The organism is Pseudomonas sp. H1h (genome assembly GCF_000633255.1).
Taxonomy (GTDB): Bacteria; Pseudomonadota; Gammaproteobacteria; order Pseudomonadales; family Pseudomonadaceae; genus Aquipseudomonas.
The window spans coordinates 230,294-285,574 of record NZ_AYMJ01000003.1 but is presented as its reverse complement, the minus strand read 5'-3'; the positions used below and the strand labels follow the sequence as shown (position 1 = coordinate 285,574).

Here is a 55,281-nt window from a genome sequence, read left to right as displayed (position 1 = left end):
CGCCGAAGGTAGCGGCGAGGCTGGCGAAGAACGCACCGGCAAGCAGCGCGATGAACATCCACAACGAAGTCCAGGCAGCGACTTTGGCAGCGGTGTCGGCAGCCTGTTGGGCTTTGACTTTGGCGTCGGCAATGGCTTTCTGGGTGCGGGCATAGACTTCATCGACACGACGTTCGGCGTCGGCCTGACTCAGGTTGGTCCGTTGGGCGACCAGTTGCGCGAGATAGGTACGGTCTTCAGGGCTGAGTTGGCCGTTGGCCAGGCTCTGGGCGAAGATCCGGGTCACGGCGCCATGGGCGGCGTCATCGCTGACGGATGCCGGGCGATCATCGCGGAACAGGCTGTCGACGAAGTAACCGTACTGGTCGCTGCTGGTGTTCGCAGCAGCGGTACCGGCCGCTTGAGTCACGGCAGCTGCGGCGCCACCGGCCACACTGGCACCGGCCTGCACACCGCCACTGATCACACTGCTGACCGAGCCGACCACCAGCACCGCGGTCACCAGCGTGGCCACGCACCAGGCAAGGAAACCATGGGCGGTATCACGGAAATACACTTCATCACCGTGCATGTTGGCCCACTTCACCCGCAGGCGACCGGCAATGTAGCCGCCAAGGCCCGACGCGATGATTTGCGTCGCCGCCAGCCAGACAATCGTCGAAATCCCCAGGCTCTTGGCGCTGACGCCCTCCCCGGCCCAGGGTGAAACGGCAGAAAATCCCAAACCGAAGCCGAGCAGCACCAAAATCATCGACAGTGCTGCGGCCGCCGCTGCGCCCGCGAAAATCGCGCCCCAGGACACGCCTGACACGTTGCTCGATTCTCCTTCGAAGGCAGGATAAAACCCATCAGAGGATCTATTCATTGTTGTAGTGCTCCAGGCATGAAAAATGGTGTTACAACTCGTCATCAGAGGAATTGCAGCGACCGTGCCATCTATCAACTTTAAATAAATCGTTATTTTTCAACAGGTTAAAAAGACTGAACTTCTAGAATCATTGCAATTTGCAACAAAGCACTGAAAGCAGCGGGTTTTATGCACTGGCACAAGGCGAGTCATTTGCGCTTGTAGCTTTTGTTTCCGCTTGGCGTCAGGCAATACACGCCGCCACGCGGCCCGGTGCAAAATGAGCCGGTACCGCAGGTGCAGCCATCATCGCTTTGCAGAAATTGCTGTGAGCGCGCTTGGCCCTTGATTCCGAACATTGCCGCGCAACTCTTTTTCGAGCCACTGATGGAGCCGTCGTTGCACAAAAACAGATCGCCGTCGCAGCGATCGATGCCGCCCTTCTTCCCGGAACACGGTGTGTTGCCGGCCAGGGTTGCAGTGCTCAGCAGCATCAGCAACAAACCGGTGATCGGCATCCAGCCGCGGCGAATCGAAGTACGCACGGAACCACTCCTGTCGAAAATTATGGCCAGATGATATCAATGATCGCGGAAATAATTCCGCAGCCTTGGCAAATCGCAGCTAAAACATGAAAGTTAATTTAAAGCGTCACGGAAAATACTTGGCAAAATGCTGCCATTCCGTTTGAACCGATCAAGGCCTGCCCTATGACTCGTATTTTGACCATCGAAGACGACGCCGTGACTGCCCGTGAAATCGTCGCCGAACTCAGCAGCCACGGCCTGGAGGTGGACTGGGTCGACAATGGCCGCGAAGGCCTGGACCGTGCCGTCAGCGGCAACTACGACCTGATCACCCTCGATCGCATGCTGCCCGAACTCGATGGCCTGGCCATCGTCACCACCCTGCGCACCATGGGCGTGGCCACGCCAATTCTGATGATCAGCGCGCTCTCCGATGTCGATGAACGTGTGCGTGGCCTGCGCGCTGGCGGTGATGACTACCTGACCAAGCCGTTCGCCACCGACGAAATGGCGGCGCGCGTGGAAGTGCTGCTGCGCCGCCAGAACAGCGTCGCCACTCAGGCCACCACGCTGCAGGTCGCCGACCTCGAACTGGACTTGATCAGCCACGAAGCGCGCCGCGCCGAACAGGTGCTGACGCTGCTGCCGACCGAATACAAGCTGCTGGAATTCCTCATGCGCAACAGCGGACAGATTCTGTCGCGGATGATGATTTTCGAAGAAGTCTGGGGTTATCACTTCGACCCGGGCACCAACCTGATCGACGTGCACATCGGTCGTCTGCGCAAGAAGATCGACGCGGCGGGCAATGTTCCGCTGATTCGCACGGTACGGGGCTCGGGTTATGTCATTGCCGAACCCGTCTGACGGCTGGCGTTCCTCCAGCAGCCGTTTGCTGGCGCTGTACAGTTCACTGTTCGTGGCGTGGAGCGCGATCCTCATGGGGGTCATGTATTTCGAGGTCTCCGGTTACCTCGACAACCTCGCCAAGCATTCGTTGATGCAGCGTCAGCATCTGTTTTCGCACTTTCGCGGTGAGCAACTGGAAGAAGCGCTCGCCGCCAGCATGACCTTCGACATCCGCGGCATCGACGCCTATGGCCTGTTCGACGCCCAGGGCGTGTACCTCGGCGGTGCGCTGCAGCAACTGCCCGAAGGCCTGCCGCTGGACGGCAAGATCCACACCCTGGATGACTGCGCTGACTCCGACGACCCGACCCTGCCCGCCGACAGTTGCGACGCGGTGGCGACCCAGACCCGTGACGGTCGCTGGCTGGTGTTGCTGCGCGACAACGGTTCGCTGTTCGCAGTGACGCGGATCATTCTGCATGCGTTGTTCTGGGGCGTGTCGCTGACGATTCTGCCGGGGATTGCCGGTTGGCATCTGCTGCGCCGCCGACCGATGCGCCGCATCCGGGCCATTCAGGACAGCGCTCAGGCGATTGTCGCCGGCGACCTGACCCACCGTTTGCCGCTGTCCAATCGCCGCGATGAACTGGACATGCTCGCCGCCATCGTCAACGCCATGCTTGATCGCATCGAACGGCTGATGCATGAAGTCAAAGGTGTGTGCGACAACATCGCCCACGACTTGCGCACGCCGCTGACGCGTTTGCGCGCGCAGTTGTACCGCATGCAGCAACAGGCGGGCGAAGGCTCACAGGAAGCCGCGCAACTGGATCTGGTGTTGGCCGAGGCGGATACGTTAATGGCGCGGTTTCGCGGGTTGCTGCGGATTTCCGAGCTGGAAGACCGCCAGCGCCGCTCAGGGTTTATCGAACTCGATCCGGTGCAGTTGCTGGAAGAGTTGCATGAGTTTTACCTGCCGCTCGCCGAGGAAGGCGAACTGCTGTTCGTGTTGAACATGCCGGAAACCCTGCCACGCCTGAACGGTGACCGGGCGCTGCTGTTCGAGGCGCTGGCGAATCTGTTGAGCAACTCGATCAAGTTCACCCCGACTGGCGGGACTGTGATCTTGCGTGGCGTGAATAACGGCGGGCATACGCGGATCGAGGTCCACGATTCCGGGCCGGGGATTCCCGAAGCCGAGCGTGAGGCAGTGTTCCAGCGTTTTTATCGGGCCGAAGGTGGACAACCGCAAAGTGGCTTTGGCCTGGGACTGTCGATTGTCGCGGCGATTGTCAGCCTGCATGGCTTCAATCTTGAGGTGGGCAGCAGTGAGCTGGGGGGCGCGAAACTGGTGCTGGATTGTCGGCAGAGTTTGATCGCCAATACCTGACAGGACATGGCCCCCCTATGGGAATCGTCGCACCGCCGCTCCCATAGGGGGATCTTTGTCACCTCACGCGGGGTAGTTCGCCCGCAGCGCCTCAAGACCACCCTGGTAGATGCCGCTGAACAACGCCACCACTTCCTCATCGCTCACGCCTTTGGCGGTAAAACGCCCCGACCACGTCACGCGAGCGCCCTGTCCATGGCTTTCAACCTTGAGGGTCGCCAGATAGTCAGTGGCCGGAAACGGCGCCTGTTCAATCGAATAGCTGTAGGCCTTCGCTGCGTTGTCGAACGCTTGCAGACGCTCGATCACTACGCCGCCATCGGCGGTTTGCAGGGTGCGCACGCGCCCGCCTTCGCTCAGTTCACTCTTGGGAATGAACGGCAGCCAGTCCGGCAGCGTGTTGAAGCCGCCGATCAATTGCCAGACCTGATCGGCCGAGGCCGGGATGTCGATGGTTGCAGATGCAGTTGCCATAAATAAACGTTGCTCCAGAAAGATTCGGGGTCAGATCGCCATGCTGTCGACGACGCCGCCATCGACCCGCAGGGCCGCGCCGGTGGTGGCCGAAGACAGCGGCGAAGCGATGTAGGTAACCAGATGCGCGACTTCTTCGACATCGGCCACGCGCTGGATGATCGAGGTCGGGCGGGCCTTTTGTACAAAGGCGTCAGCCTCATCACGCAGGCTGCGCCCGGACTCGGCCGCAGCGCCTTTGAGCATCTGCTCCAGACCATCGGTGAAGGTCGGCCCCGGCAGAATGGCATTGACCGTGACGCCAGTGCCGGCCAGCCGTTTGGCCAGACCATGGGACACCGCAAGGTTAGCGCTTTTGGTCACGCCATAGTTGAGCATGTCGGCCGGCGTCGCCACACCGGATTCAGAAGACAGGAAAATCACCCGGCCCCAGCCCTGCTCGACCATCGCCGGCACGTAATGCCGCGACAGGCGCACACCGGAAATCACGTTGACCTCGTAGAAACGTGTCCACTCGCTGTCCGGGGTATCGAAGAAATCCACCGCGTCGAAGATCCCGAGGTTGTTCACCAGAATGTCTGCGCGCGGTTCGGCGGCGAAGAGTTTTTCAGCGCCTTCGGCGGTGCCCAGATCGGCCGTAAGACCGCGCAACTGTGCACCTGGCACCTTCTGCCGAATGCTCGCCAGTGCCTGTTCGACCTTGGCCGTTTCGCGACCGATCACCACTACGGTGGCGCCGGCCTCTGCCAGCGACTGACTGATGCCCAGACCAATGCCGGCGGTGCTGCCGCTGACGATTGCGAGTTTTCCACTCAGATCGATTTTCATGCTTTCACCTCATCGATTGGCAACGGTGCACGTTCGGACACCAGTTTTGCGTCGCGCAGGGCCTGCCAGAAACCGGCCGGAATCGTGGCCGACAATGCTGCGACATCTTCAGCAATGCGCCCCGGCTTGCTCGCACCGGGAATCACCGCTGCCACTGCCGGGTTGGCCAGCGAAAATTGCAGGGCGGCGGCTTTTACATCGACGTTAAACGTAGCGGCGATGCGTTTGATCTGCTCGACCTTGGCGATGATCTGCGGGCTGGCCTTCTGGTATTCGAAGTGCGCGCCGCCGGCCAGGATCCCCGAGCTGTAAGGGCCGCCGACCACGATCTCGACGTTCTGCGCCAGCGCCGCGTCCATCAGACGTTGTAGCGCACGCTCGTGATCAAGCAAGGTGTAGCGCCCGGCGAGCAGGAAGCCATCGGGCTGCGCTTCCGCAAGGTCGAGGGTCAATTCGCACGGCTCGACCTTGTTCACACCCAAACCCCAGCCCTTGATCACGCCTTCCTCGCGCAGGCGGGTGAGGACTTTGAAGGCCCCGGTGCGGGCCTGATTGAAGTACTCCAGCCACTGATCGCCGTAGAAATCCTGAGCGATGTCGTGAACCCAGACGATGTCCAGGCGATCGGTCTGCAGGCGTTTGAGGCTGTCTTCGATCGAGCGCAGCGTGGCGTCGGCGCTGTAATCGTTGACGATCTTGTTCGGCCGACCGTGTTCGAACACCCCGCTTTTTTCGCCCAGGTCGCGGGCGGCGGCGTCCTCGACTTCATCGAGAATCACCCGGCCGACTTTGCTGCTCAATACGTAGTCATCGCGGTGGTATTGCTTGAGCGCCTCGCCCAAGCGGATTTCCGACAGGCCCGAGCCGTAGAACGGCGCGGTGTCGAAGTAGCGTACGCCGGCGTCCCACGCGGCGTGCACGGTGGCTTGCGCTTCGTCTTCAGGGATGGCGCGGAACATGTTGCCCAGTGGCGCAGTGCCGAAGCCCAGTTGGCCAGGCAGTTTGTCTTTCAAACTCATTGAGGAGTCCTCGTAGGTGTCTGGGTCTGTGTGACCGTTGGGCAGATCCTAGATTGCGGCGCCGAGACCGTCCAAGACATAATGTGCAGCACTTGAGTCCCTATAGGTCTTACATGATCGACATCCGCCAATTGCGCTACTTCGTCGCCGTCGCCGAAGAAGAACACGTCGGCCGCGCCGCCGAACGGCTGCACATTTCCCAATCGCCACTGAGCCGGCAGATCGCCCAGCTCGAAGAGCGCCTGGGCCTGACGCTGTTCGAACGCAGTCAACAGCGCATCCGCCTGACTCGCGATGGTCAGACTTTCCTCGCCGAAACTCGCGCCCTTCTGACTCACGCCAGTCGCCTGGAATCCCTCGGCAAACGCCTGGGCCGCGGTGAAGAAGGCGGCCTGTGCATCGGCTACAGCGAGAACGCCATGCACGCCGGGGTGTTGCCCAATGCGCTGCGGGTGTTGCGGGTCGATCGGCCGAATGTGCATGTCGCGCTGTACAACCTGAGCGCCGCTGAGCAACTCGAAGGCCTGCGTCAGCGTAGTCTCGATATCGCCCTGGTGAGTGAGCCGCCGACCGATGACGATCCGGACCTTTTGGGCTTTCAGGTGCTGGACGATCCGATGCTGCTGGCGCTCCCCGAACAGCATCCACTGGCCCGGCTGGCGGTGCTGCGTCCGGCGGATCTGGCCGATCAGGAGTGGATCGGCGTGCAATCGCGTCAGGGCGCAGGCGACGAGTTTGTCAGTGCCTGCATCCGCGCCGGGTTCACTCCGGATGTGCGCATGCAGGCCACCGAACCATTCACCGCGTTGGGGCTGGTGGCGTCAGGGCTGGGGATCGCGATGATTCAGAAGGGCCTGAGCCACAACGCACCACCCGGTGTGATCCTGCGCGAAGTGCCGTGGCTGGCGTTCACCACACCGCTGTGGGCGGCGTGGCACCGGATCAATTTGCGGCCGTTGGTGGAGACCTTTCGCAAAGTCCTGACCGCCCCCGCAGACCAGCACACACTCCCCTGCAGGAATGAGCCTGCTCGCGATGGCGCCGACACATCCAACATCATCAGCGACTGACACACCGCCTTCGCGAGCAAGCCCGCTCCCACAAGGGCCGGTGCTGTGCCAGTACCCCTGACACCACCCAATTAAAACGGTGGGAGCGGGCTTGCTCGCGAAGAGGCCATGTCAGCCACCCCATATGCTGACTGACACTCTGCCTTCGCGAGCAAGCCCGCACCACACATGGGGCCGGCGCTGTGCCAGTGACACTGACACCACTCGATTAAAACAGTGGGAGCGGGCTTGCTCGCGAAGAGGCCATATCAGCCACCGCATATGCTGACTGACACTCTGCCTTCGCGAGCAAGCCCGCTCCCACATGGGGCCGGCGCTGTGCCAGTGACACTGACACTGACACCACTCGATTAAAACAGTGGGAGCGGGCTTGCTCGCGAAGAGGCCACATCAGCCACCGCATATGCTGACTGACACACCGCTTTCGCGAGCAGGCTCGCTCCCACATGGGGCCGGTGCTGTGCCAGTGACACTGTCACCACTCGATTAAAACAGTGGGAGCGGGCTTGCTCGCGAAGAGGCCATGTCAGCCACCGCATATGCTGACTGACACTCTGCCTTCGCGAGCAAGCCCGCTCCCACGGGTACAGCGCTGCCGCTGGCGATCTACACTCAGGGGACGAGCGATCTGCCGTGAGGTGCCCATGAAGATGTCTGCGCAAATGATCGTGGTCGCGGTGCTCGCCACCCTCGCCTACCTGGGCCTTGCGGTGTGGGGCATTGGCGGGCCGGCGGTATTCTTTGCCCACGGGGCGCTGGTGGTGATTGCGCTGGCAACCGTGCTGATGGTGGTGGCGTCACTGTTCACCGATGTGAACATGAGCTCCGGCGAGCGTGAGGATCGCGCCAATCGTTGGGTGATTCCGGCGTTCGCGGTGATCGGGTTGGTCAGCGGTTTTCTGCCGGCGTATTGCGACCGCGTCGACTTCTGGACCTTCGGCGCCGAAGGTGTGCGCTGGCTCGGTGCCTTGCTGTTTATCGTCGGTGGTGCGCTACGACTGTGGCCGGTGTTTGTGCTGGGCCGGCGGTTCAGCGGGCTGGTGGCGATTCAACCGGGCCATCGCCTGGTCACTGAAGGCATTTACAGACGCCTGCGCAATCCGAGCTATCTGGGGCTGGTGGTCAACGCGATGGGCTGGGCGCTGGCGTTTCGTTCCAGCGTCGGGTTGATTCTGGCGGCGCTGACACTGATCCCGCTGATCGCCCGCATCCACTCGGAAGAGGCACTGCTGCGTGGCCAGTTCGGCGCTGAGTACGATGCCTATTGCGCGCGCAGCTGGCGGTTATTGCCGGGGGTTTACTGACCTGAGGTCACCGCAAATCCCTGTGGGAGCGAGCCTGCTCCCACACGGGCTGTTTTGAGTCAGCTTTTTTGCAGGTGCAATTGACCTTTGCCGTCGACGGTAACGCTGAGCGCTTCGTAACTGCCGACGGTCGCATGGCTGGTTTCGAGGGGATGCTGGTGCGTCGTGGTGATGATCATCAGCGCTGCGCCCGCCGCTTCTGCTGCCTGGATGCCAACGGTGGCGTCTTCGAAAATCAGGCAGTCGCCAGGTTCGACCCCAAGGCGCTTCGCCGCCAGGCGATAACCGGCCGGATCAGGTTTACCGGCGCTCACATCCTCAGCAGTGATCATCACCGCAGGCTCGGCAATCCCCGCCGCCGCCATCCGGCGCAAGGCCAGATCCCGTGGCGCCGACGTCACCATGGCCCAGCGCCCGGCGGGCAGGCTGGCGAGAAACGCGGCAGCGCCGGGAATCTGCACAATCCCTTGCACGTCGTCGATTTCCGCCTGGGCAATGAACGCCGCTTGAGCCTCGGCGTCCACTCCCGGCAGGTTCAGGCGGCGGATGGTGTCGATGGCGCGCACACCGTGGATGGTCGGCAGAAACGTCTCGACATCAACCCCGTGGCGCTCTGCCCACGCGGCCCAGACCCGCTCGGCAGCGGCGATGGAGTTGAGGACGGTGCCGTCCATGTCGAACAGGAACGCGTCGAACGCGCGGTCGAAGACGTTATCGTGAGCAGACACAAGGTCGCATCCTTTGACAAGACTTGGCAGATTGGCCGGGCAATGTAGCATTTTTGCCCGGCGATTCGACCTGCCACTTCAGTGCAGGCGCGGAGCCTTGGACTTGAACGCGCTGTCCACGCAGTCGAGCAACTGGCCGATGGCCCAGGGCTTCTTGATAAACGCCACCGGATGCTTGACCCCGGACGTCTCCGGGGTTTCATAACCGGACATGACCATCACCGGTTTGTCCGGCCAGCGCTCGCCGACCAGATTGGCCAGCCCAGCGCCGTTGATTTCACCGGGCATGGTGATGTCGGTCAGCAACAAAGCCACCTCGGGCGCGTGCTCTTCCAGATACAGCTTGGCGTCATCCGCGCTGGTCCGCGGTTCGACCACAAAACCTTCCTCCTGAAGAATTTCGCAGAGAAACTCCAGAATCAACGGATCGTCCTCAACCACTAGAATCAACCCGCCAGGAAGGTGCGCGCTCGACGTCGGTATTGGACTCATGAACTGGCACTCCCTGAATTGCATTAACGATTTAGCGGCTCGAATCCGCTGCTTATCTGGTATGAGCAGCGCGACCTGCATAAATTCATTTTTGATACAGGTCTTTTCTTAACAGTGCTGAGCGGCCTTGGGCGACAGGCGTTCGCCAAGCGGTTTTTGTGGTTAAAATGCCGGCCCTTTTGCTTGCCGACCATGACTGATGAACCCTGAAGCCCTCGCCACCCTCCGCGCCCATCTGCTGCCTGCACTCGTCGCGGCACCGAGCGAAACCCGCCGCCTGTTCCATGGGCGCGGACGTTGCTGGCCGGGGCTGGAGCAACTGACAGTGGACTGGCTGCAAGGCGTGGTGCTGGTCTCACTGTTCAAGGAACCAGCGCCGGAGCAGCTCGAGGCGCTCAAGCAATTGCTGCTCGACATCAGCACCTCGGCGCAGTGGCAACAGTGCGGCGCCCACACTTTGCTGCTGCAACATCGCTACTTGCCGCAAAGCACCGCCGAATGGCTGCTGGGGGATGAAATCGACGAGATGAGCATTGTCGAGGGCGGCTTGCAGTACCGCGTCGATCTCGGTCGCAAGCAGAACGCCGGGCTGTTTCTCGACATGCGCTACGGGCGCAACTGGGTCCGCGAGCAGGCGGCTGGCAAACGGGTGCTTAACCTGTTTGCCTACACCTGCGGCTTTTCCGTGGCCGCGATCGAAGGCGGCGCCAGCCATGTGGTCAATCTGGACATGTCCCGCGCCGCCCTCAGCCGTGGCCGCGACAATCATCGCTTGAACGGGCATGACCTGAGCAAGGTGAGTTTTCTCGGCCACGACCTGTTCAAGTCCTGGGGCAAGGTGATCAACAGCGGCCCGTACGACCTGGTGATCATCGACCCGCCGTCGTTCCAGAAAGGCAGTTTCCTGCTGACCAAGGATTACCAGCGGGTGCTGCGTCGCCTGCCGGAATTGCTGACGCCACAAGGCTCGGTGCTGGCGTGCATGAATGACCCCTCGTTCGGTTCGGACTTTCTGATTGATGGCGTGACTCAGGAAGCGCCCAGCTTGCGCTTCGAGCAGCGGCTGGAGAATCCGCCGGAGTTTGCGGATGTTGATCCGCAGAGTGGCCTTAAAGCGCTGGTCTTCAAACGCACGGAATGACCTGACCCCCCGATAACCCATGTGGGAGCGAGCCTGCTCGCGAATGCGGTGTGTCAGCCAGGATTTCAACTGACAGAACGCTTTCGCGAGCAGGCTCGCTCCCACAAGGGGAATTGTGGGGGTTCAGGAGGCGTGGGGGCGCAGCACCAGCGCAAACAGCTCGCCATGCCCGTTCACATTGAGCTTGTGATAAAGATTGCGCCGATGCACCTTCACCGTCTCCGGCGAAATGCCCATCTGCTGAGCGATGGCCTTGCTGGAGAAACCCTGCAGAATCAGCCGCGCGGTATCGACTTCGCGCGCGGTCAGGCGCGCATCGAAGCGGTCGAGCAAGGTCGCCAGATCCCCCGCCACAGGTTCAGCGCCCGCCCCTTGCGGCGGCAACAGCTGCACATGGCGACGCATCGCTGCCAGCACCCAGTCGCGCACACACAGCAAGCGCCCCTGCTCGGCCAGATCGAAAGCGGTCGAGCGCCCCAGTGACAAGCCAAGCACACCGCCTTCGACGTTGATCATGAACTGCAACTCGTCCTCGCCCACCACCGAACGGAAATAACTCTGGTAATACTCGCTGTGCAGAAACTGGTCCGGCGCCACCGAGGCCAGGCTGCGCAAGCCGTCGGCAATGCCGGTCGAGGCGGTTTGATAAAACGGATCGAGCAGGTACATCCCGGCGCTGTAGCTGGCCAGTTCCTCCTGCTCATCGGCGCGCCCCTTGCTGTCGAAATCGATCAGTAATCGTGGCGCCTGCCCCGTCTTCATCAACGCCACCAGCGCATTGTCCAGCGGCACCAGCAGCCGCAACGTGTCCACCAGCGCGCGCCAGAAAGCGTCCTGGCCGACCGCGGCAAATACCCGCGCCAGACTTTGATGCACCGGCAACTCCTGCAACAACGCGTCCACGCACTACCCCTTTTGAGTAACCCATGATGGGAATGGGTCAGGCGTGACCGGCCCGATAGGCTGAGCACTCCCGATCATCACCGGCCTGCCGCAGGCCAGGAGTGCCGCATCATGCGTTGTCACCGTGGCTATATCAACTTGGGCCTGCTGGCCTGCATCAGCGTCGCAGGCGCCGCCAGTGCCGCCGATGCACCGAGCGTGCACGTCTACAACTGGTACGACTACATCGGCCCCACGACCCTGGCTGACTTCAAGCGCGACAGCGGCATTCAACCGGTTTACGACACCTTCGACAGCGCCGAAGTGCTCGAAGGCAAACTGCTGACCAGTCGCAGCGGTTACGACGTGGTGGTGGCGAGCAACTACAGCTTGCCGACGCTGATCAAGGCCGGCGCCCTCGCCCCGCTGCCGCGCGATCAACTGCCGGGCTGGAAGAATCTGGACAACGACCTGCTGAGCAAACTGGCCAACAACGACCCCGGCAATCAATACGCCGTGCCGTACCTGTGGGGCACCAACGGCATCGGTTACAACGTCGACAAGGTTCGCGCCGCCCTCGGTGACAAGGCGCCGGTGGATTCCTGGGACCTGGTGTTCAACGAAGAGAACCTCGCCAAGCTCGGCCAGTGCGGTGTGGCGATGCTCGATTCGCCGTCGGAAATGCTCCCGGTGGCCCTGCACTACCTCGGGTTGCCGCCCAACAGCACCCGCCCCGAGGACTACCAGAAAGCCGAAGCGCTGCTGCTCAAACTGCGCCCGCACATTGCCTACTTCAACTCGTCGAAATTCATCAGCGACCTGTCCAACGGCAACATCTGCGTGGCCGTGGGCTGGTCCGGTGCGATGCTCGAAGCCAAGACCAATGCCGAGCAAGCCAACAACGGCGTGAAGATCGCCTACAGCCTGCCCAAGGAAGGCGCGCCGGTGTGGTTCGACACGCTGGTGCTGCTCAAGGATGCGCCGAACCGCGCTCAGGGCCTGGCATTCATCGACTACCTGCTGCGCCCGGAAGTGATCGCGCCAGTCAGTGATCACCTGTCGTATCCAAACGGCAATCGCGCCGCGACGCCACTGGTGGCCGAAGCCACTCGTGATAACCCGGCGGTGTATCCGTCCGCCACCGCGATGGCCACGTTGTACACCCTCGAACCGCTGCCCAAAGCCACTGAGCGGGTGCGCACGCGGGTGTGGAGCAAGGTCAAGAACGGCCAGTAAACCCACCACTATTTCCCTTGTGGGAGCGGTGAACAATCCAGCAACTTTAGAGAGACAGAATTCGATGAAACCCCGTGCCCGTGATCTCAATATCCGCATCGGCCAATTACAACCCGGCCCGCTGAACGCCATCACCGACGTCCCCGGCGTGCGCGTCGGCCACAGTAATGTGCGCGGGCGCAGCGATGCCGGACGCGACATCTGCACCGGCGTCACCGTGATCGAACCGCGTCGCGGCTCGACCAACCAGCAACCGTGTTTCGCCGGCGTGCACGTGCTCAATGGCAATGGCGATGCCACCGGCCTTGAGTGGATTCGCGAGGCCGGGCTGCTGACCAGTCCGATCGCCTTCACCAACACCCACAGCCTTGGCGTGGTGCGCGATGCGCTGATTGCGCTGGATCGCCAGCAGCAACCGGACGACGGCCGCCTCTACTGGAACATGCCGGTGGTGCTGGAGACGTTCGATGGCTTGCTCAACGACATCAATGGTTTCCACGTGCGCCCCGAGCATGTCGCCGAGGCGCTGAATGACGCGCATGACGGTGCCGTCGAAGAAGGTGCAGTCGGCGGCGGCAGCGGCATGATCTGCCATGAATTCAAGGGCGGGATCGGCAGCGCATCGCGCCGCTTGAGCAGGGCGCAAGGCGGATGGACGGTGGGGGCGATTGTCCAGGCCAACCATGGGATTCGCAGCGAGTTGCGGGTCGACGGTTATCCGGTAGGTCGTTACATGGAGCAGGTGGATTCGCCGTTCCTGCGCGCGGCGCTGCCACACCCGGGCATGGGTTCGATCGTGGTCTGCCTGGCCACCGATGCCCCGCTGCTGCCGCATCAGTGCACGCGTCTGACGCAACGGGCCAGCCTCGGCCTGGCGCGCAGCGGCGGCGGCAACGAAGACCACAGCGGAGACATCTTCATCGCCTTCGCCACCGGCAATGATCACGTCCAGCCTGCCGCGTATGAAGGCAAAGGTGCACCCACCTGCGACGGTTTGCGCATGGTCAACAACGACCACATCAGCGAGTTGTTCCTGGCTGCCACCGAAGCGGTAGAAGAGGCGATCATTAACGCCCTGCTCGCCAGCGACAGCACCGCAGGCAACGGGCATGCGGTGCCGGGGCTGGACAAGGAAACCTTGCTCGCCGCCCTCGCCAGGGCAGGCTGGCCCGGCACCCGCTGACATTAAGAAAGATGCCCTGTGGGAGCGAGCCTGCTCGCGAAAGCGGTCTGTCAGTTGGCAATCAGTTCAACGTCATGGGCGCCTTCGCGAGCAGGCTCGCTCCCACCCAGAACCGGGAATATCCGGACACCTAGTTTATAAGCCGTCTGCAGATGCACCAAAGGATCACTCGACTCCGATTCCAGCAGCAACGTCGAACTCTGCACCGTCGCCCCGCTGTAATCGAAAATGCCGTGCTCGATCTGCGCTTTCATCGCCGCGCCATAGCCGTGGCGTTCAAACGCCCCGGCGTCCGCCCCTCCCAGCCCGACCAAGTGCACCCGCAGTCGCTGCAGCTTCTTCACATGCTTCTGGTCACTGCCGTAATCGAACGCCCAGCCATTGCTGAACACCCGGTCGATCCAGCCCTTGAGCAGCGCCGGCATCGACCACCAGTACACCGGGAACACCAGCACCAGCGCGTCGGCGCGGTCAATTCGCGCATGCTCGGACTGCACGTCGGCGGGCGGATGCGCTTCGCGGTGATGCACGGCAAAATCCGCTGCGCCGAAAACCGGCTGGAAACCTTCGGCGTACAAATCAGCGATTTCAAAGGTATTGGCGGAGTCGGCCAGGGTCAGGCCCTCGGCAATCTGCGTCGCCACGCTGTGCGTCAGCGAACGCGGTTGGTGATGCGCAATAACAATCAATGCGTGCATGGGGATTCTCCTGTAAGTTTGCGCTGACCAAGGGCTATATACTCTTGGCAAGTTACGAACAGTAAGTTACGTTTGGTATATTAGCGATGTCAACCACTGAAATGAGCGAAGCCGATTCCCCTGCCCAACCGCGCCGCCGTCTGTCGCGCGAAGACCGCAATCGCCAACTGCTCGACGTCGCCTGGCAGATCATCCGCGCCGAAGGCACCGATGCCTTGACCCTGGGCTATCTTGCGGAACAGGCCGGGGTGACCAAACCGGTGGTCTACGACCACTTCGTCACACGTGCCGGGCTGCTCGCCGCGCTGTACCGGGATTTCGACACCCGCCAGACCGCAGTGATGAACGCCGCGATTGCCAATGCCGAGCCGACATTGACCGGCACCGCACGGGTGATCGCCACGGCGTATGTCGATTGCGTGTTGTTGCAGGGCAACGAGATACCGGGGGTGATTGCCGCGCTGGCAAGCAGCCCGGAGCTTGAGAAAATAAAGCGCGATTACGAGGCGATCTTCCTCGAAAAATGCCGCAGCGATCTGGCGCCCCATGCCAATGGCGGACAGATCACTCAGGCCGGACTGCGCGCCATGCTCGGCTCGGCCGAAGCGCTGTCGCATGCCGCCGCCAATGGCGAGATAAGCGCTGCAGAGGCCAGCGACGAGTTGTTTGCAACCATCGTTGCAATGGTCGAACGCGCCGCCGCCCGTGCGACTGGCGGTACTTGAGCCGACCCCGGCACACTCCTAGGATGGAGTTACGCAGCGACTTGGCTCCTCCAGCGCTGCGTAGGCGCGGGTGTTCTGAACCCCAATCAAGCCCACGCCTTGTTCCACGCGCACCTTGAGCCTCACGGGCTCTACTTCCTCCCCATCAAAGAGCTTTGAGGCTCTTTTTTTGTCTGTGCATTTCAGGTGTCAGCGCCGTCAGCACCACGAATCGAACGCCACGCCCGGCAATAACTGTCGGCCTGGCCGATGATCAGCACCGCCACCGCCTTTTCTTGTTGCCGACATGGTGAAAGATCGCGCCGACGCTGGTGTCGCATTCGGTCGCTTGCTTCGAATTCATAGCCACAAAAAAGCCCTTGCTGCGGGACGCGCAACAAAGGCTTTTGGAGGCAGACGGATAATCAGTGCAGCGTCAGGCGCTGGCGGACAAATGCCTCGGTGTGCCGGGTGACCTGATCCAGCTGCCGGTCGCGCTGTTTCTCGGCATCAAGCATCGCGCGCTTGCCGTTCTTCTGCAGCAGGTAGGTGTGGATCTGCTGCACTTCCAGCGAACGGTAGATCGGCGTGGTGTCGATAAAACCGCGCAAGCCGTTACTGCGGTAATGCCGGGTGCTCATCAGCACTTGTGTTTCGCGCGCGCCGATCACCTCGAAACCCAGCGCCTCGAAGTACGGTACTTTGCCGACACTGCAGGTCAGTTCGGCATGCGGATAACGGCTGACCATCTCGCCAATCATCGCCCGTGCCACACCCTGGCGCCGATACCCTTCGCGCACGGCCATGTAGGCGACGCTGCAGGCCTCCCAATCGCCCTGCACCGGCAGGTACAGCAGGAAGCCGATCACTTGCTCCGGGTCCTGCTCATCGGTGGCCACGAGCAACTCCACCTCGCTGCCCTTCTCACCGTTCAGCGCTTCCAGATACAGATGCACCTCATAGCCAACCGCGTACTGATAGACGTTGTACAGCAGGTTGCTCGGGCCGAGACCGACCGCGCTGATGTCGGTCAGATAGTCGACCACCAGTTGCAGAATCTGGCTGTTGACGCTTTCGGGGCATGGGGATTTGTAGTGGGTGATGCGTGGCATGACAGCTGAACTCCGGCGGTAAAGACATGTTGCCGGCGGTCGGGCTGCCAGCGAACCGCGACATCATACCGTGCCCGGCCCGGCCACGGCCTAAAGTTCCCGGGTACAGCGCCGATGCAGCGACTTCCAGCGTCTGCCATCACCAAGGATCAGGTCATGTTCTATCCCCGCGAATCTGCAAGAGACCACCTCTACAACCGTATCGTCTTGCTGACCGTCGCCTGCTGCGTCTTGTTGCTGCTGGCCGGCATGGCCCGACAGCAAGGCATTGTGTATGGCGCGCTGAATTTCAACGGCTTGGAAGTCAGCGGCACCGTCACGGAGCTGGAAGAGATCATGATGAACCGCAACGGCAAAATCATTCATTATCGTTACAGCGACACTCAAGGCCAGACTCACGAGGGCCAGTATCAGGACGAACGCTACGCCGAGCACAGCCAATACGCAGTCGGCGGCCCGGTGCCGCTGTTGGTATCGCGTTGGTTGCCGGACAAGAGCACCCTGGCCAGCGAGCTTCACACCTATCGTCCAGGCTTCTACATCATGACCGGCGGTTTCCTGCTCGGGCTGCTGTGCCTGCTGATCTCGGGCCGCACCTTCTGGCAGATCCAGGCCATGAAAGAGCAAGACCGGTTTTATTGATGCGCTGCGCATCCTTTGATGCCATGGCATGTTGGCGTGTTTGCCGATTGCGAACTACAAACAGGATGAGCGGGATACGCCCGCTCCCGCTTGCACGGGTGGCGCTGACCAGGATGCTCGGAGCATGGAATGAACACACGACGTCGATTTTCGCTGGCAACTTTGCTGTTCCTTGCAGCACCTGTGTGTTCCGCCGCCGACGGTCCCACGTTTAACGCGCCACACATGGATGTCCCTACCGCAGAAGTGCTACAGAAGCAGTTTGCGATTCCTGCTCATCTGATCCCGCTGTATCAGATAGGTGGACATTTCTACACCGTTTCTTATATCGCCGAGCTGGCAGGTGTCGAACGCAGCAGAGCCGACAGGTTGACGTGTTTTTCTCAGGCGCCGGACGCAATAAGCACTTACAACGCCATTCCGGTCTCGATCAAAAATACCTTCTACGACCGAACCTGGCGGCACCAGATCGTCAATTCACTGCATTCATTGCATGGCGGCGACAGCCAGGCCGTCGCTGCCAGACGGTCCAACCTGCAAAGACTGGTGGCTGCCTCGTATGCGAAGGGCACAACGTCGGACTGGAAAACCGGCTTCCTGATCCATGCCCTCGGCGATAGCTATGCCCATGTCTACGGACCGTTTGAAGCCCCCCACGCCTACCCCGAGGCCTACGGGCATCTCTTCGCGCTGTTCCAAAGCCCGGATGACGTCTATGCCGGCGAGAATTACCGAGCGTTCGATGTTTACATCCACGCCCTGTTCGACACGCTCAAAGATCCGCAACACGCCGGGGAGCGCAGCAAAGTCGATGATCTCGCCGCGATCATCAAGAACAATGCCGGACGGGGTAATAAACAAGACTACCGACTCATTTCTCTGATGATCAGCCTGACACATGCGCCCATTTCGGAAAGTGATTGCACCCGCATCAATGCCGAACTGAACGAAGCGGATGTCCGCACATTCCTGGCCGAACTCACCCGTGAACTGAAAGCCCCCTAGCGCTCGACGAACCCTGCGGCCACCTGCTCGACCCTGAAGAAAATTTCATCTGCTGCAAACCGGATCTTTCGCCGATTTGGCGTCCAATTCTTCAACTGCGATGTGTTTTTCACGCAGGCCTTGAGGAGTTGTCATGAGCGTTTTGCGTTCCCTGTTCAAATGGCGAAAGACCCTGCTGCTGGTGCCGATGACACTGGCGGCGCTGGCCAGTGCGCCGGTGTTCGCCCAACAAGTGGTGATCGTCCAGCAAGCCCCGCCGCCGATGCGCATGGAAGTGATGCCCGGGCCGCGTCACGGTTATGTCTGGGACCAGGGCCATTGGCGATGGGAAGGACGTGGCTATGTGTGGATGCCCGGTCACTGGCAACCGGTGCGCTACGGCGCGCATTGGCGGCCGGGGCACTGGCAGGCTCGCGGGCCGAACTGGTTCTGGGTTGAAGGGCGCTGGGTGCGCTGAAATCTCGTCAACCTGAGCCTCTCAACCATAAGGAACTTCCCATGTCCAGAACCGTTAAAGCCTTGCTCGCCGCCTCACTGGTGGCCATCACCCTGTCCGGATGCGTCGTTGCCCCGGCGCGTCCGCACCGACCACCGCCGCCGGTGGAAGTCGTGCCGGTCATGCCTGCACCGGGTTATCACTGGGTCGCCGGTCATTATCGCTGGGGCGGCAATGAATGGCGCTGGGTGCCAGGACACTGGCGGGCCTATTGACCCAATGGGCTGGCGTCACTGCTGTGGCGCCACCACCTTGAATTTGATGGCGATGTCGTTGGACACCACCGTGTCCGCCCACTCCCCCGCCCCCAGCCCGAACTCGCTCCTTTTGAGTACCAGTTCGCCGTCGAAAATGCCGATCGCGCTGTCCGGTTTAAACTCGACCGGCACCTGCACCTCGCGGGTGATGCCTTTGACGGTGAGCTGGCCGGTGACCAGATAGTGATTGTCCGCCACCTGGGTAAACCGACTGGACTCGAACAGCGCCACGGGAAAGCGCTGGGTATCGAACCACGCCGGCTTCACCAGCTCGGTGTTGGCATCGGTGCTGCCGGCGTCGATGCTGTTGAGGTCAATGTGCAACGTGGTGTGGGCGCCGGCGAGGTTGTCGCTGTCGAACTGCAGCGTCGCGTCGAACTTGCCGAAGGTGCCGTACATCTGCGAGCCCATCTGGTTGTAGGTGAAACTGATCTGGCTGGCAGTCGTGTTGACGCGGTTGTATTCAGCGGCCTGCACGACATGCATGACGCACAGGCAGACAGACAGTGCCGCAGCGGTGAATCGGGCACGCATGGGATTCTCCGGACAGGGCAAACCTTCAAGGCTTCGACTGACTTAAGCAAACAACCTGCGAATGCGCCATGTCACCTGTCTGCCCATGAGGATCAACCTCAGACCAACCGCTCGATCTTCTGATGCTGCCAGACCAGTTTGTAATACAGGGTCTGCAACACCAGCATGCCCAGATACGCCACCGGGAACGCCATCCACACGCCTTGCAGGCCGTACTGCCCATCCAGCCAGTAAGCCGCCGGCAGTTGCACGCCAACCACACAGACAATCGCAATCGCCACCGGCACCAGCACCGTGCCGCTGGCGCGCATGATGCCGCCAATGATCGCCTGGAAGCCGAACACCAGCAGGCTCCAGAGCATGATGTGCAGCAAGTGTTCTGCCATCACCCGGGTCGAATCTTCGGTCAGGAACAGCCCCAGCAACCAGTGCGATAACAGATAACCCAGCACAATCAGACCGCCAGTGAGGCACACGTTGATCAGTAGCCCGGTGCGCAGGATCGGCGCCATGCGTTCCAGGCGCCCGGCACCGATGGCCTGCGCGCCGAGGATCGAGGCGGTGATCGCAATCGACAGCGCCGGGAATTGTACGTAGTTGACAATTTGCGTTACCGCGCCGTAGGCCGCCGTGGCCTGCGAGCCGTGCTGGTTGACCAGCGCGAGAATCACCAGCTCCGAGAGTGACAACACGATCATCTGCACCCCGGTCGGCAGGCCGATGCGCAGGACCTTGCCGAGAATCGCCGCGTCCATCCGCAGTGCAGCGAAGAACTCGCGATCCGGTGCCAGCGGATGGTTCTTGCGAATCAGCCGCCACGCCAGCCACGCCATCGCCGACAGGTTACCCGCAAGGCCGGCGTAGGCAGCACTCTGGATGCCCAGCTGAGGCAAACCGAACCAGCCACGAATCAACGCCGGGGTCAGCGCCAGCCCGACCGAGGTCGACACCATCAACGCCAACAACGGCGACACGGTATCGCTGACCCCGCGCAGCAATTGCGTGAACAGCACAAACACCAGCATCGACGGCAGAATCCACATCATCACGTGCGCATAGGCCACTGCATCGTCCAGCACATCCGCCGGCGTGCCCAACCCCTGCAAAGCCTGCCGCGCGAACACACTGCCGAGCACCGCCGCCGCCAGCCCGATCAACACGCCCAGCAACAACGTCGCCCCGGCAATTGCCTTGACCATGTGCGCCTCGCGCGCGCCCCACGCCTGGCCGATCAACACCCCGGCGCCCGCGCCCAGCCCGATCACCAGCGCGATAAAGAAAAAGATGATCGGAAACATCCCCGACACCGCCGCCAGTGCCTGCGTACCGAGCATCTGCCCGATGTAGATGCTGTTGACCGTGCCTGACATCGACTGCAGGAAGTTAGACAGCACCATCGGCGCAAGGAACAGCAGATAGGTTTGCCAGAGGGGTTTGGTGGCACTGGGGGTTCGCATTGAGGGCAGATCCATCTCGGCTGCTGGGGACTGATAGACGACAGCTTCGGTGAGTTCAGGGCGATGATCAACGAACTTCTCGGTGAATGTTGAAGTTTTCATCTCGATGTCCTCGGACCCACGGTTTGCACGCGTTTTTTATTATTGCCGCGGGGATTACCGTCGAACCGTAGAGAGTGACCACTTTTTATCGGTCGCCGGCAGACCGGGTCGAGTGCGCGTAACCGGTACCCTCTTCAACACAATCGTGATAAACCGCAGGTTCGTTCATCCACTGAGACACTGTTCATGTCCTGCACCTTGCGTGTATCTGCAGGCGCCGTGCTGGCTCTGCTCGCCAGCACGGCCAATGCCGCCATGCCCTCTGCGACACCTGATCCACTGCAGCCTTTGCTGACGACCCTGAACCAACGCCTGAACATCGGCGACCTCGTAGCGCTGACCAAATGGGACAGCGGCAAGCCGATTCAGGACAGCCCGCGCGAAGCACAGGTCATCGCCAATGCCCGGACGCTGGCGAGCGAATACAAGCTTGATCCCGAAGAAGTCGCCCAGTTGATCGCCGCGCAAATGGAAGCGAACAAACTGGTGCAGTACGGGCTGCTGGCGCAATGGCAGGCGGCAGGTCGCGCGCCGGACACGCCGCGCCCGGATCTGGCGAAACAGATTCGCCCGCAACTGGACCAATTGCAGAGCCGTCTGCTGCGCCAATACGCCGACTTCGTCCCTTATCGTCGTGACCCTGATTGTCCGGTCTGGCTGGCCAGGGCGCGTCAGGGTCTGACCCACGATGCATTGCACGATCTGGCCCTGACCCGCGCCACCGGGGAGCTGTGCATTCGGGCGGCGGGCCTCTGAATCGCGGGTTCCGGCACACATCGCTGGCGTCGATAGTCACCATCACGCCAATGAAGTTCTCATAAAAAATCCGCGGCGTAACATCGGCTCCAGACAAACCAACTACACCCCGGAGCACACGATCATGAAACGCCAAACCATCCTCGGCATCGCTTTCTCGGTTCTCGCAGTCAACGCTTTTGCAGCAACGCCCGCTCACACCCTGGTCGCTGAAGGCGGCTCGGACAAGTTGATAGAAAGCCGTCTGGCTGAAGGTGGTTCTGATCGTTTGCTGGAACGTCGCGTTGCCGAAGGTGGCTCCGATCGTTTGCTGGAACGTCGCGTTGCTGAAGGTGGCTCGGATCGTCTGCTGGAACGCCGTGTTGCTGAAGGTGGCTCGGATCGTCTGCTGGAACGCCGTGTTGCAGAAGGTGGCTCGGATCGCCTGATCGAAAGTCGCAACGCCTGAACCAATGGTTCTCCCCGGAAGCCCGGCCTGATCAGCCGGGCTTTTTTCATCTCGATTTTTTGCAGTTGTGGCTTGTTTCAACACAGGCCGTCAGCAATGACGACGCGGTAGCGAGCACTGGCGAAAGCTCCGACAACAAGTGACCGAATCGACTGACTGGCAGCCCGACGCTCATTGCGCATACCATGCGCCGACAACTCCAAAACAGAATTCGCCCGCCCATGCTCAAAGCCAGTCTGCGAAGCCACCTGACCCTTTGGTTTGCCGGTTTGTCCCTGTTGACACTGGTGAGCGTCGGTTTCTATGTCGGTCATATCGCCACCGAACAGATGAAACAGGCCAGCGGCAATGCGTTGTTGAATACCGCGCGTTCGGCAGCGACGTTGCTCGGTGATCAGTTGCGCGAGCGCCAGTTGGAGGTTTACCTGCTCAGCCGCGCGCCGCACCTCGAACGGGGCGATCTGGACAACCCGGCGATTCTCAAATCAATGCAACTGCGCACCCAGGCCCGTGCCGAATATGCGTGGATGGGCGTGACCGATGCTCAAGGTCAGGTGCATCAAGCGGTCAACAATCTGCTGGTCGGTCAATCGGTGCAACAGCGACCATGGTTTCAGGCCGGTCTGCGCGGCGAGTACACCGGCGATCCGCACGAAGCCGTGTTATTGGCCAAACTGCTACCGGGAATGCCCAACGGCGAGCCGCTGCGTTTCATCGACTTCGCCGCACCTATCCGCAACGCCGACGGCCAGCTGATTGGTGTGCTGGGAGCGCACGCGCACTGGAGCTGGGTGACCCACATCGTCGAGTCCGCGGCGTTCTCTCATAAAAACACATCGCCGGATATCGAGGCGCTGATCATCGATCACGACGGCAAGGTGCTGTACCCCGAAGCGCTGGTGGGCCAGCAACTGGCGGTGAATGATGCGAAGTCGTCGGGCTGGTCGGTTGGCAACGGTTACCTGACCAGCATGGTCAGCGTACCGACGCCGCCGAGTACCGCGCTGTCCTGGTCGATCGCCGTACGCCAGCCGTTGGACACTGCCCTTGAGCCGGCGCGTCTGCTGCTCTATAAATTGTTGCTGCTGGGCGTTGCGGCGGCGGTCGGATTCGCCCTGGTGGCGTACTACCTGGCGCAATACCTGAGCCGCCCGATCGAGCAACTCGCGCACTCGGCCAAACAGGTACAGAACAAGCAGCCTGGCGCACACTTCCCGTTACAGCACCCGGTACTGGAAATCGCCCAGCTCGGTCAGTCGATCGACGCCATGACCCGGTCGCTGCTGGCCAAGGAACGCGAGTTGCAGGAAGCGAACGCCTCGCTTGAAGCCATCGTCACCCAGCGCACCGCCGCGCTCATGCAGGCCAACGCCGAGCTGTTGAACCTGGCGACCCACGATGCGCTGACCGGTGTCTACAACCGGCGTCGCCTTGATGAAAAACTCAGTGAATACAGCCTGCTGTTCCGCCGTACCGGGCGACCGTTTGCCCTGTTGCTGGTCGACGCCGATCACTTCAAGCGCATCAACGATACCTACGGCCATGCGATTGGCGACGACGTGCTGCAGCAGTTGGCGCAGATCATTGAGGTCAACGTCCGCGCCACCGATTTCGTCGCCCGTTACGGCGGCGAGGAGTTCGCCGTGCTGCTGCCGGAAATCGCCCAGCCCGATACGCCGGACGTGGTCGCGGAGAAAATCCGCGCCGCCGTGGCCCAGTCGCACTTCCCCAACATCGGACAGGTTACCGTGAGCATCGGCGTCGGCCTGGCCGATCCGGCGGACAACAGCCACGCCATGCTGATCAAACGCGTCGACCAGCAGCTATATCAGGCGAAAGCGGCTGGACGCAATCAGGTGGCTTGATCAGCCTGAATGCCTTGCGCAATGCCTCGGGATCGATGGCGTATTGCTCGGGTGAATAGCCGATGGGGTTGGCGTCATTGAACACGCGGACGCCATCCCGATTGCGGTGTCAGCGCACAGACAAGAGTGAAGCCTTGCGGGTACAGGCCGTGCATCCCTGCACAGCGCGAGTCGAGTGCGTGCACTCAGGTATTGGTTTTCAACTTGGTCCACAAGCGCGTCGACAACCGCGCAATCGCTGCCGGCAACTCTTCTACCGTGAACAACCGTTGCATCACGTCCTTGGGCGGGTAGATAGCCGGATCCTGCTTCACGTCCGCATTGAGGAACGGCTCGGCCGCCGCATTCGGATTGGCGTAGTGAATGCTGTTGCTGATGTTGGCCACCACTTTGGGGTCGAGCAGGTAGTTCATGTAGGCGTAACCGTTCTTTTCATGCGGCGCGCTTTTGGGCATGACCACCATGTCGAACCACAAGGTCGTGCCTTCTTTCGGAATCGAGTACGCGATGTTGATGCCGTTCTTCGCTTCCTTGGCACTGGCGGCAGCCTGAACGATGTCGCCGTTGAAGCCGATCACCGCGCAGACGTTGCCGTTGGCCAGGTCACTGATGTACTTCGAAGCGTGGAAGTACTGAATGTACGGGCGAATTTTCAGCAAGGCCTGTTCGGCCTGTTTGTAATCCGCTGGCTCATGACTGTGCGCTGGCAAGTGCAGGTAGTTCAGCGTGATCGGCAGCACCTGTGTCGGGTTGTCGATGAACGCCACGCCGCACTGGCTGAGCTTCTTGATGTTTTCTTCGTTGAAGAAAAAGTCCCATGACTGGGTGACATCGGTGCTGCCGAAGATCGCCTTGATCTTCTCGACGTTGTAACCGATCCCGGCCGTGCCCCACATGTAGGGGTAGCCGTACTGGTTGCCGGGATCGTTGACTTGCAGCTTTTGCAGCAGCACCGGGTCGAGGTTTTTCCAGTTCGGCAGTTGCGCCCTGTCGAGCTTCTGAATCGCTCCGGCCTTGATCAACCGCGAGAGAAAGTGGTTCGACGGACTGACCACGTCATAACCGGTGTTGCCGGTCATCAATTTCGATTCCAGCACTTCGTTGCTGTCGTGAATGTCGTAGGTAGTCTTGATCCCTGTGGCCTGGGTGAAATTGGCCAGGGTGTCCGGGGCGATGTAGCTGTTCCAGTTGGAAATGTTGACGGCTTCGTCGGCACAAGCGGCCGTGCTGGCCGCGAGCAGAATCGCCAGGGAAAGTGGATTGACGCGCATGGTCTGTCACCTGTGTTGAGTGGCTTTTGTTGTTGTTGTGCGGTAGACGAATATTCAGCTTTCTGTTCTGGCCCTGACTGCCTCCACGCGCATGCGAAGCATGGCACCGATGTCGAAAAAAGGTCGCGGCGGCAGCCAACCGGGTTCGGCCCGTTGCATCACCGATTGCAGCAGCGGTGAATCAACGCCGGATGCCAGTTCCGCCAGTAAACGCCCCCACAGCGTGCCGCGCGCCACCCCTGAGCCATTGCAACCGGCCACGGCAAACACGCCCTCTTCCACGCGCTGGAAAAACGCCTGACCGCTGCGGGTCGCGCTCAAGTGACCGCTCCAGGTGTATTGCAGGTCTTGCTCGCCGAGGAACGGAAAGCGCCGTTGCAGGCCGCGAACATGGTGCTGACGGCGCACTGCCAATTCACTCTCGGACAGGTCCCGCGTGCGGTATTCGGCAGTGTTGCGGATCATCACCCGACGATCCGGCGTCAGCCGCACCGTGGCACCCAACGGCCGGGTCGACAGCACGCCCCACGGCTCGACCGCGCCGATGGCCTGAAACTCCTGATCGCTGAGCGGCCGAGTCAGACTGGCGCTGAGTTCCATCGGGAAGGTACTGCTGTCATGGATTCCGACCCGGGGGATGAAGGCATTCAGGCACACCAGCACCCGTTTGGCCTCGACGCTGCCACTCAGCGCATTGGCCCGCAGTCGCCCGTGGCTCATGCGCTCCAGGCGGGTGATGTCGGTGTGTTCGTAAACCGTGATGTTGCCCGGCAAGGCATTGAGCAGACCTTTCACGTATTTGCCTGGTTGCAGCAGCGCATTGCCGTTGCCGCACCAGATCGCCGCCGTGTAGTGCGGTGTGCCGAGCTTTTGCGCCAGTGCCGCGCCCTGAAGAAATTCAGCGCGGGCACCCAGGGCGCGCAAGGTCGCCAGTTTGGCGTCGACATGGCTGAGCTTGGCGGCGTCGCTGACAGCGAAGAAATACCCGTTGTCACGAAAGTCGCAGTCAATCGCATGGTCGGCGATGCACTGGCGTACGGCGTCGCTGGCCGCACGGGAAATCGCGGTGTCGATTTCAAACCCGGCAAAGCCTGGTGCGCCGATCAATTCACTGTCGGCGGGATGCTCGTGGGCCACGACAAATCCCGAGTTACGCGCCGAAGCGCCTTGCGCCGCGCGCTGCCGATCCACTACCACGATGCGCGCCTGCGGGTGCATTTGTGCCAGGTTGTGCGCGGCGCTGAGACCGGTGATGCCAGCGCCGATAACCAGCCAGTCGGCGTGTTGCGTATCGCTCAGGCGACCGCGCTGCGGCGAACTGCCGGCCTGCGCGATCCAGCCACATACGTTTTCCATTGCTGACCTCATTCGACTGTCGTTCCACGGCTTGCCTTTCGCCCTGCTCCATGCGTGAATCGCATGAGAAAACTGCAAAGGTCGCCGCCAGAGCTAAAATCTATAAGGTCCTGGCTTGCCCAACCAACGTTATAAAATCATCGAGCCATTCTGAAAACGCATGGATAAAATCCGCCACGTGCCCTCGCTGCAAGCCATGCAGACGCTGGTTGAAGTCGCCCGCTGCGCCAGCTTCACTCAGGCTGCACAGCAACTGTGCCTGACCCAGAGCGCCGTCAGCCGGCAGGTTCAGCAACTGGAAAGCCATTTCAACGTCGCGCTGTTCATCCGCACCAGCCGCAGCCTGCGCCTGACTCCGGAAGGCGAACAGGTTCTGGCCAGCGCCATCAGCATTCTCGACCAACTGAAAACCCTCGAAGAACGCCTCGTCCCGCAGAAGCGCCCGTTCCGTATCCGTATGCACGTGTCACTGGCGGTACGCTGGCTGCTGCCCAGACTCAGCGACTTCTACCTCAGCCACCCCGAGGTCTCGCTGGCGATTGAAACCGTTGCCACCGAAGTCGTCGAACCGGCCAGTGACAGCGACGCCTACATCCTTTATCTGTCGCAGCCGTCCGCTGGCGCGGATTGTCTGACGCTGTTCGAGGAAACCCTGGTGCCGGTGTGCGCGCCCAGCCTTGCGGGGGCACCCCGGTCAGTTGATGAGTTACAGCGTTTCGCCTTGCTGCATCGCTCGGCCGATCGGCAGGCCTGGATCGAATGGCTGGCAGCCAATGACGGCCAGCCGCTGGAGCGCTACCGGCACATCCCGTTCAACCTCGATGAGTTGGCGCTGGATGCGGCGGCGCGAGGTCTGGGCGTGGCGGTGACGGACATGACGCTCGCGGCGGAGTCCATCGAGCGTGGAGTGTTGGTGGTGCCGTTTGGGCAGCCGTTGAAGACCGGCGGAATTTACGCGTTGTGCCTGCAGCCGGCAGCGGCTTCAAATCCGGCGTGCGAGGTGGTCATGCAGTGGTTTGCCAGGCAGGCCGAGCACCATCTTTAATCGGAGAATTGCTGCAGATACGCCAGCAGGTTATCAATTTTCTCCTGATCACTCAGGCCCCAGAAAATCATCCGCGTGCCCGGCACCACGCCTTTGGGGTCTTTCAGATACGCAGTCAGCGTGTCGCGATCCCAGGTCACGCCAGAGTTTTTCATGGCGTCGGAATACACGTAATTGGCCGAGGTTCCGGCCGCTCGACCAATGATGCCGTTGAGCTGCGGGCCGAACCCCGGACGGGCGTCCGGCCCCACCTGATGGCAGCCGCCACACAGACGCGGGAAGATTTTTTCGCCAGCGCCTGGGTCGCCTGCGGCGCGGGTGGTCGAGCTGAACAGAACCGCGGTGGCGGTCAAGGCTAGCAAGAGTGCAACGGTGTTTTTCATCTAAGGTTCCGGAACGGCTTGAATCTGGCTGCGCAAGGGTAGCATTTGTACTCAGGGTCTCGTTTTACAGGTAAGCAGCGATGATCCTCCTGACAGTGATCAACGCCTGCTCCAACACATCCATTTCCACCGACCCCAGCGCCAGCCGAATCGCATGCGGCACATGCGCCGATACCGCAAACGGCTCGGCCGTGGTCACCGAAATCTGCTCGTGCATCAACTCCACCACGATCTGATCAGCGCGCACGTCTTCCGGTAATGGCAGCCACAGGAAGTACGAATTCGGATGGGCAACGCACGGCAAGCCTTTGAGCAACCGGACGGCCAGTGCCTGGCGGGCCTGAGCGTCGCTGCGCTTTTGCGCTTCCAGCTCGATCACGGTGCCATCGTCAAGCCAGCCACAGACAATCGCGGTCATCAGCCCCGGCGTGTTCCAGGTGGTTGCGCGGATAATCCGCTCCAATGCCGGCACGCTGGCTGCAGGTGCGGCGATGAAGCCAACGCGCAGGCCGGTGGCGATGTTCTTCGAAAGACCAGAGACGTAAACCGTGCGCTCCGGCGCAAGATCAACCAAGGGCCGCGGCGGGTTTTCCACCAGAAAGGCGTAGGCCGCGTCTTCGATGAGGGTCAGATCATGCCGCCGCGCGATGGCTACCAGTTCCTCGCGCTGCGCAAGCGGCATCACCCAGCCCAGCGGATTGTGCAGGGTCGGCATGCTGTACACGGCACGTACCGAACGACTGCGACAGAGTTTTTCCAGCGCTGGCAGATCCGGCCCGTGCTCGTTGACCGGGATCGCCACCACTTCCAGATGCAACGCTTCGGCCAGCACCTTGAACCCGGAATACGTCAACGCATCGGCGGCAATCACGTCGCCGGGCTTGAGCAACGCCATCAGCGTCACCGCCAGCCCCTGCTGGGCACCGTTGACGATCAGCACTTGCTCGGCATCCACCGTCACCCCGCGACTGCGCAAATGCCGGGCAACCGAGGCCCGCTCATGGGCACGACCGGCATGCGGCTGATAGCGCAACAAGGCTTCCAGGTCACCGGACAATGCCAACTGACGCAAGGCGCTGCGCAACAACTGCGTCTGACCGGGCAACGACGGGTAGTTGAAATTGAGGTCGATCATGCCGGCCGCGACATCTTTCTGATCGATGCCCTGCCCCGGTGACAACGAAGTTTCACGCACAAAAGTACCGCGCCCGGTTTCGCCGCTGACCAGCCCCATGGCTTCGAGTTCGGCATACACCCGCGAGGCCGTGACCAGCGCCAACCCTTCCTGCGTGGCCAGCTGCCGGTGCGTCGGCAGTCGCGTGCCGGGGGCCAGTCGACCGGTGCGAATGTCGGCGGCGTAAGTGTCAACGAGGGTCTTGTAACGGGAACGCGACATGTCGGGATGTATCCATGACAATTTTTTGATTGTCCTGATTCTCGATCATAGGATTCTCTCAAAGCAACCCACAATGAGCGTGAATCGTATGGAACGGACTTCGAACCTGAGCAACCCTGCACTGGAAAAAACCAGCGGATGGATCAACGGCTTTATTGGCGTGGTGTTCTTCAGCGGCTCGCTGCCGGCCACGCGCCTGGCAGTGCTGGAGTTTGACCCGGTGTTTCTCACCGTCGCGCGTGCGGCCATTGCCGGCGTGCTGGCCGTGGCGTTGTTGTGGTTGTTCCGTGAACGGCGACCGGCAAGGGATCAGTGGTTGTCATTGGTCATCGTGGCATTGGGCGTCGTGCTCGGCTTCCCGCTACTGACGGCGCTGGCCCTGCAACACGTGACGTCGGCACATTCGATTGTGTTCGTTGGCTTGCTGCCGCTGGCGACTGCGTTGTTTGGTGTGTTGCGCGGTGGCGAGCGTCCGCGCCTGGTGTTCTGGATCTTCTCGATCCTCGGCAGTGCGCTGGTGGTTGGATTTGCCTTGTCGCAAGGGCTGTCCGCCTCGCCCACCGGTGACCTGCTGATGCTGGCCTCGATTCTGGTCTGTGGCCTCGGTTATGCCGAAGGCGCAAAGCTGTCGCGCACGCTGGGTGGCTGGCAGGTGATCTGTTGGGCGCTGGTCTTGTCGCTGCCATTGATGGCCGTCGCGAGCCTGTGGCTGGCGCCGCCGTCGTTCAGCGGCATCAGCGTGTCGGCATGGGTCTGCCTGGGCTACGTTTCGCTGTTCAGCATGCTGATTGCCTTTGTGTTCTGGTATCGCGGACTGGCCCAAGGCGGGATCGCGGCCGTCGGACAGTTACAGTTGCTGCAACCGTTTTTTGGCCTGGCCTTGGCAGCGACGTTACTGCATGAGCACGTCAGCATCGGCATGCTGGCGGTGACGGTAGGCGTCATCCTCTGCGTGGCCGGGGCCAAGAAATTCGCCCGGTAGTCCTCTTTGGGATCCCACTGGGGATTAGTGACTGATGAAGAATTGGGGGCTGGCCGAGATCGAAGGGTGGGAGTGGGCTTGCTCACGAAGGGGGCGGTACATCCGGCATCATTGTTGATTGATCTGACGCCTTCGCGAGCAGGCTCGCTCCCACAGGGGCCGGCGTATCCGGCATCGATTCTGATTGACCTGACGCTTTCGCGAGCAAGCCCGCTCCCACACTGGATTGGTGGTGGATGAAGGATTTGGGGGCTGGCCAAGATCGAGGGTGGGAGTGGGCTTGCTCACGAAGGGGGCGGTACATCCGGCATTCATGTCGACTGATCTGACGCTTTCGCGAGCAGGCTCGCTCCCACAGGGGCCGGCGTATCCGGCATCGATTCTGATTGACCTGACGCTTTCGCGAGCAAGCCCGCTCCCACACTGGATTGGTGGTGGATGAAGGATTTGGGGGCTGGCCAAGATCGAGGGTGGGAGTGGGCTTGCTCACGAAAAGGCCGGCATATCCGGCCTTGATGTCGACTGATCTGACGCTTTCGCGAGCAGGCTCGCTCCCACAGGGGCCGGCACATCTGGCATTCATGTCGACTGATCTGACGCTTTCGCGAGCAAGCCCGCTCCCACACTGGATTGGTGGTGGATGAAGGATTTGGGGGCTGGCCAAGATCGAGGGTGGGAGTGGGCTTGCTCACGAAGGGGCCGGCGTATCCGGCCTTGATGTCGACTGATCTGACGCTTTCGCGAGCAGGCTCGCTCCCACAGGGGCCGGCATATCCGGCATTCGTGTTGACTGGCCTGACGCCTTCGCGAGCTGGCTTGCTCCCACAATTGATCAGTCGTGTTCCACTCCGGCGCGTTTCAACAGTTTCTTGCAGCGCTCGGACAGGTGAAACACCTGCAACTCCTTGCCAGCCTTGGCGTAACGCTCGCGCAAGGTTTTCAGCGCGGCAATCGCCGAGTAATCGACAAAGCTCAGATGCCGGCAATCCAGCGTGACTTTGGCTGGGTCATTGGCCGGGTCGAACTGGTTGAGGAACGGCGTGGTCGAGGCAAAAAACAGCGTGCCGTGCAGGCGGTAGAGTTTGCTACCGTCAGCTTCGAGGTGCGCGTCGGCGTACAACTCACGGGCCTGCTGCCAGGCAAAATTCAGCGCAGCGATGATGATCCCGCACAGCACGGCAGTAGCCAGGTCGGTGAACACGGTGATGGTGGTCACCGCGATGATCACCAGCACATCGTTGAGCGGCACTTTGTTCAGCACCCGCAACGAGGCCCAGGCGAAGGTCTGCTGCGACACCACAAACATCACGCCCACCAGCGCCGCCAGCGGAATACGCTCGATCAGCGGCGACAGAAACAGGATGAACAACAGAATCAGCCCCCCCGCCACTACCCCGGACAAGCGCCCGCGTCCGCCGGAGCTGAGGTTGATCACAGTCTGGCCGATCATCGCGCAACCGCCCATGCCACCGAATGCGCCAGAGACCATGTTCGCCGCACCCAGCGCCACGCACTCGCGATCCGGGTAGCCACGGGTTTCGGTGATTTCGTCGGTGAGGTTGAGGGTCAGCAGGGTTTCCAGCAGGCCGACCAGCGCCATCAGAATCGCGTACGGAGCGATGATCTGTAGAGTCGCCAGGTTCCACGGGATGTCCGGCAGCGCGAAGCTCGGCAGGCCGCCGGCGATATGCGCCATGTCGCCAAGGGTTCTGGTCGGTAAACCGAACAGGTAAACCAGCAGCCCCACACCAAGGATCGCCACCAGTGCCGGCGGCACCGCGCGGGTCAGGCGTGGCAAGAGGTAGACGATGGCCATGGTCAGCAGCACCAGCCCGGTCATCAGGTACAGCGGTGTGCCGCTGAGCCAGTGTTCGCCGCTCTTGAAGTGCTCCAGTTGTGCCAGCGCGATGATGATCGCCAGGCCGTTGACGAACCCGAGCATCACCGGGTGCGGCACCATGCGCACCAGTTTGCCAAGGCGCAGCAAGCCGAAGGCCATCATGATCAAGCCGCCGAGCAGCACCGTCGCCAACAGGTATTGCACCCCGTGCTGCACCACCAGCGCAACGATCACCACCGCCATCGAACCCGCGGCCCCGGAAACCATCCCCGGCCGGCCGCCAAACAACGCGGTCAACGTGCAAATGGTAAAGGCGCCGTACAGGCCCATCAGCGGATTGAGGTGGGCCACCAGCGCAAATGCAATGCATTCGGGCAACAAGGCAAACGAGGTGGTGAGTCCGGCCAGGACATCGGCGCGCAGACGTATCGGTTTCATGGCTTACCTGACTGAGCGGCCGACGAGCGTGGCCGCGGATGTTCGTATAAAAGCGGGGGGCGGATGTTACGGAATAGTTTGGAATCGGGCCAGCGATCGCTGACACCCGTCGACTCGCGATTTATGCTGACGCGCTTCTACCACCATCGAGTACGACCATGACTGCATTGCTGAGTGCCCGCGACGTTTGCCAGCGCCTGCGCGAGGCAGCGCTGGGTGTACTGAAGTTCGAAAGATGCATGACACCCGCCGACGGCGGACTGGCTGCGGTCGATATCGAGGGCTGGCGTCTGTTGCTGGATGTTGAGGGTGGGCGCTTGCATCACTGTGACCATTGCCGCTGTCCGGACGGCCGCGAATGGCGGTTCGACAGCCGTTACGGCACCGACCCGGTGAATCTGCTCAGCACCTGGGAGCTGGCACAGATCGAGAGTCTATTGAAGCACTGAGCGCTTCATGGGCGAAGACGGTTGCCCAATGATGGCACTCTGCCCATAATTCGCCCCCCTTTATTCCGCACGCAAGGAAACGCCGTGAAAAAGTCTCTGTTGTTGATCCCGATGCTGGCCGTGCTGCTGCAAGGTTGTGGCATGACCATGACTCGCTATGAGCCAAGCTACGAAAACGTTCAGAAGCTCAAGCAGACCCCTCCCCTGCATGCGATCAGCAATCCGCAAGTGAGTGCCGAGTCCGGCGAGGGTTCGCTGACGGTGCGGGCCAACCCGGTGCGCTCGCCGTCCGGCAGCATCCCGGCGCACATTCAGGACGCCATCACCGAAGAGCTGCGCAAGGCCGGCCTGCTTGATCCGCAAGCCCAGCGTCAGCTGAAAGTGCTGGTGGTGAAGAACAACTTGTCGGCCGGCATGGGCACAGGCGATGGCGAACTCGCTGCACGCTTCACGCTGCTTGACGGTCAGCACGTGGTCTACGACGCGACCAAGAATGTCAGCAGCCAGTGGAGCAGCAGCTTCTTCGGTTTCATTGCGATTCCGAATGCGGTGAATGCCTACAACCCGATGCTGCGCGATCTGCTGAAGGAACTGTACAGCGATCCTCAGTTCATTCAGGCCCTGAAATAAGGGCAAAAAAAGAGCCGCGATTGCGGCTCTTTTTTTCGCATCACGCCCGTGGAATACGAGTCTCGAGCGCCGAGTATTTAAGGTGGTTGTTGTCGATCATTTGCTTGAGCAGCGCATTGACCTGACGGGCGAACGTGTCATTGACCGCCGCCTTCGGGGTATTGCCCATCAGCGGAATGAACCAGATGCCGATCCAGGTACCCACCGCATCGTGGTTGCTCGCGGTGGTCAGGGCCTGACCCGTTCCGTCCACGGCTTCGAGGCTCATGGTGTATTGATCAGTGCCGTATGCCGGGATCACCCCCAGACTGAAACCACTGATGAAGCCCAGCACCATCGAACCGGCATTCGGCGGATGGTTGTACATTTTCAGGCGCAGGCTGTAATCGCCCGGTTGCTTCTGGAACTCGTCCAGCGTGACACGGCCAAACAGGCCGGAATCGCTCAGAATCTTTTGCAGCTCTGGTTTGAGCTGGTCACGTGCCTGCGGCACCTCTACAGCCGAAGCGCTTTTCGGCTCGCCCTGATAGAAGTCGAAATCCACATAGACATTGGGCTTGTTGGCGTAGCTGGCCATCGATGGCAGTTTGACCGGCGCCACTTCGTCTTTGGTGAAACTGGCACAACCACCCAGCGTAAACACCAGGCCCAGCGCCAGGATTTTCCCGAATTGCATATTGTCTTCCCTATCTGAACCGAGCCAAGTGATATCAAAGAGCCTCCATTGCGGAGGCCGGGCGGATTCTAGAGAGAGCAGTCGCTTGAGGAAAGACTGAATCGGGAAATTTACACAAAAAGTCAGTCAGTCCTGCCGCAGATCGAGCATATAGGTGTAATAACCGCTATCACGCACATAACCCAGTGACTCGTACAACCCCTGCGCGGTGAAGTTGTCGGTAGCGGTTTCCAGCACCAGCCCTTTGGCGCCGGTCTGCAGCGCAAAGTCGCGGGCCGTGTTCATCAGCAATCGCCCGGCCCCGCGACCACGGGCGGCAGGCGCGGTGAACAGGTCGCTGAGCAGCCAGGTGCGGTGGGCATCGATCGAGGAAAACGTCGGATACAACTGTACAAAGCCCAGCGCTCCGCCGTTTTCATCCTGCGCAAGAAAAATCGCCGACTCATCGCCGGCCATGCGCTCGGAAATGAACGCTCGCGATTGCGCCAGATTCGACGGCTGCTGATAGAAACCGCGATAAGCGTCGAACAGCTCTGCCACCGCCTCCAACTGAGCCGTGGTCGCGCGCATTACCTGAATAGTCATATCCCCTCCCCGTTATTCCAATGATCGAACCAGCATAGCGCTGTCCGACGAGTTAGCTGGCCTCACCGCTATATAGTTTTGTATATTGCGAAACCGAATTCGCCAGAACCTGCCCATGCCATCCACTCACATCGTATTCCCATGAGCGCCATCCGCGTACGCAACGAGCAACTGATCCTCACCGCCGCCAGCGAGGAGTTTGCCGCCAACGGCTTCGACGCGACCCAGACACGCGACATCGCCGCCCGCGCCGGCGTGCCCAAGGCCAACCTGTATTACTACTTCCAGACCAAGGAAAACCTGTATTGCAAAGTCCTGCTGGGGTTCGTCGAACCGCTGCTGGAAGCCTCGGCAGCGCTGCGTGAAAGCGACGATCCGCTGATTGGCCTGCGCGCCTATGTCGCCGCACGCATCCGCATCGCCCGCGAGCATCCGGCGATTGCCAAAGTGTTCAGTGGTGAACTGCTGCTCGGCGGTCGACAGTTGCCGGACGAATGCCGTGACCTGCTGCACGCCGAAGCCCGACGCAACGTCGACTGCCTGCGCAGCTGGATCGAGCGCGGCTTGCTGGCACCGGTGGACCCGGAGCATCTGATGCTGTTCATCTGGTCGGCAACCCGCACCTACACCAACATCGGCTGGCAAATGGGCTGCATCACCGGGCGCCCGGTGCCGCAGGATGAGGACTACCAAACGGCAGCGGATACGATTACGCGGATGGTGCTGGAGGGGGTGGTGTCGGAGCCGGTGGCGAGTGCGCGAGGGTGGATGTTTGCGACTTGAGCCAAGCGGGGCCTGCAGGGCAGCCCCGTCGATGTGTCGCTCAGTCCCTCGCGGTAGAGAATCAGGGCATGAAATCCAGCGGCAAAGTCTCACCGTTTGCTATTCGCTTATGCCAGGCAAGCAGCGCTTCGGGCACACGTTTTTTCCATTGCGGTACGTTGGTGTAATAGCGGGCACGCAATTGACGCTGCTCATCGAACACCAATAACACGAGCCATATCCGAGCGTCCGGCGCTCGCATCAGGATGCCTGCATTGGTATTGGCCAGCCCACGTAACCAGAACTCATCGACCTGAGCATCCGGCACATCGCTGGAAGCCTCGCCCGTCACCATCGAGCCGCTGTTTTGCAACAACGTCTGATAATCGCCTTTGAGCAGCGTGTGCAACAGCTCGTTTTCCTGCTCAGTCCGCGCCACCCCCAGACTGAGCAGGTCGTAATCAATCGACAGTGACTGTTCCGACGCCACGTAGCGCCCGCCGTAATAAACCCCCATACCACCACCGCAAGTAGGGTCTGCACCATCTTGTGCAATGTCCAACAGTCCATTGAATGCGCTGAATTTCAACGAACAGTCGTCTTGGGCATAGTGCGCTTCGCTGCCCTCAATGGTGGCGACGCCATCCATGTCGCCGGAGTTGGCGCCGGCCACGCCTGAAATATCAAAGGCGATATGAGTGGCATCGATACGCTTGGTATTCACCACAACCGCCGCTGAAACGCCCCATGGAATGAGCTGCCAGGTCGCATCCCAATTGAAGGGTTTTGTCATGAACTCCAGGGCCTTGAGGCGCATCAGGTATTGCCGGCGCAAACAAGCAACCTCCGCAGCACATTCATTGCGTTGCTTCAGCCAGCCTCGTTGATCGACCTTCAAGGCTTTCGAATCCACAACGTTCGGCAACGTAGCACGCCACAGCGAGCCCAGTTTCTCATCAAGATTCGAGATATAGGGATCAGAGCAAATGGTTTTTTCAGCCGGACTGGTGGCGCTAGCGCAATCGAAACTGCTGGCGTGTACAGCGGGAATGAACATCAGGGACGCCAGCAGAAAAACGTGGCGGGGTTTCAAAGACAACATCGACAGATTCCATTCTTCGGGGCGGCGGCATTATGCCAGCGAAGTGTTGTCAGTGCTGCCACCTTCGCGAGCAGGCTCGCTCCCACAGGGTACTTATGCCGGACAGGGAAACCTGCGAACACCACACATTATTGTGGGAGCGGGCTTGCTCGCGAAGGCGTCAGGTCAGTCGACATTGATGCTGGCTGTGCCGGCGCATTCGTGAGCAAGCCCACTCCCACTTTTGATCTCGGTCAGCCGCAAATCCTTCATCCACCCACAATCCCCAGTGGGAGCGGGCTTGCTCGCGAAAACGTCGTGCCCGCCAACACATGCGTCACAGGCACACCGCTTTCGTCGGAACGCCGCCCGGAGCAGGCTCGCTCCCACAGGGAATATCCGCGGGCTCTAGAAAACGATATCGGCTGCGGGTTTGACGTCGATACGGCCGGTAGCACCCGTCAGGTGCGCCAGGTCTTTGTTGTGTTCGGCGATGATGTCTTCGGCGCTCATGTTGCCGTTGTCGAGGGTGGAGTGGGCGTCCGCGACGAGCACCACGTCATACCCCAGTTGATGGGCCTGACGCACGGTGGCGTTGACGCAGTAATCGGTTTGCAGGCCGCAAATGATCAGGCGTTCGAAGTCTTCGCCGGGCAGCAGTTTGCCCAGGTCGGTCAGGTAGAACGAATCCGGGGTGGTTTTGCGTACACGCAGGTCCTGCGTATCAGTCAGCAAGCCTTCGGCCAGTTGCCAGCCTTCGGCGCCGTGGGCCAGCGGGCTGTCGTTTTCTTCATGCTGAATCAGCACCACCGGCACACTGGCCTCACGCGCGCGCGTGCTGAGCTGGTTGATGGTGGCGATGACGCGGTGGATGTCGAAGCACTGGTACTGGCCGGAGCAGAGGACCTGCTGGACGTCGATGATCAGCAATGCGCTAGACATGATGGGCCTTCCTTGATCGATCCTTGAGACGGGGGCGGACCAAAGTCCGCCTCCCCTCTTTTACGCCTGTCAGTAACCCAGTGACAACCCGGTATTGCGCCGTGGATCGTTGGCGCCGTAGAAACGGTTTTTGCCCACCGGCTTACCGTCCAGCGACGGCGCACCGACCAGGATCGCAGCGATATGGTTGGCGTCCTGCGGCCCTGCAAACTTGTGGCCCCAGCTCTCGAGGATCTTCTTCGTGTCGGGGCTGGCGGCGAAGTCTTCGAGGTTGGTTTGCTCCGGCATCCATTGCTGGTGGAAACGTGGTGCGTCGACCGCTTCCTGCAGGCCCATGCCGTAGTCGATGACGTTGAGCATGGTCAGCAAGGTGGCGGTGATGATCCGGCTGCCACCCGGCGTGCCGACCACCATGACCACTTTGCCGTCCTTGGTGACGATGGTCGGGCTCATCGACGACAGCGGGGTTTTACCCGGCGCGATGGCGTTGGCTTCACCCTGGACCAGACCATACATGTTCGGCACGCCGACCTTGGAGGTGAAATCGTCCATTTCGTCGTTGAGGATCACCCCGGTCTTGCTCGCCATCACGCCGGCGCCGAACCAGTCGTTGAGGGTGTAGGTCACCGACACCGCGTTGCCCCACTTGTCGACGATCGAATAGTGCGTGGTGTTGTTGCCTTCATGCGGCGCGACGCCGGGTTTCAACTCGGCGGAGATCCCGGCCATCTGCGGCTGGATCGCGTTGCGCAGTTTGGTTGCGTAGTTCTTGTCCAGCAGGTGCTCAATCGGGTTCTTGACGAAATCCGGGTCGCCCAGATAGCTGTTGCGGTCCACATAGGCGTGGCGCATCGCTTCGATCTGGTAATGCATGCCCTGGGCCGAATGGAAGCCCAGGTCCTTCATCGGATAGCCTTCGAGGATGTTCATGATCTCGCAGATCACCACCCCGCCGGAGCTTGGCGGTGGCGCCGAGACCACGTGGTAGCCACGGTAATCGCACTCCACCGGGGCCAGTTCGCGGGTCTTGTATTTGTCGAGATCGGCCTGGGTGATGATGCCCTTGTTGGCCTGACTGGAGGTGACAATGGCGTCGGCTACCCAGCCTTTATAGAAACCATCGGCGCCTTTTTCAGAAATGGTGCGCAGGGTTTTCGCCAGATCCTTCTGCACCAGTTTCTGCCCGACCTGCATCGGTTCGCCGTTGTGCAGGAAGATCGACCCGGAATCGCGCATGTCCTTCTTGAACACATCGGTGGCGTAGTCCAGCAGATCGACGTCGCCCTGCTCCAGTTCGAAACCGTCTTCAGCCAGTTTGATCGCCGGGGCGATCATGTCCTTGCGCGGCTTGGTGCCGTACTTGCTCAGCGCCAGCTCCATGCCTGACACGGTGCCTGGCACTGCCACGGCGAGATGGCCACGGGTGCTCAGGTCCGGGACGACGTTGCCGTCCTTGTCCAGGTACATGTTGGCGGTCGCCGCCAGCGGGGCTTTTTCGCGGAAATCGAGGAACGTCTTGCGCCCGTCCGCCAGCTGAATGGTCATGAAACCGCCACCGCCGAGATTGCCGGCTGCGGGATAGACCACCGCCAGCGCATAGCCAACGGCAACCGCGGCATCCACGGCGTTGCCACCGTTTTTCAACACATCGATGCCGACGTGGGAGGCCAGGTGTTGGGCGGTGACCACCATGCCGTTCTCGGCGGCAACCGGTGCCACCGACGCAGCGTGGGCCATGAGGCAGCTCAGTGCCAGTGACGTCGCAATCAGCGTTTTGGCCAAAGGTTCGTACTTCATGAGTCGATCTCTTTTATTGTTTTTGGATTCTGTGCAGGACAGAAAGGAACGCTTCAAAAGCAACAAGCAGTATGGCCGCTATTGCGATTTGCGCCTCCTCGATCAGGCAGTATGCTGGGCGCTCTTGCCGTGCCGATCCGGAGTTCTGCCCATGCCCTACACGTTCATCACCCTGCCCTCACCGGTCGGCGAATTGAAGCTGGTCGCGAACGGCGCACGACTGGCGGCCATCCTCTGGGAAAACGATAAACCAGGCCGGGTGCGCCTCGGGCCGATGACGCAAGCGCCGGACGATCCGTTCCTGCAGAAAGCCGCTCGGCAGTTGCAAGAATATTTTGCCGGCAACCGCGACTGCTTCGATCTGGAGCTGGATTTCGTCGGTACCGATTTTCAGAAGAAGGTCTGGGCTGCGCTGCTGACCATCCCTTTTGGCGAAACCCGCACCTACAGCCAGATCGCCGAACAGATCGGCAGCCCGACCGCCGTGCGAGCGGTGGGCGCTGCGAACGGGCGCAATCCGATTTCCATTGTCGCGCCGTGTCATCGGGTGATCGGCGCGTCGGGGAAGTTGACCGGATTTGCCGGAGGGCTTGAGGCCAAGGAGCGGTTGCTGACGCTGGAGGGTGGCCAGTGGTCAGCGATTGGCACAACCGGGGATCTGTTCTGACTCAGGCACTGAACAGGTTATTCATTGCCGCATACTGCAACAGCATGATGGTCTTGGCGTCGCAGATCTCGCCGCGATGGAACGCCGCCAACGCGTCATCAAAGGCCCACTCCAGCACTTCCAGTTCTTCGGTCTCCTCTTCCAGGCCACCACCCTCGCTGACCTTCGACTTCGCGTCGTACTCGGCGATGAAGAAGTGCAGTTTCTCGGTCACCGAGCCAGGGCTCATGTAGGCCTCGAACACCTTCTTCACCTCGTGCACGCGGTAGCCGGTTTCCTCTTCGGCCTCGTCGCGGATCCGCTGTTCCGGCGCCGCACCTTCCAGCAGCCCCGCCGCCACTTCGATCAACAAGCCATCGTGGCCATTGACGAATACCGGCAGCCGGAACTGTCGGGTCAGCACCACGCTGCGCTTGTTGCGGTTGAACAGCAGAATCGCTGCACCGTTGCCACGGTCGTAGACCTCACGGGTCTGGCGCTGCCAGTCGCCATTGTTACGCAGGTAGTCAAAGGTGATTTTTTTCAACAGGTACCAGTCGTGGGACAACACTTGGGTGTCGACAATGTTGACCCGCTTGGCTGTGTCGGACATGACGCATGATCCTTCTGTCATCGCAAAGCCCCCATAGTCGAATAATCGCGCCCACAAAAAAAGCCCGGCAGTGCAGCCGGGCTTGTTTACGGGCGTCAGCGTGGCTTCACAGATCAACCAAATGCCGATCGATGCGCTTGAGCACGCCCTGGATCAGGTTCATCGCACTGTCAGCCCGAAACGGCAGGTTGAGCGACGGCTCGCATATTTCCATCTCCATGATCATCGGCCGGCCGGCATAATCGCGGATCACATCGACCCGGCCATAGAGCAGCGGCAGCTCCAGACCCAACACCTGCGCAGACGCCACAAGCGCGGAAAGCGCCACCGCCTGCTCCTCGGCATCCGCCTCTCGCGGCTGGCGAAACTCGGGGGTCGGAACGTTGACCGTGCCGTCCGCCATGAGCATGGCGCCCTTGCGGATGGAATGGCTGAACGTGTCATCGAAGAACGTCAGGTCCGTCTCGCCATACGTGTCGATGGTGGTGATGTACGGCTGGATGATCACATGCGAACCACGCTGTTGCAGCGAACGGATATGCGCCAGCGCCGCAGCGCTGTCATCGCGGACAAACCGTTTGACCCCGCGCGAATACGAACCGATGGTCGGCTTGACGACAAACTCATGGCTGTCGCTGTTCGCCCGCAGGAAGTCCGCCAGAAATCCTTCGGGAGTATCGTCAGGCGCCAGGAACACGCTGGGAATGATCGGCACGCCGCGCGCAGCAATGTCCTTCAGGTACAACTTGTTCAATCCCCAACGGGCCACGGACGGCACGTTCAACAGGCAGGTCAGTGCGTGCACCTTGTCGCACCAGGCAAAAAACGCGTCGAGGTTTTCAATGCAATCCCACGGTGAGCGAATCAACACGGCGGTGTAGGCCGCCCAATCGATTGATTCATCGTCCCAGAAGCACACATCGGCCTTGATCGACAGTTGCTCGCAAGCCTGGAGCAATGGCGGCATGTCGTAATCGATGTGCAGGTTCGGCTTATCTGTGACGAGTGCAAGCTTAATCATGAAGAATCCCTTCTACTGAACAACAAGAATAAAAACCGCCATTGACTCACCAGGGGATGACGCGGTCCTGATGCCGGTAGGTGCCCGTGGGGCCATCGGCGCCGATCATTGCCAGCGCGACACTGGTCCGCGCGCCCTCCTGCACCTCAAGATCACCGGCACCGTCATTCATGCCGGTTTTGGTATAACCGGGATGTACCGCATTCACCTTGATCGGCGTGTCGCGAAGTTCGTAAGCCAGGTGCACCGTCCACGAATTCACGCCACTTTTACTGGCGCTATACCCCGGCAAGGATTTGAACATCGGTGAATAGGCGTATGAATCAACGTCGGTATGAGTGGTGAGCGATGCCAGCAGGCTGGAGACGTTGACGATGCGTCCGGCCGGGGATTTGTGAATCAGCGGCAGTAAGTGCTGCGTCACCGCGACCATGCCGAACAAGTTGGTTTCAAACGTCTGTCGCCACTGTTCGAGTGGCTGTTGCGAAGGGTTCAACCCGTAGGATTCGATGCGAATCGCGGCGTTATTGATCAGGATGTCGAGCCGACCGAACCGAGCCTCCAGCAGTTTGGCCGCCGAGGCGATGCTGTTTTCATCCGTGACATCCAGCAGGCACGGAAAGGCCTTCAGGCCCATGCCGACCAGCGTATCGCAGGCCTGCGCGACAGCCTGATAATCCCTGCCGCTGAGCACGACCGTCACCCCTTCACCGGCCAGTTGGCGTGCCACCTCGAAACCGATGCCACGGTTGGCGCCGGTCACCAATGCAACCTTGTCAAAATCGTTCATCGTGCAACTCCAGGCGACGCTCCGCCCTGCCCGCAGGAAGGACGGAGCCAATACGATTCATGAAATTTTCCAGCAGTGGCCCGAACGCTTGCAGATCGGTCAGAAAGGCATCGTGCCCGTCACGGCAATCCAGCCGGACAAAGGTCACCTGCGCGCCATCCTGTCCGAGTCCTTGGGCGATGTGTTGCTGTTGGGCAACAGGAAACAACGTGTCGCTCTCGACCCCCACCACCAGAACCTGCTCGAGGCCTACAGTCTGAAAACCGCCCCGGGGGGTTTTCAGGCAGGCATAAAGGTCGATCGCGCGGCTCAGTTGCAAATAACTGTTGGGATCGAAGTCCCGGGCGAATCGACAGGCATTGGCTTGCAGATAATCCTCAACTTCGAAGTCGTGAGCCGTGCCCGCTGATTTCCCTGCCGACTCATCCGGGCGGGCAAATCGGCGATTCAACTCCGCGCCGGAGCGATAACTCAGCAGGCCCATCTTGCGGGCGAGCGTCATCCCGTGAATCGGCCGCGCATCCGGCGAGTACTCGCCACCGGCCCAGAGCGGGTCACTGCGAATGGCTTCCCGCTGCAATGACCGCAAGGCCGTGGACACCGGAAGCGAACTGGCGGCGCCGCAGAGGTTGATGTGATGCCGGACAAAACCCGGATGCCGGGTCAACAGGGCCAGCGCGCACATGCCGCCCATCGAGGTGCCGATCAGGCAGGCCACTTCATCCATGTCCAACGCCTTCATGGCCATGACGATCGTGTCAGCGATGTCTTCGATGGCCAGCTCGGGAAAACGCGACCGGTAAGGTCTGCCGCTCCTCGGGTCGATGGACATCGGCCCGGTCGTTCCCTTGCAACCGCCCAGGTAGTTGAAACAGATCACGAACCAGCGGTCTGTATCTATCGGCTTGGCCGGGCCGGCAAAGTCTTCCCACCACCCGCTCTCAGGATCGCGGGCGACACTGCAGACATGGCTGTTGGCCGACATGCCGGGGAGGATCAGAACGACGTTGTCGCGACGTTCATTCAGTTGCCCGAACGTCTCATACGTTAGCCTGAGATCTTCCAGTACACCACCACGGTGCATTGGAAACGGGCGCGTGAACGCTATGTAATCTGCTGCCGGAAGAGTTTCCACCATGATGCCAATCCCTTAGAACAGGTGCTCTGCGAAGTAACCGTTCCCTGTTACTGATCGAGCGATTGCAGCCAGTCATCGTCGGAACCTTCGGCGATGCCGTCCATCAGGAAAGTCGAGAGATAACGCTCACCGGTGTCCGGAAGCATGGCCAGCAGCACCGAACCTGCCGGCGCGGTCTCGGCAATTTTCAGCGCTGCGGCAACCGAGGCCCCGGAAGAAATACCGACAAAAATGCCCTCTTCCCTGGCCAGCCGTTGAGACGTATCGCGCGCTTCATACTCATTCACGGTCAGGACGGTATCGATGACCGTCTTGTCCATGATGGTCGGCGTGAAGTTGGGCGCCAGCCCCTGGATCTGATGCACGCCCCAGGTACCGCCCGACAGCAGCGCGGCGTTTTCCGGCTCCGCTGCCACGATCTGCACCGCCGGCCGGGCGAGTCTCAGCATCTGGCCGACGCCGGTCAGCGTGCCGCTGGTGCCGAAACCGGTGACGAAGTAATCCAGCCGTTTACCGGCGAAATCGCCGAGTATTTCCGCAGCGGTGGTTTCGCGGTGATAGGAAGGGTTGGCCGGGTTATCGAACTGCCGGGACCTGAACCAGCCGAATTTCTGCGCCAGCTCATCGGCCAACTGATTGCCGCCGCTGCTGCCCAGGTGGGCAGGAAACAGCAGGACCTTGCCCCCATAGGCGCGAATCAGTTTGCGCCGCTCCATGGAATAGCTGTCGGACATCACCGCCACAAAGTTGTAGCCACGTGCCGCTGCCACCATCGCCAGCGCAATCCCGACATTACCGGAGGTGCATTCGGCGATCGTATCGCCAGGCTTGAGCAGCCCCTTGGCCTCGGCATCGAGGACCACGGCCAGTGCCAACCGGTCCTTGACCGAACCACCGGGATTGAACGACTCAACCTTGGCATAGACGGTGACGTGTTCCGGGGCGAGTCTTTGCAACTTGACGATTGGCGTACGGCCGATCGTGTCCAGAATGCTTTCATACAACGGCATGAGCGAGTTCTCCATCAAATACGAATTCAGCAGGGCCGGAGAGATACATCGCGGACAAATCACTCTCCCATGTCACTTCAAGGGTTCCGCCGGGCAGTTCGACATCGACCGAACGGTCGACCCGTCCGGCGCGCGCCAACACCGCGACAGCCGCGCACGCGCCGCTGCCGCAAGCCAGGGTTTCGCCGGCGCCGTATTCGTAAACCTTGAGTTTTATCTTGTTTCGCGACTCCAGCTGTACAAACCCGACGTTGACGTCTGGAGAGAAATACCCGGAGTTTTGCAGGGCGCTGCCGACAGCCGGGATTGGGTAATCCTTGTCCTGGGCATCGATCACCGCGTGGGGATTGCCCATCGATACGGCGGCACACACAAGGTTCTGCCCGGCGACTTCGACCTCGTAATCCGCCTGCGGCTCAGTGAAGCCGAAGACCGGTATTGCAGCGGGCGAGAAGTTCGGCGCACCCATGCTGATCTGATAAGTGCCACCCTCCATGACCCGGACCCGATGGGTTCCGGAGGGACTGTCGAGGGTGAACTCGCACGCGTCAGTCACGCCTGCACGTACCAGCCATGCCGCCACACATCGCGCGCCATTGCCGCATTGCCGGGACGACTCGCCCTGTGCAGTCCAGATATCGAATGAGGCGACAGACAACGGATTGCGCGGCGCCTTGACGCCCAGGACCATATCGCCACCGATCCCTTTATTGCGATTCGCCAGGTACTTGCACAGCTCGCGCGACGGATCCTGTGCATTGCGCAGATCCAGAATGATCATGTCATTGCCCGCGCCGTGCATTTTGCTGAAACGCAGCCGCCCAGTATCGGCGGTGTGTTTATGCATGACACACGCTCGCTTCAAGCTGCGCCTTGGACAGGATCGGGTCGACGATATCGATGATGTAGTTCGTCGCACGCTGGGCCGTGGCGGCATCGCAGGAGGCATTGAACTCGGCGATTTCCAGGCCCACGATCTGCTCGAGCGGAATTGCTCCCAGAATCGAGCTGAGTTGTTGTGGCAGCAGGCCGCCGGGCACCGCGTAGTCGGCTGGCACATAACCCGGCTCAAGGGAGTCCCAATCGATGTGCACCCAGACTTTCGATTGTCCGATGGCGCGGCGCACGTTCTCGGCAGTGGCGTCCTGCGGTGCAATCGTGCGCACGTTATGGGCGCTCAACAGTTGGCGCTCTTGCGCGTCGATGTCGCGAGCGCCCAAAAGCACCACGTTCTCCGAGCGTATGCCCGCGCCGCAGCCGCTGTCCCAGAGACCGCACAGCGCAGACACCACCATCCCGCCAAGGTAGCCCGTGTCGGTCGTCGCCGGGATATTGAAATCGCCGTGGGCATCAACCCACAACAGGCACAGGTCAGGGTATTGCCGGGCTGCGGCAGGGATGCTGCCCAGACTGGCCGGGCAGGTTCCGTTGATGACCACAGTGAGCTGCTCTTGCTCCAGCGCGCAGGCCACGGCGCGGTGCAGTGAATCAATCTGCTCACGCCCGGCTGGCAGACTGACCGTCCAGTCATCGGCTGCCGGTTCGCACTTTGCGTTACCGACATACAGCGGCGCTACCGCGTACTTTTCTTCGAGTGCCGAAGCGGCTTTCAATGCACCGATGCGTGTAAAGGCAGTTCGGTCCGCTACCCTGCCGTTGGATACAATCAACTTGAACATCAGGCTTCCTCTTTATTTTTATGGCTGGAATGTTTGAATGGACAAACATCCGTGCGTTCTGCATTTTCTTCAATCAAACCGTATTGCCACCACTCTTTGGCGCCAGATCCAAAACCGCCTAATTGCAAAGCGTGGGGCGCCGAATCATATTTAAGGATGCGTTTACGTATATTCGCCCGAACATTACGTCCACCCACGGTATCGCCGGCAAACACATCAAAGCGTTCACGCGGATTAATCACCAGCGCAAATCTTGACCCCAGGTTTCTGCTCTTGCGTTGTTGATGTGCCGGAGAACTCATATTCACAAACAGTTGCATACCAGCGAAGCACATCGACCAGAACGGAGACTCCGGATCGACATCGACACTTTCCGGCCAGGGACTTTCGTCCAGCCAATGCAGGCTCTGCAGCACGCCCCACCCGGCCGAGTGATAGGCCTGGGCGGTATCGGCGCTAATGGCCTCAGTTGCGAAAAACACGATGAGCGGATAAGCGTCTTCGATTGAACCGCTCCAGGTTCTGGAAAGCGTTACATACTCTTTCAAACCTTCGGCCAGTTTTGCCAGGCCTGTTGCATCCAGCGTTTCGACAAACACAAACTTGATCGCCGATTTCTTGAACGCGTTTTTCGAAAAGATACAGGGAAAATCAGAGCCTGCCTCAAGTCGCTCTGCCAACTCGCCCAAGGCATCTTTCTCCCAATCGGCCCCGCGATGTTTTACATCATCCTGAGAGAGCATGACTCGATAAGAAACTTGCACATCAAAGTTCCGCATACTAATTCCCTTTATGCTGCACAACCTGGAAAGATGGCCGAGCGTGGCATCCAGCCTGACGCGCGCCGCTGACACGCCTGCCACAAACTTGCGTCTGGCACCGACAACTTGATTACTTGATTGCTGTTTTAATCAGAACACTGGCCACAGATCCCGGGCGCTATTCAACGCCCGGCGATTACTCAGGTTTTTGACCGACTTACGGCTGATGAATCGATGAATGCGCGCCACGGCATCCTCCAGATCCGGAACGGCCGCCAGCGTCACCACACGGAAATGATCCGGCTCGGGCCAGTTGAACGCGGTGCCTTGAACGACCAGCAAGCGTTCCGACATCAGCAGCTCAAGGACAAACTTCTCGTCATCCATGATCGGGCAAACCTTGGGATTGATTTTCGGGAACGCGTACAGCGCGCCCATCGGCTTGACGCAACTGACGCCGGGAATATCGTTGAGCAATGCATGTACCCGGTTGCGCTGTTCGAGCAGGCGGCCTTGGGGCAACACCAGGTCATTGATGCTCTGATAGCCTCCCAGCGCGGTCTGGATCGCGTGCTGTGCCGGCACGTTGGCGCACAAGCGCATGTTCGCCAGCATGTCGATCCCTTCGATGTAGCCGGCCGCGTTGTGTTTAGGCCCCGAAATAATCAACCAACCGGAGCGAAAGCCGGCCACCCGGTAAGATTTGGACAAACCATTGAAGGTCAGGCACAGCAGGTCCGGCGCGAGCGAGGCGGTGCTGATGTGCACGGCCTCGTCGTAGAGAATCTTGTCGTAGATCTCATCGGAGAACACCACCAGGTTGTGCTGGCGCGCAATCTCCAGCATCCCCAGCAGTACTTCTCTGGGGTACACCGCGCCCGTGGGATTATTGGGGTTGATGATGACCAGCGCGCGGGTATTGGAGGTGATTTTCGCGCGGATGTCGTCAAGGTCTGGCCACCAGTCCTGCTGCTCGTCGCACCTGTAGTGCACCGCGTTGCCACCGGCAAGACTGACTGCGGCGGTCCATAACGGATAATCCGGTGCAGGCACCAGGACTTCATCCCGGTTGTTGAGCAACGCCTGCAGCGACATGACAATCAGTTCGGAGACGCCATTACCCAGATAGATGTCGTCGATGCCGACACCCTCGATCTGTTTCTGCTGGCAGTACTGCATGACCGCCTTGCGCGCGCTGAACAAGCCTTTTGAGTCACTGTAGCCTTGCGCTGTCGGCAGATTGCGGATCACGTCCTGGAGAATTTCGTCGGGTGCCTCGAAACCAAAGGGGGCCGGATTGCCAATGTTCAACTTGAGAATGCGCTGGCCATCCTCCTCCATCTTTTTGGCCTGCTCGAGTGCCAGGCCACGAATGTCATAACACACACTGTTCAGTTTCAGCGATTTCAGATACTGCACGATCAAACTTCCTTGTTGTTTTTATCAGGACCGCGGCAACAACAATCATCAGGTCCGAGAGACTGCTTTCAATTCCTTGGGCGCAGACTTCGACAGCGCCCGCGACATATTCAGGAAGACAAACAACACGACGATGGGAATCGCGATAAACAGTGCCAGGGCACGAACACCCAGTTCAGGAAACGAACTGACGAACAACCCGTAACCCGCGCCGGCCGCCATCTGGAAAAAGAAAAACTGTCCCGAGGAAATACCGATATCGCGGCTGACACTCTTCAACAGCCCAGCCTGAGTCGCAGGAATCACCATGCCGACCGACAACAGAATGAACACCATCGGAAGCAGCAGCGCTGGCAACACACTGCCAAACACCGACAACAAAATGGCCAGCAAGATACAACCGACCATGCCTACCCTGCTCCCCAGCAACAGGATTTCGTTCAGCGCCCACCGGGTACTCAATGCGCGCGCCAGCGTACTGCCAACGACATAACCGACCGCACACAGGGAGATCACCGCACCGTAGCCGATGCTGGACATTCCCAGTTCGGTCTGCAGCGCGTAAGTCGAACACGACAAAAAGACGAAGTAACTCATCCACACCAGACTGATGCCGGCTGCATAAATCAGATAATCGATGTTTTTGAAGTTATCGGCGTAGACGGCAATGATGCTCCGTCCCGTCGAATCGCTCGCGCCCGGGGATGTCTCGACGCGCCAGAAGAGCAGCAACGCGCCAAAATTGAAGGCCGCCACGCCGCCCATCATCCAGCGCCATCCCATCGTCGGCAGTAACAAGCCGCCTAACAACGGTGCGATACACGGTGTGAGGGCGATGGCCGAGGCCAGGGTCGTGAGTATTCGAAGCCGCCCGCTTTCCGGGTAGTTCGATTTCACAATCAGCCGCGTGGTTACCGTCCCCACACAGCCGCCCAGGGCCTGCATGAAACGCGCGATCGCAAACAGGTGGAAAGAATCCGAGAACGCGGCAAGCACGCAACCGGCAGCGCAAATCAGCAACCCCGAAAGTTGTACGCGGCGGGGGCCGATACGATCGGCAAGAATTCCTGCCAATACCACGGACAACGCATACCCGACCATGTAAACAACGAATGTTTCCTGAATGGCTTCTTGGGGAACTCGAAACTCCTCGGCCAGTTTTGCAACGGTGGGAGTCATCAGGCCGAGCCCAAGCTGCGGCACAATTACAGCTGCCAACAGTGCGGCAGGCAACAGGATTCCGGGACTGCTGGATTTCACGCAGAAAGCTCCTTGAGGTATTGATCACTCGTCAACAAGTGCGGCAGAACCCGGTCAATCTGACGCGTGATCATCGCCAACGAGCTGGTGTAGTAGTGGTTGCCTGCCGCCAGTTGACCCAGGGCATAAATGACATCGCTGGCCTTGCCGCTGCGGTCGATCACCTTGTGCGAACCGAAAGACACATGCAGGCCGCCAAACGGGTGGTGTTGAGCAACGCCATTGTTGACCATCGACGACACCAGCTCGGTCCCGGCCTGGCCTACTCCACCTGTTTCAGATCGCGTGGCGTTGATGACCCAGTCCGAATGACAGGCCCCTGCCTGGTAATTCAGAACGAAACCGCCATCAGGGCACAGCTCCACTTCTTTCAGGCCCGGACGAATAACCAGTTGCCCGGCTTCGAGCATGTTGCGCAACTTGTTGGCTGTGGCCGGTGGCATCGGATTGCACAGGCTCATGAAGATCGAGTGATAGTTGGCCATGTAAAAGCGGCGGTCAGCGGCACTCAGACTGTCCCAGGCCAGCTCGACGTAATCGTTGGCGATATCGATCAGGATGGACAACCACTTGTCGCCATTGGTCGAAGCTTGCAGATGGCGCTCAAGCCGCTCGAACGGCAGTTGGCCGGGTGCCAGTTCGGCCTTGAGTTTTTCCAGATCGACGCCTTGCGCCGTCATTTCGAAGGTGATCAGACCAAGCCACTTCGACCAGGAAATCAGCCCTTCGTCATCGCGAAGTTCTTCGATTCGATCTCGGGTGATGACCTTGTAGGAGAAGTCGTGATGCGGCATGCGGACGGCCGGCAGCAATGCATTGCGCGACAACATGACGATCTTCCCTCGATGCCCCTGGGCGTTCAGAGCCAGGACGGCATCGACTGCGGACAGACTGGAACCAATGATCGACACCTGGTCTTCAACACCAATGGCGGAAAACTTTGTCCACATCGGATAAGGGTTGCCAATGTAGTTCTGGGAACAGGCCAACGAGAAGATATCCGCCGGCTCCGCTGTACCGATACACAGAATCACACGGTCAAACACCTGCTGCGGCCCGTTTTCGATGCCCACGACCGCTTTATCATCATGCATCGACAAACTGGTGACCTTTTGCCCGATAACGCGAATCGGACGTTTCAGTTCTCGTGCCAGAGCAACTTGCTCGGCAAAACAATCGGACAGGTACTCACCGAAATAATGGCGTGGCAGAAAATCATGCTGCGCCAACGCGCTGCCATATTTATGGGTAACCCATCCGACAAAGTGTTTGGGGTCATCACTTTTAACGGACATGAATCTGGCCTGACGATTGATCAAGCCATAATCACCATCGTTTTGATAGGCGCGACCAGGCCCGATTTTCTTGTCGGGTTCATAGAGGGTAATTGCAACATCCATATTGTTCAGCTTTGCGTCTCGCTGCAACGCATCAATTACACTAATCGCTGTTGCTCCACCACCGACTATCGCAATCTTTAGTTGCGGCTCGCGATGATTAGTCTTATTGAGTGTTGACAGTTTTTCAAAAGCAGTCATTGCCGACGATATCCCTATACCAATCCAGTTTTTCTTGACCCCAATGACTCGCGCGTCGCCTCTCAACGCGTTAGCTTGAGCGGCGTTGAGCGTATTTGTATGCCGCGATAAGATGAAGATCCATTAAATGGATTTTGGTGTGTACCACTATGACCAGAGGTAAGCGGCCAATTGGCCTCGATCTAGTCTTGCCGTTCGAATTGACCTCACATTCGCTGTCCACCAAACACCAGCTTTTGTATCGTTTCCTTGAACACCTCATCAGCTCGCGGCGGCTTGCGCCCGGCGAAGCACTGCCCTCCACCCGCACGCTCTCACAAAGATGGGGCGTTTCCCGAGGTACTCTGGAGACGGTTTTCGATCAATTACGCGAAGAAGGTTTCATCCTTCGCAAACGAGGTGCCGGTTCGATTGTCTGCGCGACATTGCCGGACAATCTGCTCGCGGCAGCCAAAACCCCAGAACTGCAAGTCAGGCCTAATACCGACCGGTCATCTGAAACACCTGCGCCAATCACCTACTTACAGCCTTATGTACCGTTTATTTCCAGGCTGGCCGATCCCGGTTTGCTTGAAGAGAAAGATGTGAAGTCGCTCTGCACACCTTCGGCCAAAGACCTCGCCACCGCAGTATCGGCTTCGTCGCTGGGAGGCGATGAAAACTTGCGAAAGTCTATTTGTGATCATATCCAGATCTATCGGGGCATTGATTGTTCGCCTCAGGACATCGTGATCACTCACGGCATCAGGCACTGCCTTGACTTGATCAGTCGGGTACTGGGAAAAGATGCAGTAGTTGCAATGGAAGACCCTGGTTATTACTGGGCAAGGCGAATATTCAATTGTTCCGCCAACACCATCATCGACATTCCAGTCGACAATGCGGGTTTGATCGTTGAAGCGTTGTCTCGAATCAAGCAAGTCCACGCTGTTTATGTAACGCCCTCACATCAGGCCCCGTTGGGCGTTTGCATGAGCATGGAAAGACGCCAGGCACTACTGGCCTCGGCGAAAGAAATGAATGCGATCGTTATCGAAGACGACTATGACAGCGAGTACAACTACGGCAGTGCTCCCCTTCCCGCCATCAAATCGATAGATAAACATGACCGGGTTATTTTCTGCGGCAGCTTCAATAAAACCCTGTTCAGCAACTTTCGCCTGGGCTTCATGGTTATTCCCAGGCACTTGCAGAAGAAAATAATCAACCTTATCGAAGACACCGGGCAGACCCCAGGCATACTCGGCCAGCTTGCGCTCAACCAGTTTCTTTGCACCGGAAAATATGTCCGACACCTGCGGATTTCCCGGCAGACGTATCAGCATCGAAGAGATTTGTTGATCGCCAAACTGCGAGAAAACCCTGATCTGGAAATTTCCGGCGAGCAATCCGGGCTGCACTTTGTGCTGTCACTCCCGGCCGGCATTGATGAAGAAGAGTTCTGCGCACGCGCGACCCTCTTCAACCTCTGCCTGCAACCCGTCTCGGCGTTTACCAGCAGCCACACGGTCAAACCAGGCGTATTGATTGGCTACGCAGCCCTCACTGATGAGCAGATAAACCATGCTGCTGCCTGCCTGCTGGATCTTATCAACTCATTCACTCAAGGCGCCGAACACCACGCTTGAATAAACGACCCGCCCGATGGCCATTCACCTCAGCCCCTTCAGCACTCTGGCTGCACAAAAAAGCCCGGCAGCGCTACCGGGCTTCTTTATTTGCGTTTAACGGGCGAGGCGCGACAACGCGTCATCCGTCTCCTGCGCCGCTGTGCGGGCTCCGTGAATCAGCGGTCCATAACGCCGACTGAATTCCCAGTTGTACGGCACGCGGTCCTTGCTGGCGCCGTTGTCCCAGTTCACCGACCAGGTCATCAGCCCCTTGATCGGCAGACCTTTGATCGCCAGGCGCTTGAGCGCATTGCCCACTGCGGTGCTGTCGATCACATAACCGGTAGCGGCGGCGTCAACGTTGGCCGGCAGGCCGATCACGAATTTGTCTGCCGGGATTTTGGTGAAGCCACGGGTACCGGTCACCAGACTTTCGGTCAGGTAATAGAGGAAGTCCTCTTTCAGCGCGTCGTTGTTCTGCGCGATCCACGCACCGTTGCCGTTGTTGGCTTCCGGCACCCAGACCCCGTCCCCGCCCTGGTTATAGAACTGCGGGGCGATGAAGTCGTAGTAGCCTTCGAGCGCCTGCAGGTAACCGACGTACTTGCCATTGGTGGTCAGGTACGGAAACTCCGGGGCCATGCTGATGATGAAGTGCTTGCCCTGGCCTGCGTAGTGATCCTTGACCAGTTTCAGTGCGGCCGGGAGCACGGTCTTGTTGGCAGCGAAATCAATCGCGCTCTGTTCAAGATCGATGTCCAGTCCATCGAAGCCATAGGTTTCCACCAGGCGGATGATTTCATTGGCCAGCGGCTGTTCTTGTCCGGCACGCAGTTCGATGTGCGCATCGGCACCACCCAGGGAGATCAGTACCGCCCGCCCCTGACTGTTGAGCACGCCGACCTGACGACGAAACTCGGCATCGGAGACGTTGTATGGCTTGAAGGTCGGAATTCCGCTGCCCTTCATGAACGCCACCGCGACCACGTTGTACTCCTTGGGCACTGCCTCCAGCGGCATTTCGGCGAACCGGCCCTGACGGTAGCCGTCACTCGGACCGGCCGGCCAGTTGTGCCAGAAGCCCATAAGGATCTTCTTGCCGGCGATGCTCGGCATTAACGAAGCAGCGTCACCCGCCGCGTTTTGCATCAATGAAAAGTCGATTTTTGACATGTTCTAATCCTTCAGAACCTGTGAATTTGGCGACGTTGCGCCGTTATTTGAAGTCGACGTCGAACGCCTGATAGAACGCGTTGCCCGTGTTGGCGACGATCCACATCAGCACGATGACGTGATGCCCCTTCTTGTTGGCCGGCAGTTTCACTTCGTGATCGACCTTGGCCTTCATCTCACCCGCATGACTGTAGTACGGCACTTGGGTGTAGAAATCCTCGAAGAACGGTTGTGCTTCCAGTTGCGCACGGCTGATGCGCTGCTGCGGATCCCAGCCATCCTTGGTGATCAGCCAGCGATAACCACGGGTGGTGTGCGGCGCGGTGTACACCCAGTTGACCTTGAGAGTCTGGCCCGGGGTGACGTTGAGCAGCGGCCACTCGAATGGGCGATTGAGCTTCTTGCTCATTTCGGCGCTGGTGAAGTTCACGCAATCACGGGCATCGGCCTTGCCGCCACTGAGGACGTAGCCATCGGCCGGCGGCGTGACGCTGTCACTGTCGGAGCCATACGGCGCCGGGAACGGCCCGGCCGCGAGTGCCGGGAAGTTCTTGCCGCCTTCCATTTCGTTGACTTGCCAGCCGGCCAGCAGACCAAGGTCGATGGCGACCGAGCCACGGCTGGCTGGGGAGGTGACGCGACCGTGTCGCAGTTGGGTTTCAGGATTTGCTTGATTCATGTTGTTCACTCCGTTGATTTAAGAACTCTCCTTCCCGAGGAGAGGCCTTCAAGCTAACGGAGGTGGATTTTTTGTCCATCGGCGGTTTTGGCGCAGGCATTCACCCTTGATGGCTGAAAACGCCGAAAATACTGGATGTATATACAGTCTATTGCGACAAAACCCACCCGACGCATGGCTAAAAGACTACACGCCAACGCTGCAAAAACCGCCATTCACCGTTCACGGCAGTTGTGCCTGGTATTCCTTTTCGTATTGGCCGGCG

At 60.1% G+C, this 55,281-nt stretch carries 57 protein-coding genes and 1 pseudogene (2 of these 58 only partly in view); 22 read left to right on the top strand and 36 right to left on the bottom strand.

Annotated features, from left to right (window positions below; genetic code table 11):
• Both U862_RS0103260 and U862_RS0103255 read right to left on the bottom strand, forming a co-directional pair.
• Positions 1-865: the 5' portion of a hypothetical protein gene (locus U862_RS0103260; RefSeq protein ID WP_025109081.1), read on the bottom strand. The gene continues 80 nt to the left of window position 1, outside the view; 865 of the gene's 945 nt are visible here — the first part of the coding sequence; the start codon lies at positions 863-865; the stop codon falls past the left edge of the window.
• A 191-nt stretch (positions 866-1,056) separates the two neighbouring features.
• Positions 1,057-1,392: a hypothetical protein gene (locus tag U862_RS0103255; RefSeq protein ID WP_025109080.1), complete on the bottom strand. Its 336-nt coding sequence runs from the start codon at positions 1,390-1,392 to the stop codon at positions 1,057-1,059.
• Between the two features lie 165 nt (positions 1,393-1,557).
• Between U862_RS0103255 and U862_RS0103250 the strand changes: the two genes are divergently transcribed.
• Both U862_RS0103250 and U862_RS0103245 read left to right on the top strand, forming a co-directional pair.
• Complete coding sequence (locus U862_RS0103250; protein ID WP_003223938.1) at positions 1,558-2,241, top strand: response regulator transcription factor; 684 nt, start codon at positions 1,558-1,560, stop codon at positions 2,239-2,241.
• Entirely contained in the window at positions 2,219-3,613 is a 1,395-nt protein-coding gene (locus U862_RS0103245; protein WP_025109079.1) for a HAMP domain-containing sensor histidine kinase, read from the top strand. The genes U862_RS0103250 and U862_RS0103245 overlap by 23 nt, the downstream gene beginning before the upstream one ends.
• A gap of 63 nt (positions 3,614-3,676) precedes the next feature.
• Here the strand turns inward: U862_RS0103245 and U862_RS0103240 are convergent, their stop codons facing one another.
• Genes U862_RS0103240 through U862_RS0103230 form a run of 3 tightly spaced genes read right to left on the bottom strand, consistent with a single transcriptional unit; the run spans position 3,677 to position 5,934 of the window.
• The gene (locus U862_RS0103240; RefSeq protein ID WP_025109078.1) at positions 3,677-4,087 is read right to left on the bottom strand and encodes an SRPBCC family protein; all 411 of its coding nucleotides are present in this window, start codon (positions 4,085-4,087) and stop codon (positions 3,677-3,679) included.
• A 30-nt stretch (positions 4,088-4,117) separates the two neighbouring features.
• Complete coding sequence (locus tag U862_RS0103235) at positions 4,118-4,915, bottom strand: SDR family NAD(P)-dependent oxidoreductase (RefSeq protein WP_025109077.1); 798 nt, start codon at positions 4,913-4,915, stop codon at positions 4,118-4,120.
• Positions 4,912-5,934, bottom strand: coding sequence for an aldo/keto reductase (locus U862_RS0103230; protein WP_025109076.1), 1,023 nt, complete (start codon positions 5,932-5,934; stop codon positions 4,912-4,914). The genes U862_RS0103235 and U862_RS0103230 overlap by 4 nt, the downstream gene beginning before the upstream one ends.
• 113 nt (positions 5,935-6,047) lie before the next feature.
• Here U862_RS0103230 and U862_RS0103225 point away from each other — a divergent pair, with 113 nt between their 5' ends.
• Together U862_RS0103225 and U862_RS0103220 are read left to right on the top strand one after the other, a co-directional pair.
• Entirely contained in the window at positions 6,048-7,004 is a 957-nt protein-coding gene (locus tag U862_RS0103225) for a LysR substrate-binding domain-containing protein (protein WP_025109075.1), read from the top strand.
• 644 nt (positions 7,005-7,648) lie between these two features.
• Positions 7,649-8,308 carry an isoprenylcysteine carboxylmethyltransferase family protein gene (locus tag U862_RS0103220; protein ID WP_025109074.1) on the top strand — a complete coding sequence of 220 codons (660 nt, stop codon included), beginning with the start codon at positions 7,649-7,651 and terminating at the stop codon, positions 8,306-8,308.
• A gap of 59 nt (positions 8,309-8,367) precedes the next feature.
• Here U862_RS0103220 and U862_RS0103215 read toward each other — a convergent pair whose 3' ends face one another.
• Positions 8,368-9,036, bottom strand: coding sequence for an HAD-IA family hydrolase (locus U862_RS0103215; RefSeq protein WP_025109073.1), 669 nt, complete (start codon positions 9,034-9,036; stop codon positions 8,368-8,370).
• Positions 9,037-9,114: 78 nt separating this feature from the next.
• Complete coding sequence (locus U862_RS0103210; protein WP_025109072.1) at positions 9,115-9,528, bottom strand: response regulator; 414 nt, start codon at positions 9,526-9,528, stop codon at positions 9,115-9,117.
• A gap of 199 nt (positions 9,529-9,727) precedes the next feature.
• On the opposite strand from U862_RS0103210, the gene U862_RS0103205 reads away from it, so the two are divergent.
• Positions 9,728-10,669 (top strand): class I SAM-dependent methyltransferase, encoded by a 942-nt coding sequence (locus U862_RS0103205; RefSeq protein WP_025109071.1) that lies wholly within the window; start codon positions 9,728-9,730, stop codon positions 10,667-10,669.
• A 123-nt stretch (positions 10,670-10,792) separates the two neighbouring features.
• On the opposite strand, the gene U862_RS0103200 is transcribed toward U862_RS0103205, so the two are convergent.
• On the bottom strand, positions 10,793-11,572 hold the full coding sequence (locus U862_RS0103200) for a helix-turn-helix transcriptional regulator (protein WP_025109070.1): 780 nt from the start codon (positions 11,570-11,572) through the stop codon (positions 10,793-10,795).
• Positions 11,573-11,683: 111 nt separating this feature from the next.
• Here U862_RS0103200 and U862_RS0103195 point away from each other — a divergent pair, with 111 nt between their 5' ends.
• Both U862_RS0103195 and U862_RS0103190 read left to right on the top strand, forming a co-directional pair.
• A complete protein-coding gene (locus U862_RS0103195) occupies positions 11,684-12,787 on the top strand; it encodes a polyamine ABC transporter substrate-binding protein (RefSeq protein WP_025109069.1) in 1,104 nt (367 codons plus the stop codon).
• A gap of 64 nt (positions 12,788-12,851) precedes the next feature.
• A complete protein-coding gene (locus U862_RS0103190; protein WP_025109068.1) occupies positions 12,852-13,970 on the top strand; it encodes a P1 family peptidase in 1,119 nt (372 codons plus the stop codon).
• A 50-nt stretch (positions 13,971-14,020) separates the two neighbouring features.
• Here U862_RS0103190 and U862_RS0103185 read toward each other — a convergent pair whose 3' ends face one another.
• On the bottom strand, positions 14,021-14,668 hold the full coding sequence (locus U862_RS0103185; RefSeq protein WP_025109067.1) for an NAD(P)H-dependent oxidoreductase: 648 nt from the start codon (positions 14,666-14,668) through the stop codon (positions 14,021-14,023).
• A gap of 86 nt (positions 14,669-14,754) precedes the next feature.
• On the opposite strand from U862_RS0103185, the gene U862_RS0103180 reads away from it, so the two are divergent.
• A complete protein-coding gene (locus U862_RS0103180) occupies positions 14,755-15,393 on the top strand; it encodes a TetR/AcrR family transcriptional regulator (RefSeq protein WP_025109066.1) in 639 nt (212 codons plus the stop codon).
• 404 nt (positions 15,394-15,797) lie between these two features.
• On the opposite strand, the gene U862_RS0103170 is transcribed toward U862_RS0103180, so the two are convergent.
• Positions 15,798-16,484, bottom strand: a complete 687-nt coding sequence (locus U862_RS0103170) for a GNAT family N-acetyltransferase (RefSeq protein WP_025109065.1) — start codon at positions 16,482-16,484, stop codon at positions 15,798-15,800.
• A 156-nt stretch (positions 16,485-16,640) separates the two neighbouring features.
• On the opposite strand from U862_RS0103170, the gene U862_RS0103165 reads away from it, so the two are divergent.
• The 4 genes from U862_RS0103165 to U862_RS0103150 all read left to right on the top strand — a co-directional run bounded on the left by U862_RS0103165 (position 16,641) and on the right by U862_RS0103150 (position 18,842).
• A complete protein-coding gene (locus U862_RS0103165; RefSeq protein ID WP_025109064.1) occupies positions 16,641-17,126 on the top strand; it encodes a DUF3592 domain-containing protein in 486 nt (161 codons plus the stop codon).
• A gap of 129 nt (positions 17,127-17,255) precedes the next feature.
• The gene (locus U862_RS0103160) at positions 17,256-18,131 is read left to right on the top strand and encodes a hypothetical protein (protein ID WP_157836050.1); all 876 of its coding nucleotides are present in this window, start codon (positions 17,256-17,258) and stop codon (positions 18,129-18,131) included.
• A 133-nt stretch (positions 18,132-18,264) separates the two neighbouring features.
• On the top strand, positions 18,265-18,588 hold the full coding sequence (locus U862_RS0103155; RefSeq protein WP_025109062.1) for a YXWGXW repeat-containing protein: 324 nt from the start codon (positions 18,265-18,267) through the stop codon (positions 18,586-18,588).
• 41 nt (positions 18,589-18,629) lie between these two features.
• Positions 18,630-18,842: a YXWGXW repeat-containing protein gene (locus U862_RS0103150; RefSeq protein ID WP_025109061.1), complete on the top strand. Its 213-nt coding sequence runs from the start codon at positions 18,630-18,632 to the stop codon at positions 18,840-18,842.
• Between the two features lie 15 nt (positions 18,843-18,857).
• On the opposite strand, the gene U862_RS0103145 is transcribed toward U862_RS0103150, so the two are convergent.
• Entirely contained in the window at positions 18,858-19,418 is a 561-nt protein-coding gene (locus U862_RS0103145; protein WP_025109060.1) for a YceI family protein, read from the bottom strand.
• 98 nt (positions 19,419-19,516) lie between these two features.
• Complete coding sequence (locus U862_RS0103140) at positions 19,517-20,875, bottom strand: MATE family efflux transporter (RefSeq protein ID WP_025109059.1); 1,359 nt, start codon at positions 20,873-20,875, stop codon at positions 19,517-19,519.
• Positions 20,876-21,163: 288 nt separating this feature from the next.
• Between U862_RS0103140 and U862_RS0103135 the strand changes: the two genes are divergently transcribed.
• The 3 genes from U862_RS0103135 to U862_RS0103125 all read left to right on the top strand — a co-directional run bounded on the left by U862_RS0103135 (position 21,164) and on the right by U862_RS0103125 (position 24,046).
• A complete protein-coding gene (locus U862_RS0103135; RefSeq protein ID WP_025109058.1) occupies positions 21,164-21,733 on the top strand; it encodes a chorismate mutase in 570 nt (189 codons plus the stop codon).
• A 124-nt stretch (positions 21,734-21,857) separates the two neighbouring features.
• Complete coding sequence (locus U862_RS0103130) at positions 21,858-22,181, top strand: hypothetical protein (protein WP_025109057.1); 324 nt, start codon at positions 21,858-21,860, stop codon at positions 22,179-22,181.
• 221 nt (positions 22,182-22,402) lie between these two features.
• Positions 22,403-24,046 (top strand): sensor domain-containing diguanylate cyclase, encoded by a 1,644-nt coding sequence (locus tag U862_RS0103125; RefSeq protein ID WP_025109056.1) that lies wholly within the window; start codon positions 22,403-22,405, stop codon positions 24,044-24,046.
• 185 nt (positions 24,047-24,231) lie between these two features.
• Here the strand turns inward: U862_RS0103125 and U862_RS0103120 are convergent, their stop codons facing one another.
• Together U862_RS0103120 and U862_RS0103115 are read right to left on the bottom strand one after the other, a co-directional pair.
• Positions 24,232-25,317 (bottom strand): polyamine ABC transporter substrate-binding protein, encoded by a 1,086-nt coding sequence (locus U862_RS0103120; protein WP_025109055.1) that lies wholly within the window; start codon positions 25,315-25,317, stop codon positions 24,232-24,234.
• A 54-nt stretch (positions 25,318-25,371) separates the two neighbouring features.
• Entirely contained in the window at positions 25,372-26,673 is a 1,302-nt protein-coding gene (locus tag U862_RS0103115) for an FAD-binding oxidoreductase (RefSeq protein ID WP_025109054.1), read from the bottom strand.
• 160 nt (positions 26,674-26,833) lie between these two features.
• On the opposite strand from U862_RS0103115, the gene U862_RS0103110 reads away from it, so the two are divergent.
• Entirely contained in the window at positions 26,834-27,718 is an 885-nt protein-coding gene (locus U862_RS0103110) for a LysR substrate-binding domain-containing protein (protein ID WP_025109053.1), read from the top strand.
• Here the strand turns inward: U862_RS0103110 and U862_RS0103105 are convergent.
• On the bottom strand, positions 27,715-28,101 hold the full coding sequence (locus U862_RS0103105; RefSeq protein ID WP_025109052.1) for a cytochrome c family protein: 387 nt from the start codon (positions 28,099-28,101) through the stop codon (positions 27,715-27,717). The genes U862_RS0103110 and U862_RS0103105 overlap by 4 nt on opposite strands.
• Positions 28,102-28,165: 64 nt before the next feature.
• Positions 28,166-29,497, bottom strand: a complete 1,332-nt coding sequence (locus tag U862_RS0103100; RefSeq protein ID WP_025109051.1) for a PLP-dependent aminotransferase family protein — start codon at positions 29,495-29,497, stop codon at positions 28,166-28,168.
• An 88-nt stretch (positions 29,498-29,585) separates the two neighbouring features.
• Here U862_RS0103100 and U862_RS0103095 point away from each other — a divergent pair, with 88 nt between their 5' ends.
• Positions 29,586-30,479 (top strand): DMT family transporter, encoded by an 894-nt coding sequence (locus tag U862_RS0103095; protein ID WP_025109050.1) that lies wholly within the window; start codon positions 29,586-29,588, stop codon positions 30,477-30,479.
• An 832-nt stretch (positions 30,480-31,311) separates the two neighbouring features.
• Here the strand turns inward: U862_RS0103095 and U862_RS0103090 are convergent.
• Entirely contained in the window at positions 31,312-32,757 is a 1,446-nt protein-coding gene (locus U862_RS0103090) for a SulP family inorganic anion transporter (RefSeq protein ID WP_025109049.1), read from the bottom strand.
• Positions 32,758-32,915: 158 nt separating this feature from the next.
• Between U862_RS0103090 and U862_RS0103085 the strand changes: the two genes are divergently transcribed.
• Both U862_RS0103085 and U862_RS0103080 read left to right on the top strand, forming a co-directional pair.
• Positions 32,916-33,206, top strand: coding sequence for a hypothetical protein (locus U862_RS0103085; RefSeq protein ID WP_025109048.1), 291 nt, complete (start codon positions 32,916-32,918; stop codon positions 33,204-33,206).
• 84 nt (positions 33,207-33,290) lie between these two features.
• Positions 33,291-33,836, top strand: coding sequence for a hypothetical protein (locus U862_RS0103080; RefSeq protein WP_025109047.1), 546 nt, complete (start codon positions 33,291-33,293; stop codon positions 33,834-33,836).
• A 40-nt stretch (positions 33,837-33,876) separates the two neighbouring features.
• Here U862_RS0103080 and U862_RS0103075 read toward each other — a convergent pair whose 3' ends face one another.
• Positions 33,877-34,512, bottom strand: coding sequence for a hypothetical protein (locus U862_RS0103075; protein WP_025109046.1), 636 nt, complete (start codon positions 34,510-34,512; stop codon positions 33,877-33,879).
• Positions 34,513-34,638: 126 nt separating this feature from the next.
• A complete protein-coding gene (locus U862_RS0103070) occupies positions 34,639-35,097 on the bottom strand; it encodes a GNAT family N-acetyltransferase (RefSeq protein WP_025109045.1) in 459 nt (152 codons plus the stop codon).
• A gap of 141 nt (positions 35,098-35,238) precedes the next feature.
• Between U862_RS0103070 and U862_RS0103065 the strand changes: the two genes are divergently transcribed.
• Positions 35,239-35,880 carry a TetR/AcrR family transcriptional regulator gene (locus tag U862_RS0103065; RefSeq protein WP_025109044.1) on the top strand — a complete coding sequence of 214 codons (642 nt, stop codon included), beginning with the start codon at positions 35,239-35,241 and terminating at the stop codon, positions 35,878-35,880.
• 61 nt (positions 35,881-35,941) lie between these two features.
• Here U862_RS0103065 and U862_RS0103060 read toward each other — a convergent pair whose 3' ends face one another.
• The 3 genes from U862_RS0103060 to ggt form a co-directional block, all read right to left on the bottom strand.
• Entirely contained in the window at positions 35,942-36,961 is a 1,020-nt protein-coding gene (locus U862_RS0103060; protein WP_025109043.1) for a lysozyme inhibitor LprI family protein, read from the bottom strand.
• Between the two features lie 387 nt (positions 36,962-37,348).
• On the bottom strand, positions 37,349-37,882 hold the full coding sequence (locus U862_RS0103055) for a cysteine hydrolase family protein (protein ID WP_025109042.1): 534 nt from the start codon (positions 37,880-37,882) through the stop codon (positions 37,349-37,351).
• A gap of 69 nt (positions 37,883-37,951) precedes the next feature.
• A complete protein-coding gene (gene ggt / locus U862_RS0103050; RefSeq protein WP_025109041.1) occupies positions 37,952-39,679 on the bottom strand; it encodes a gamma-glutamyltransferase in 1,728 nt (575 codons plus the stop codon).
• Positions 39,680-39,830: 151 nt separating this feature from the next.
• On the opposite strand from ggt, the gene U862_RS0103045 reads away from it, so the two are divergent.
• Positions 39,831-40,346: a methylated-DNA--[protein]-cysteine S-methyltransferase gene (locus U862_RS0103045; protein WP_025109040.1), complete on the top strand. Its 516-nt coding sequence runs from the start codon at positions 39,831-39,833 to the stop codon at positions 40,344-40,346.
• Between the two features lies 1 nt (position 40,347).
• Here the strand turns inward: U862_RS0103045 and U862_RS0103040 are convergent, their stop codons facing one another.
• From U862_RS0103040 to U862_RS0102990, 11 genes are all read right to left on the bottom strand, one after another.
• On the bottom strand, positions 40,348-40,938 hold the full coding sequence (locus tag U862_RS0103040) for an NUDIX domain-containing protein (protein WP_025109039.1): 591 nt from the start codon (positions 40,936-40,938) through the stop codon (positions 40,348-40,350).
• Positions 40,939-41,044: 106 nt separating this feature from the next.
• Entirely contained in the window at positions 41,045-41,959 is a 915-nt protein-coding gene (locus tag U862_RS0103035) for a RimK family alpha-L-glutamate ligase (protein ID WP_025109038.1), read from the bottom strand.
• 46 nt (positions 41,960-42,005) lie between these two features.
• A complete protein-coding gene (locus U862_RS0103030; RefSeq protein ID WP_025109037.1) occupies positions 42,006-42,749 on the bottom strand; it encodes an SDR family oxidoreductase in 744 nt (247 codons plus the stop codon).
• Positions 42,736-43,887, bottom strand: a complete 1,152-nt coding sequence (locus U862_RS0103025; RefSeq protein WP_025109036.1) for a homoserine O-acetyltransferase — start codon at positions 43,885-43,887, stop codon at positions 42,736-42,738. Before U862_RS0103025 ends, U862_RS0103030 begins: the two co-directional genes overlap by 14 nt.
• Before the next feature lie 47 nt (positions 43,888-43,934).
• Positions 43,935-44,897, bottom strand: a complete 963-nt coding sequence (gene cysK / locus U862_RS0103020) for a cysteine synthase A (protein WP_025109035.1) — start codon at positions 44,895-44,897, stop codon at positions 43,935-43,937.
• Positions 44,884-45,744 (bottom strand): diaminopimelate epimerase, encoded by an 861-nt coding sequence (gene dapF, locus U862_RS0103015; protein WP_025109034.1) that lies wholly within the window; start codon positions 45,742-45,744, stop codon positions 44,884-44,886. The genes cysK and dapF overlap by 14 nt, the downstream gene beginning before the upstream one ends.
• Positions 45,737-46,576, bottom strand: coding sequence for an arginase family protein (locus U862_RS0103010; protein WP_025109033.1), 840 nt, complete (start codon positions 46,574-46,576; stop codon positions 45,737-45,739). The genes dapF and U862_RS0103010 overlap by 8 nt, the downstream gene beginning before the upstream one ends.
• Positions 46,576-47,355 carry a YqcI/YcgG family protein gene (locus U862_RS0103005; RefSeq protein ID WP_025109032.1) on the bottom strand — a complete coding sequence of 260 codons (780 nt, stop codon included), beginning with the start codon at positions 47,353-47,355 and terminating at the stop codon, positions 46,576-46,578. The genes U862_RS0103010 and U862_RS0103005 overlap by 1 nt, the downstream gene beginning before the upstream one ends.
• Positions 47,356-47,487: 132 nt before the next feature.
• Positions 47,488-48,756 carry a pyridoxal phosphate-dependent aminotransferase gene (locus U862_RS0103000; RefSeq protein ID WP_025109031.1) on the bottom strand — a complete coding sequence of 423 codons (1,269 nt, stop codon included), beginning with the start codon at positions 48,754-48,756 and terminating at the stop codon, positions 47,488-47,490.
• Positions 48,757-48,804: 48 nt separating this feature from the next.
• The gene (locus tag U862_RS0102995) at positions 48,805-50,016 is read right to left on the bottom strand and encodes an MFS transporter (RefSeq protein ID WP_025109030.1); all 1,212 of its coding nucleotides are present in this window, start codon (positions 50,014-50,016) and stop codon (positions 48,805-48,807) included.
• Entirely contained in the window at positions 50,013-51,554 is a 1,542-nt protein-coding gene (locus tag U862_RS0102990) for an FAD/NAD(P)-binding protein (protein ID WP_081794839.1), read from the bottom strand. Before U862_RS0102990 ends, U862_RS0102995 begins: the two co-directional genes overlap by 4 nt.
• A 188-nt stretch (positions 51,555-51,742) precedes the next feature.
• On the opposite strand from U862_RS0102990, the gene U862_RS0102985 reads away from it, so the two are divergent.
• Positions 51,743-53,182: a PLP-dependent aminotransferase family protein gene (locus U862_RS0102985; RefSeq protein ID WP_177327307.1), complete on the top strand. Its 1,440-nt coding sequence runs from the start codon at positions 51,743-51,745 to the stop codon at positions 53,180-53,182.
• Positions 53,183-53,335: 153 nt separating this feature from the next.
• Here the strand turns inward: U862_RS0102985 and U862_RS0102980 are convergent.
• The 3 genes and pseudogenes from U862_RS0102980 to U862_RS0102970 form a co-directional block, all read right to left on the bottom strand.
• Positions 53,336-54,337: pseudogene (locus U862_RS0102980) on the bottom strand (chitinase); the annotation flags it as partial.
• A gap of 43 nt (positions 54,338-54,380) precedes the next feature.
• The gene (locus tag U862_RS0102975) at positions 54,381-55,016 is read right to left on the bottom strand and encodes a lytic polysaccharide monooxygenase auxiliary activity family 9 protein (protein WP_025109026.1); all 636 of its coding nucleotides are present in this window, start codon (positions 55,014-55,016) and stop codon (positions 54,381-54,383) included.
• A gap of 222 nt (positions 55,017-55,238) precedes the next feature.
• Positions 55,239-55,281, bottom strand: the 3' end of a protein-coding gene (locus U862_RS0102970; RefSeq protein ID WP_025109025.1) for a hemerythrin domain-containing protein. 395 nt of this gene lie beyond the right edge of the window; only the last 43 of its 438 coding nucleotides appear in the window; its start codon lies beyond the right edge, outside the window; it ends in the stop codon at positions 55,239-55,241.

What these genes read in the sequence shown, in the direction of transcription:
- U862_RS0103250 (WP_003223938.1), top strand. Translation starts at nt 1,558, where the DNA reads ATGACTCGTATTTTGACCATCGAAGACGACGCCGTGACTGCCCGTGAA.
- U862_RS0103245 (WP_025109079.1), top strand. Translation starts at nt 2,219, where the DNA reads ATGTCATTGCCGAACCCGTCTGACGGCTGGCGTTCCTCCAGCAGCCGT.
- U862_RS0103240 (WP_025109078.1), bottom strand. Translation starts at nt 4,087, where the DNA reads ATGGCAACTGCATCTGCAACCATCGACATCCCGGCCTCGGCCGATCAG.
- U862_RS0103235 (WP_025109077.1), bottom strand. Translation starts at nt 4,915, where the DNA reads ATGAAAATCGATCTGAGTGGAAAACTCGCAATCGTCAGCGGCAGCACC.
- U862_RS0103230 (WP_025109076.1), bottom strand. Translation starts at nt 5,934, where the DNA reads ATGAGTTTGAAAGACAAACTGCCTGGCCAACTGGGCTTCGGCACTGCG.
- U862_RS0103225 (WP_025109075.1), top strand. Translation starts at nt 6,048, where the DNA reads ATGATCGACATCCGCCAATTGCGCTACTTCGTCGCCGTCGCCGAAGAA.
- U862_RS0103220 (WP_025109074.1), top strand. Translation starts at nt 7,649, where the DNA reads ATGAAGATGTCTGCGCAAATGATCGTGGTCGCGGTGCTCGCCACCCTC.
- U862_RS0103210 (WP_025109072.1), bottom strand. Translation starts at nt 9,528, where the DNA reads ATGAGTCCAATACCGACGTCGAGCGCGCACCTTCCTGGCGGGTTGATT.
- U862_RS0103205 (WP_025109071.1), top strand. Translation starts at nt 9,728, where the DNA reads ATGAACCCTGAAGCCCTCGCCACCCTCCGCGCCCATCTGCTGCCTGCA.
- U862_RS0103195 (WP_025109069.1), top strand. Translation starts at nt 11,684, where the DNA reads ATGCGTTGTCACCGTGGCTATATCAACTTGGGCCTGCTGGCCTGCATC.
- U862_RS0103190 (WP_025109068.1), top strand. Translation starts at nt 12,852, where the DNA reads ATGAAACCCCGTGCCCGTGATCTCAATATCCGCATCGGCCAATTACAA.
- U862_RS0103185 (WP_025109067.1), bottom strand. Translation starts at nt 14,668, where the DNA reads ATGCACGCATTGATTGTTATTGCGCATCACCAACCGCGTTCGCTGACG.
- U862_RS0103180 (WP_025109066.1), top strand. Translation starts at nt 14,755, where the DNA reads ATGTCAACCACTGAAATGAGCGAAGCCGATTCCCCTGCCCAACCGCGC.
- U862_RS0103170 (WP_025109065.1), bottom strand. Translation starts at nt 16,484, where the DNA reads ATGCCACGCATCACCCACTACAAATCCCCATGCCCCGAAAGCGTCAAC.
- U862_RS0103165 (WP_025109064.1), top strand. Translation starts at nt 16,641, where the DNA reads ATGTTCTATCCCCGCGAATCTGCAAGAGACCACCTCTACAACCGTATC.
- U862_RS0103160 (WP_157836050.1), top strand. Translation starts at nt 17,256, where the DNA reads ATGAACACACGACGTCGATTTTCGCTGGCAACTTTGCTGTTCCTTGCA.
- U862_RS0103155 (WP_025109062.1), top strand. Translation starts at nt 18,265, where the DNA reads ATGAGCGTTTTGCGTTCCCTGTTCAAATGGCGAAAGACCCTGCTGCTG.
- U862_RS0103150 (WP_025109061.1), top strand. Translation starts at nt 18,630, where the DNA reads ATGTCCAGAACCGTTAAAGCCTTGCTCGCCGCCTCACTGGTGGCCATC.
- U862_RS0103145 (WP_025109060.1), bottom strand. Translation starts at nt 19,418, where the DNA reads ATGCGTGCCCGATTCACCGCTGCGGCACTGTCTGTCTGCCTGTGCGTC.
- U862_RS0103140 (WP_025109059.1), bottom strand. Translation starts at nt 20,875, where the DNA reads ATGCGAACCCCCAGTGCCACCAAACCCCTCTGGCAAACCTATCTGCTG.
- U862_RS0103135 (WP_025109058.1), top strand. Translation starts at nt 21,164, where the DNA reads ATGTCCTGCACCTTGCGTGTATCTGCAGGCGCCGTGCTGGCTCTGCTC.
- U862_RS0103130 (WP_025109057.1), top strand. Translation starts at nt 21,858, where the DNA reads ATGAAACGCCAAACCATCCTCGGCATCGCTTTCTCGGTTCTCGCAGTC.
- U862_RS0103125 (WP_025109056.1), top strand. Translation starts at nt 22,403, where the DNA reads ATGCTCAAAGCCAGTCTGCGAAGCCACCTGACCCTTTGGTTTGCCGGT.
- U862_RS0103120 (WP_025109055.1), bottom strand. Translation starts at nt 25,317, where the DNA reads ATGCGCGTCAATCCACTTTCCCTGGCGATTCTGCTCGCGGCCAGCACG.
- U862_RS0103115 (WP_025109054.1), bottom strand. Translation starts at nt 26,673, where the DNA reads ATGGAAAACGTATGTGGCTGGATCGCGCAGGCCGGCAGTTCGCCGCAG.
- U862_RS0103110 (WP_025109053.1), top strand. Translation starts at nt 26,834, where the DNA reads ATGGATAAAATCCGCCACGTGCCCTCGCTGCAAGCCATGCAGACGCTG.
- U862_RS0103105 (WP_025109052.1), bottom strand. Translation starts at nt 28,101, where the DNA reads ATGAAAAACACCGTTGCACTCTTGCTAGCCTTGACCGCCACCGCGGTT.
- U862_RS0103100 (WP_025109051.1), bottom strand. Translation starts at nt 29,497, where the DNA reads ATGTCGCGTTCCCGTTACAAGACCCTCGTTGACACTTACGCCGCCGAC.
- U862_RS0103095 (WP_025109050.1), top strand. Translation starts at nt 29,586, where the DNA reads ATGGAACGGACTTCGAACCTGAGCAACCCTGCACTGGAAAAAACCAGC.
- U862_RS0103090 (WP_025109049.1), bottom strand. Translation starts at nt 32,757, where the DNA reads ATGAAACCGATACGTCTGCGCGCCGATGTCCTGGCCGGACTCACCACC.
- U862_RS0103085 (WP_025109048.1), top strand. Translation starts at nt 32,916, where the DNA reads ATGACTGCATTGCTGAGTGCCCGCGACGTTTGCCAGCGCCTGCGCGAG.
- U862_RS0103075 (WP_025109046.1), bottom strand. Translation starts at nt 34,512, where the DNA reads ATGCAATTCGGGAAAATCCTGGCGCTGGGCCTGGTGTTTACGCTGGGT.
- U862_RS0103070 (WP_025109045.1), bottom strand. Translation starts at nt 35,097, where the DNA reads ATGACTATTCAGGTAATGCGCGCGACCACGGCTCAGTTGGAGGCGGTG.
- U862_RS0103065 (WP_025109044.1), top strand. Translation starts at nt 35,239, where the DNA reads ATGAGCGCCATCCGCGTACGCAACGAGCAACTGATCCTCACCGCCGCC.
- U862_RS0103060 (WP_025109043.1), bottom strand. Translation starts at nt 36,961, where the DNA reads ATGTTGTCTTTGAAACCCCGCCACGTTTTTCTGCTGGCGTCCCTGATG.
- U862_RS0103055 (WP_025109042.1), bottom strand. Translation starts at nt 37,882, where the DNA reads ATGTCTAGCGCATTGCTGATCATCGACGTCCAGCAGGTCCTCTGCTCC.
- ggt (WP_025109041.1), bottom strand. Translation starts at nt 39,679, where the DNA reads ATGAAGTACGAACCTTTGGCCAAAACGCTGATTGCGACGTCACTGGCA.
- U862_RS0103045 (WP_025109040.1), top strand. Translation starts at nt 39,831, where the DNA reads ATGCCCTACACGTTCATCACCCTGCCCTCACCGGTCGGCGAATTGAAG.
- U862_RS0103040 (WP_025109039.1), bottom strand. Translation starts at nt 40,938, where the DNA reads ATGTCCGACACAGCCAAGCGGGTCAACATTGTCGACACCCAAGTGTTG.
- U862_RS0103035 (WP_025109038.1), bottom strand. Translation starts at nt 41,959, where the DNA reads ATGATTAAGCTTGCACTCGTCACAGATAAGCCGAACCTGCACATCGAT.
- U862_RS0103030 (WP_025109037.1), bottom strand. Translation starts at nt 42,749, where the DNA reads ATGAACGATTTTGACAAGGTTGCATTGGTGACCGGCGCCAACCGTGGC.
- U862_RS0103025 (WP_025109036.1), bottom strand. Translation starts at nt 43,887, where the DNA reads ATGGTGGAAACTCTTCCGGCAGCAGATTACATAGCGTTCACGCGCCCG.
- cysK (WP_025109035.1), bottom strand. Translation starts at nt 44,897, where the DNA reads ATGCCGTTGTATGAAAGCATTCTGGACACGATCGGCCGTACGCCAATC.
- dapF (WP_025109034.1), bottom strand. Translation starts at nt 45,744, where the DNA reads ATGCATAAACACACCGCCGATACTGGGCGGCTGCGTTTCAGCAAAATG.
- U862_RS0103010 (WP_025109033.1), bottom strand. Translation starts at nt 46,576, where the DNA reads ATGTTCAAGTTGATTGTATCCAACGGCAGGGTAGCGGACCGAACTGCC.
- U862_RS0103005 (WP_025109032.1), bottom strand. Translation starts at nt 47,355, where the DNA reads ATGCGGAACTTTGATGTGCAAGTTTCTTATCGAGTCATGCTCTCTCAG.
- U862_RS0102990 (WP_081794839.1), bottom strand. Translation starts at nt 51,554, where the DNA reads ATGACTGCTTTTGAAAAACTGTCAACACTCAATAAGACTAATCATCGC.
- U862_RS0102975 (WP_025109026.1), bottom strand. Translation starts at nt 55,016, where the DNA reads ATGAATCAAGCAAATCCTGAAACCCAACTGCGACACGGTCGCGTCACC.